This is a genomic window from Streptomyces sp. NPDC041796, from assembly GCF_055590785.1.
Genome location: NZ_JBVJAH010000006.1, coordinates 449,999 through 501,779, shown reverse-complemented (window position 1 = coordinate 501,779; position 51,781 = coordinate 449,999). Strand labels below are relative to the sequence as shown.

At 70.9% G+C, this 51,781-nt stretch carries 56 protein-coding genes, 1 tRNA gene and 2 pseudogenes; 18 read left to right on the top strand and 41 right to left on the bottom strand.

Translation table 11 applies throughout. The features are described 5' to 3' along the window. Positions 1–221: 221 nt before the first annotated feature. The gene (locus tag ACZ6C1_RS15490; protein ID WP_469241197.1) at positions 222–1,115 is read left to right on the top strand and encodes a Yip1 family protein; all 894 of its coding nucleotides are present in this window, start codon (positions 222–224) and stop codon (positions 1,113–1,115) included. Positions 1,116–1,170: 55 nt separating this feature from the next. Here ACZ6C1_RS15490 and ACZ6C1_RS15485 read toward each other — a convergent pair whose 3' ends face one another. The 3 genes from ACZ6C1_RS15485 to ACZ6C1_RS15475 all read right to left on the bottom strand — a co-directional run bounded on the left by ACZ6C1_RS15485 (position 1,171) and on the right by ACZ6C1_RS15475 (position 2,498). Continuing rightward, on the bottom strand, positions 1,171–1,665 hold the full coding sequence (locus ACZ6C1_RS15485; protein WP_469241195.1) for a phosphoribosyltransferase: 495 nt from the start codon (positions 1,663–1,665) through the stop codon (positions 1,171–1,173). 2 nt (positions 1,666–1,667) lie between these two features. Further along, positions 1,668–2,243, bottom strand: coding sequence for a dCTP deaminase (gene dcd / locus ACZ6C1_RS15480; RefSeq protein WP_336323542.1), 576 nt, complete (start codon positions 2,241–2,243; stop codon positions 1,668–1,670). A 69-nt stretch (positions 2,244–2,312) separates the two neighbouring features. Continuing rightward, positions 2,313–2,498 carry a hypothetical protein gene (locus ACZ6C1_RS15475; protein ID WP_469241193.1) on the bottom strand — a complete coding sequence of 62 codons (186 nt, stop codon included), beginning with the start codon at positions 2,496–2,498 and terminating at the stop codon, positions 2,313–2,315. A gap of 226 nt (positions 2,499–2,724) precedes the next feature. Between ACZ6C1_RS15475 and ACZ6C1_RS15470 the strand changes: the two genes are divergently transcribed. Further along, a tRNA-Gly gene (locus ACZ6C1_RS15470) sits at positions 2,725–2,798 on the top strand. Positions 2,799–2,849: 51 nt separating this feature from the next. Here ACZ6C1_RS15470 and ACZ6C1_RS15465 read toward each other — a convergent pair. The 12 genes from ACZ6C1_RS15465 to ACZ6C1_RS15410 all read right to left on the bottom strand — a co-directional run bounded on the left by ACZ6C1_RS15465 (position 2,850) and on the right by ACZ6C1_RS15410 (position 10,450). Beyond that, positions 2,850–3,986, bottom strand: a complete 1,137-nt coding sequence (locus tag ACZ6C1_RS15465; RefSeq protein WP_469241191.1) for a tyrosine-type recombinase/integrase — start codon at positions 3,984–3,986, stop codon at positions 2,850–2,852. Beyond that, entirely contained in the window at positions 3,986–4,198 is a 213-nt protein-coding gene (locus ACZ6C1_RS15460; RefSeq protein WP_469241189.1) for an excisionase family DNA-binding protein, read from the bottom strand. Before ACZ6C1_RS15460 ends, ACZ6C1_RS15465 begins: the two co-directional genes overlap by 1 nt. Beyond that, a complete protein-coding gene (gene repSA, locus ACZ6C1_RS15455) occupies positions 4,191–5,585 on the bottom strand; it encodes a replication initiator protein RepSA (protein WP_469241182.1) in 1,395 nt (464 codons plus the stop codon). Before repSA ends, ACZ6C1_RS15460 begins: the two co-directional genes overlap by 8 nt. Beyond that, the gene (locus tag ACZ6C1_RS15450; RefSeq protein WP_469241180.1) at positions 5,582–5,776 is read right to left on the bottom strand and encodes a hypothetical protein; all 195 of its coding nucleotides are present in this window, start codon (positions 5,774–5,776) and stop codon (positions 5,582–5,584) included. The genes repSA and ACZ6C1_RS15450 overlap by 4 nt, the downstream gene beginning before the upstream one ends. Before the next feature lie 107 nt (positions 5,777–5,883). Further along, positions 5,884–6,441, bottom strand: a complete 558-nt coding sequence (locus ACZ6C1_RS15445) for a GGDEF domain-containing protein (protein ID WP_469241179.1) — start codon at positions 6,439–6,441, stop codon at positions 5,884–5,886. A 90-nt stretch (positions 6,442–6,531) separates the two neighbouring features. Next, entirely contained in the window at positions 6,532–6,822 is a 291-nt protein-coding gene (locus tag ACZ6C1_RS15440; protein WP_469241177.1) for a SpdD protein, read from the bottom strand. A gap of 11 nt (positions 6,823–6,833) precedes the next feature. Continuing rightward, the gene (locus tag ACZ6C1_RS15435; RefSeq protein WP_403506654.1) at positions 6,834–6,989 is read right to left on the bottom strand and encodes a hypothetical protein; all 156 of its coding nucleotides are present in this window, start codon (positions 6,987–6,989) and stop codon (positions 6,834–6,836) included. A 19-nt stretch (positions 6,990–7,008) separates the two neighbouring features. Then, the gene (locus tag ACZ6C1_RS15430) at positions 7,009–7,197 is read right to left on the bottom strand and encodes a mobile element transfer protein (protein ID WP_469241174.1); all 189 of its coding nucleotides are present in this window, start codon (positions 7,195–7,197) and stop codon (positions 7,009–7,011) included. A 14-nt stretch (positions 7,198–7,211) separates the two neighbouring features. Further along, positions 7,212–7,844 carry a DUF2637 domain-containing protein gene (locus ACZ6C1_RS15425; RefSeq protein ID WP_469241172.1) on the bottom strand — a complete coding sequence of 211 codons (633 nt, stop codon included), beginning with the start codon at positions 7,842–7,844 and terminating at the stop codon, positions 7,212–7,214. Between the two features lie 5 nt (positions 7,845–7,849). Continuing rightward, complete coding sequence (locus tag ACZ6C1_RS15420; RefSeq protein ID WP_469241170.1) at positions 7,850–9,196, bottom strand: FtsK/SpoIIIE domain-containing protein; 1,347 nt, start codon at positions 9,194–9,196, stop codon at positions 7,850–7,852. Between the two features lie 3 nt (positions 9,197–9,199). Beyond that, positions 9,200–9,532: an SCO3933 family regulatory protein gene (locus ACZ6C1_RS15415; RefSeq protein ID WP_469241168.1), complete on the bottom strand. Its 333-nt coding sequence runs from the start codon at positions 9,530–9,532 to the stop codon at positions 9,200–9,202. 138 nt (positions 9,533–9,670) lie between these two features. Beyond that, positions 9,671–10,450, bottom strand: a complete 780-nt coding sequence (locus tag ACZ6C1_RS15410; RefSeq protein ID WP_469241165.1) for a GntR family transcriptional regulator — start codon at positions 10,448–10,450, stop codon at positions 9,671–9,673. An 18-nt stretch (positions 10,451–10,468) separates the two neighbouring features. Between ACZ6C1_RS15410 and ACZ6C1_RS15405 the strand changes: the two genes are divergently transcribed. The 3 genes and pseudogenes from ACZ6C1_RS15405 to ACZ6C1_RS15395 all read left to right on the top strand — a co-directional run. After that, a complete protein-coding gene (locus ACZ6C1_RS15405) occupies positions 10,469–10,936 on the top strand; it encodes an NUDIX hydrolase (RefSeq protein WP_469241163.1) in 468 nt (155 codons plus the stop codon). A gap of 456 nt (positions 10,937–11,392) precedes the next feature. Continuing rightward, positions 11,393–12,670, top strand: coding sequence for a hypothetical protein (locus ACZ6C1_RS15400; protein ID WP_469241161.1), 1,278 nt, complete (start codon positions 11,393–11,395; stop codon positions 12,668–12,670). 327 nt (positions 12,671–12,997) lie between these two features. Beyond that, positions 12,998–13,081 (top strand): annotated as a pseudogene (locus ACZ6C1_RS15395) (NUDIX hydrolase); the annotation flags it as partial. 162 nt (positions 13,082–13,243) lie between these two features. On the opposite strand, the gene ACZ6C1_RS15390 reads toward ACZ6C1_RS15395, so the two are convergent. Further along, positions 13,244–13,879, bottom strand: coding sequence for a TetR/AcrR family transcriptional regulator (locus ACZ6C1_RS15390; protein ID WP_469241159.1), 636 nt, complete (start codon positions 13,877–13,879; stop codon positions 13,244–13,246). A 129-nt stretch (positions 13,880–14,008) separates the two neighbouring features. Here ACZ6C1_RS15390 and ACZ6C1_RS15385 point away from each other — a divergent pair, with 129 nt between their 5' ends. Beyond that, the gene (locus ACZ6C1_RS15385) at positions 14,009–14,947 is read left to right on the top strand and encodes an alpha/beta fold hydrolase (protein WP_469241157.1); all 939 of its coding nucleotides are present in this window, start codon (positions 14,009–14,011) and stop codon (positions 14,945–14,947) included. 224 nt (positions 14,948–15,171) lie between these two features. Here ACZ6C1_RS15385 and ACZ6C1_RS15380 read toward each other — a convergent pair whose 3' ends face one another. The 4 genes from ACZ6C1_RS15380 to ACZ6C1_RS15365 form a co-directional block, all read right to left on the bottom strand. Then, positions 15,172–16,320 (bottom strand): HTTM domain-containing protein, encoded by a 1,149-nt coding sequence (locus tag ACZ6C1_RS15380; protein ID WP_469241155.1) that lies wholly within the window; start codon positions 16,318–16,320, stop codon positions 15,172–15,174. Beyond that, on the bottom strand, positions 16,307–16,891 hold the full coding sequence (locus ACZ6C1_RS15375) for a DUF5819 family protein (protein ID WP_469241152.1): 585 nt from the start codon (positions 16,889–16,891) through the stop codon (positions 16,307–16,309). Before ACZ6C1_RS15375 ends, ACZ6C1_RS15380 begins: the two co-directional genes overlap by 14 nt. A gap of 298 nt (positions 16,892–17,189) precedes the next feature. Continuing rightward, on the bottom strand, positions 17,190–18,605 hold the full coding sequence (locus ACZ6C1_RS15370; RefSeq protein ID WP_469241148.1) for an ice-binding family protein: 1,416 nt from the start codon (positions 18,603–18,605) through the stop codon (positions 17,190–17,192). 371 nt (positions 18,606–18,976) lie between these two features. Beyond that, a complete protein-coding gene (locus ACZ6C1_RS15365; protein WP_469241146.1) occupies positions 18,977–19,798 on the bottom strand; it encodes a YhjD/YihY/BrkB family envelope integrity protein in 822 nt (273 codons plus the stop codon). 375 nt (positions 19,799–20,173) lie between these two features. Between ACZ6C1_RS15365 and ACZ6C1_RS15360 the strand changes: the two genes are divergently transcribed. The 3 genes from ACZ6C1_RS15360 (at position 20,174) to ACZ6C1_RS15350 (ending at position 22,842) form a co-directional block, all read left to right on the top strand. Further along, positions 20,174–20,737 (top strand): DUF5994 family protein, encoded by a 564-nt coding sequence (locus ACZ6C1_RS15360; RefSeq protein WP_469241143.1) that lies wholly within the window; start codon positions 20,174–20,176, stop codon positions 20,735–20,737. Between the two features lie 4 nt (positions 20,738–20,741). Further along, complete coding sequence (locus ACZ6C1_RS15355) at positions 20,742–21,020, top strand: hypothetical protein (RefSeq protein ID WP_469241141.1); 279 nt, start codon at positions 20,742–20,744, stop codon at positions 21,018–21,020. 976 nt (positions 21,021–21,996) lie between these two features. Continuing rightward, a complete protein-coding gene (locus ACZ6C1_RS15350; RefSeq protein ID WP_469241140.1) occupies positions 21,997–22,842 on the top strand; it encodes a DUF2637 domain-containing protein in 846 nt (281 codons plus the stop codon). A gap of 929 nt (positions 22,843–23,771) precedes the next feature. On the opposite strand, the gene ACZ6C1_RS15345 is transcribed toward ACZ6C1_RS15350, so the two are convergent. After that, positions 23,772–24,155, bottom strand: coding sequence for a VOC family protein (locus ACZ6C1_RS15345; protein ID WP_469241138.1), 384 nt, complete (start codon positions 24,153–24,155; stop codon positions 23,772–23,774). Between the two features lie 199 nt (positions 24,156–24,354). On the opposite strand from ACZ6C1_RS15345, the gene ACZ6C1_RS15340 reads away from it, so the two are divergent. From ACZ6C1_RS15340 to ACZ6C1_RS15330, 3 genes are read left to right on the top strand one after another with little or no spacing between them, the layout of a single operon-like run. Beyond that, positions 24,355–24,633 (top strand): polyprenyl synthetase, encoded by a 279-nt coding sequence (locus ACZ6C1_RS15340; RefSeq protein ID WP_469241136.1) that lies wholly within the window; start codon positions 24,355–24,357, stop codon positions 24,631–24,633. Beyond that, the gene (locus ACZ6C1_RS15335) at positions 24,623–25,678 is read left to right on the top strand and encodes a polyprenyl synthetase family protein (protein WP_469241134.1); all 1,056 of its coding nucleotides are present in this window, start codon (positions 24,623–24,625) and stop codon (positions 25,676–25,678) included. The genes ACZ6C1_RS15340 and ACZ6C1_RS15335 overlap by 11 nt, the downstream gene beginning before the upstream one ends. Before the next feature lie 51 nt (positions 25,679–25,729). Continuing rightward, positions 25,730–26,890, top strand: coding sequence for an oxygenase MpaB family protein (locus ACZ6C1_RS15330; protein WP_469241132.1), 1,161 nt, complete (start codon positions 25,730–25,732; stop codon positions 26,888–26,890). 26 nt (positions 26,891–26,916) lie between these two features. On the opposite strand, the gene ACZ6C1_RS15325 is transcribed toward ACZ6C1_RS15330, so the two are convergent. The 4 genes from ACZ6C1_RS15325 to ACZ6C1_RS15310 all read right to left on the bottom strand — a co-directional run bounded on the left by ACZ6C1_RS15325 (position 26,917) and on the right by ACZ6C1_RS15310 (position 28,852). Then, on the bottom strand, positions 26,917–27,252 hold the full coding sequence (locus ACZ6C1_RS15325; RefSeq protein ID WP_469241130.1) for an SCO4225 family membrane protein: 336 nt from the start codon (positions 27,250–27,252) through the stop codon (positions 26,917–26,919). Between the two features lie 26 nt (positions 27,253–27,278). After that, on the bottom strand, positions 27,279–27,632 hold the full coding sequence (locus tag ACZ6C1_RS15320; RefSeq protein ID WP_469241128.1) for an SCO4225 family membrane protein: 354 nt from the start codon (positions 27,630–27,632) through the stop codon (positions 27,279–27,281). Between the two features lie 155 nt (positions 27,633–27,787). Further along, complete coding sequence (locus tag ACZ6C1_RS15315) at positions 27,788–28,615, bottom strand: type 1 periplasmic-binding domain-containing protein (RefSeq protein ID WP_469241126.1); 828 nt, start codon at positions 28,613–28,615, stop codon at positions 27,788–27,790. 18 nt (positions 28,616–28,633) lie between these two features. Then, the gene (locus ACZ6C1_RS15310) at positions 28,634–28,852 is read right to left on the bottom strand and encodes a hypothetical protein (RefSeq protein WP_469241124.1); all 219 of its coding nucleotides are present in this window, start codon (positions 28,850–28,852) and stop codon (positions 28,634–28,636) included. Between the two features lie 205 nt (positions 28,853–29,057). Here ACZ6C1_RS15310 and ACZ6C1_RS15305 point away from each other — a divergent pair, with 205 nt between their 5' ends. After that, positions 29,058–30,086, top strand: a complete 1,029-nt coding sequence (locus ACZ6C1_RS15305; protein WP_469241122.1) for a LuxR C-terminal-related transcriptional regulator — start codon at positions 29,058–29,060, stop codon at positions 30,084–30,086. A gap of 144 nt (positions 30,087–30,230) precedes the next feature. Here ACZ6C1_RS15305 and ACZ6C1_RS15300 read toward each other — a convergent pair. The 3 genes and pseudogenes from ACZ6C1_RS15300 to ACZ6C1_RS15290 form a co-directional block, all read right to left on the bottom strand. Then, positions 30,231–31,121 (bottom strand): annotated as a pseudogene (locus tag ACZ6C1_RS15300) (DMT family transporter); the annotation flags it as partial. A 55-nt stretch (positions 31,122–31,176) separates the two neighbouring features. Further along, positions 31,177–31,935 carry a 2OG-Fe dioxygenase family protein gene (locus ACZ6C1_RS15295; protein ID WP_469241120.1) on the bottom strand — a complete coding sequence of 253 codons (759 nt, stop codon included), beginning with the start codon at positions 31,933–31,935 and terminating at the stop codon, positions 31,177–31,179. Between the two features lie 87 nt (positions 31,936–32,022). Beyond that, a complete protein-coding gene (locus ACZ6C1_RS15290) occupies positions 32,023–33,231 on the bottom strand; it encodes an argininosuccinate synthase-related protein (protein WP_469241118.1) in 1,209 nt (402 codons plus the stop codon). Positions 33,232–33,486: 255 nt separating this feature from the next. Here ACZ6C1_RS15290 and ACZ6C1_RS15285 point away from each other — a divergent pair, with 255 nt between their 5' ends. Continuing rightward, entirely contained in the window at positions 33,487–34,224 is a 738-nt protein-coding gene (locus tag ACZ6C1_RS15285) for a DUF2470 domain-containing protein (protein WP_469241116.1), read from the top strand. Positions 34,225–34,303: 79 nt separating this feature from the next. Here ACZ6C1_RS15285 and ACZ6C1_RS15280 read toward each other — a convergent pair whose 3' ends face one another. The 13 genes from ACZ6C1_RS15280 to ACZ6C1_RS15220 all read right to left on the bottom strand — a co-directional run bounded on the left by ACZ6C1_RS15280 (position 34,304) and on the right by ACZ6C1_RS15220 (position 49,929). After that, a complete protein-coding gene (locus ACZ6C1_RS15280) occupies positions 34,304–35,563 on the bottom strand; it encodes a cytochrome P450 family protein (protein ID WP_469241115.1) in 1,260 nt (419 codons plus the stop codon). 35 nt (positions 35,564–35,598) lie between these two features. Continuing rightward, entirely contained in the window at positions 35,599–36,063 is a 465-nt protein-coding gene (locus ACZ6C1_RS15275; RefSeq protein ID WP_469241113.1) for a pentapeptide repeat-containing protein, read from the bottom strand. A 27-nt stretch (positions 36,064–36,090) separates the two neighbouring features. Beyond that, on the bottom strand, positions 36,091–36,459 hold the full coding sequence (locus ACZ6C1_RS15270; RefSeq protein WP_469241110.1) for a toxin-antitoxin system YwqK family antitoxin: 369 nt from the start codon (positions 36,457–36,459) through the stop codon (positions 36,091–36,093). Then, the gene (locus ACZ6C1_RS15265; RefSeq protein ID WP_469241108.1) at positions 36,459–39,305 is read right to left on the bottom strand and encodes a YwqJ-related putative deaminase; all 2,847 of its coding nucleotides are present in this window, start codon (positions 39,303–39,305) and stop codon (positions 36,459–36,461) included. Before ACZ6C1_RS15265 ends, ACZ6C1_RS15270 begins: the two co-directional genes overlap by 1 nt. Next, positions 39,302–39,727: a DUF6507 family protein gene (locus ACZ6C1_RS15260; protein WP_073756719.1), complete on the bottom strand. Its 426-nt coding sequence runs from the start codon at positions 39,725–39,727 to the stop codon at positions 39,302–39,304. Before ACZ6C1_RS15260 ends, ACZ6C1_RS15265 begins: the two co-directional genes overlap by 4 nt. Before the next feature lie 23 nt (positions 39,728–39,750). Continuing rightward, the gene (locus ACZ6C1_RS15255; protein WP_469241107.1) at positions 39,751–40,065 is read right to left on the bottom strand and encodes a pore-forming ESAT-6 family protein; all 315 of its coding nucleotides are present in this window, start codon (positions 40,063–40,065) and stop codon (positions 39,751–39,753) included. Between the two features lie 30 nt (positions 40,066–40,095). Continuing rightward, the gene (locus tag ACZ6C1_RS15250; RefSeq protein WP_073756717.1) at positions 40,096–40,428 is read right to left on the bottom strand and encodes a hypothetical protein; all 333 of its coding nucleotides are present in this window, start codon (positions 40,426–40,428) and stop codon (positions 40,096–40,098) included. A gap of 145 nt (positions 40,429–40,573) precedes the next feature. Continuing rightward, complete coding sequence (locus ACZ6C1_RS15245; protein ID WP_469241104.1) at positions 40,574–41,995, bottom strand: DUF6177 family protein; 1,422 nt, start codon at positions 41,993–41,995, stop codon at positions 40,574–40,576. 23 nt (positions 41,996–42,018) lie between these two features. After that, a complete protein-coding gene (eccCa, locus tag ACZ6C1_RS15240; RefSeq protein WP_469241101.1) occupies positions 42,019–46,002 on the bottom strand; it encodes a type VII secretion protein EccCa in 3,984 nt (1,327 codons plus the stop codon). Positions 46,003–46,016: 14 nt separating this feature from the next. Next, complete coding sequence (locus ACZ6C1_RS15235; RefSeq protein WP_469241099.1) at positions 46,017–47,561, bottom strand: MinD/ParA family ATP-binding protein; 1,545 nt, start codon at positions 47,559–47,561, stop codon at positions 46,017–46,019. Positions 47,562–47,594: 33 nt separating this feature from the next. Continuing rightward, complete coding sequence (eccD, locus tag ACZ6C1_RS15230) at positions 47,595–48,950, bottom strand: type VII secretion integral membrane protein EccD (RefSeq protein WP_469241098.1); 1,356 nt, start codon at positions 48,948–48,950, stop codon at positions 47,595–47,597. A gap of 100 nt (positions 48,951–49,050) precedes the next feature. Next, the gene (locus ACZ6C1_RS15225) at positions 49,051–49,344 is read right to left on the bottom strand and encodes a hypothetical protein (RefSeq protein ID WP_469241096.1); all 294 of its coding nucleotides are present in this window, start codon (positions 49,342–49,344) and stop codon (positions 49,051–49,053) included. 102 nt (positions 49,345–49,446) lie between these two features. After that, on the bottom strand, positions 49,447–49,929 hold the full coding sequence (locus ACZ6C1_RS15220; RefSeq protein ID WP_469241093.1) for a DUF5994 family protein: 483 nt from the start codon (positions 49,927–49,929) through the stop codon (positions 49,447–49,449). 218 nt (positions 49,930–50,147) lie between these two features. On the opposite strand from ACZ6C1_RS15220, the gene ACZ6C1_RS15215 reads away from it, so the two are divergent. The 4 genes from ACZ6C1_RS15215 (at position 50,148) to ACZ6C1_RS15200 (ending at position 51,643) form a co-directional block, all read left to right on the top strand. Next, positions 50,148–50,411, top strand: coding sequence for a hypothetical protein (locus ACZ6C1_RS15215; protein WP_469241091.1), 264 nt, complete (start codon positions 50,148–50,150; stop codon positions 50,409–50,411). Between the two features lie 104 nt (positions 50,412–50,515). Beyond that, the gene (locus ACZ6C1_RS15210) at positions 50,516–50,872 is read left to right on the top strand and encodes a PRC-barrel domain-containing protein (RefSeq protein WP_469241089.1); all 357 of its coding nucleotides are present in this window, start codon (positions 50,516–50,518) and stop codon (positions 50,870–50,872) included. Between the two features lie 33 nt (positions 50,873–50,905). Next, positions 50,906–51,079: a hypothetical protein gene (locus ACZ6C1_RS15205; RefSeq protein WP_469241087.1), complete on the top strand. Its 174-nt coding sequence runs from the start codon at positions 50,906–50,908 to the stop codon at positions 51,077–51,079. A 234-nt stretch (positions 51,080–51,313) separates the two neighbouring features. Continuing rightward, positions 51,314–51,643, top strand: coding sequence for a hypothetical protein (locus ACZ6C1_RS15200; protein WP_469241085.1), 330 nt, complete (start codon positions 51,314–51,316; stop codon positions 51,641–51,643). Positions 51,644–51,781 lie beyond the last annotated feature (138 nt).

Here is a 51,781-nt window from a genome sequence, read left to right as displayed (position 1 = left end):
TGGGCCCGACGACGATAACACACCCTCCCCCCCCCCCCCCCCCCCACACACCCCCCCCCCCCCCCCCCCCCCCCCCCGCCTCCCCCCCCCCCCCCCCCCGCTTCGTTCACCGGGCCACGCCCGTCTCCTCACCCCTAGGGGATGTCACAGCTCCGCAGCAAAGGGGCCCCTCATACCGGGCGCGTACACCGGACCCCGCCGGACCGGGTACGTTCGGTGACGTGGCTGGATTCAGGATCGGACGCGGCCGGGACAACCGCACCCCGCAACAACAACCGCAGCAGGCGCCGTACGGCGGCGCGGCGGCGCCGCCCCCATATGCGGGGCCGCAGCAGCAGTGGCCCCAGGGGCACCCGCAGGGGCACCCCCAGGGGCAACAGCCGTACGGGGAGCCGGAGTACTTCGGCGACCCCTACGCGCAGGCGCCCTCCGCCCCGCCGCACGATCCGTACGCGGCGAACCACCCGGGCCACACCCGGGCGTTCAGCATCCACGACGAGGCGTACGCCGCCGGTCCGGACGCGTACGGCGACGGCGGCACCTACCAGGCCGGCGCCGCCCCCGCCCCGGCGGGCCCGCGCCTGCACTGGAAGCAGCTGCTCAGCGGCATCGTGATGCGCCCGGGCCCGACGTTCTGGCAGATGCGCGACCACGCCGTGTGGGGCCCCGCGCTGGTGGTCACCTTCTTCTACGGCCTGCTCGCCCTCTTCGGGTTCGACCAGGCCCGTGAGGAGGCCATCAACGCCACGCTGTCGACGGCGATCCCGTACGTCCTCGTCACCGGCGTCATGTTCGTCGTCGGCGGCCTGATCATGGGCGCGGTCACCCACACCCTGGCACGCCAGCTCGGCGGTGACGGCGCCTGGCAGCCGACGGTCGGCCTGTCGATGCTGATCATGTCGATGACGGACGCACCGCGCCTGCTCTTCGCCCTGTTCCTGGGCGGCGAGAACACCCTCGTCCAGGTCGTGGGCTGGCTGTCCTGGCTGGCGGCGGGCGCCCTCTTCACGTCGATGGTGAGCAAGTCGCACGACCTGCCGTGGCCGAAGGCGCTGGGCGCGTCGGCTATCCAGCTCGTGGCGCTGCTGTCGCTGCTGAAGCTGGGCACGATCTGACGCACGTACGCGAAAGGCCCCCGCCGAGGCGGGGGCCTTTCGCCGTGTCCGGGGTTCAGGCGTCCAGCACGCCCGAGCGCTGCACCACGGGCTTCTCCACGCTCCACGGGAAGTTGATCCACTCGTCGGTGCGCTTCCACACGTACTCGCACTTCACGAGCGAGTGGGACTTCTCATAGATGACGGCGCTGCGCACCTCGGCGACCGTGCCGAGGCAGAAGTCGTGCACCAGCTTCAGGGTCTTGCCGGTGTCCGCGACATCGTCGGCGATGAGCACCTTCTTGTCGCTGAAGTCGATCGCGTTCGGCACCGGCGCGAGCATGACCGGCATCTCCAGGGTCGTCCCGACGCCGGTGTAGAACTCCACGTTGACCAGGTGGATGTTCTTGCAGTCCAGCGCGTACGCCAGTCCGCCGGCCACGAAGACGCCGCCGCGCGCGATGCTCAGCACGATGTCGGGCTCGTACCCGTCGTCGGCGATGGTCTGCGCGAGCTCGCGGATCGCGGAGCCGAACTTCTCGTAGGTCAGGTTCTCCCGTACGTCACTCATGTTCACACCTGCGTCCGATGGAAGTTCTGGAAGGACCGCGAGGCGGTCGGCCCCCGCTGCCCCTGGTACCGCGACCCGTACTTCTCAGAACCGTACGGGTACTCCGCCGGCGAGCTGAGCCGGAACATGCACAGCTGCCCGATCTTCATGCCCGGCCAGAGCTTGATCGGCAGGGTGGCGAGGTTCGACAGCTCGAGAGTCACGTGCCCCGAGAAACCGGGGTCGATGAACCCGGCGGTCGAGTGCGTCACCAGCCCGAGCCGCCCGAGCGAGCTCTTCCCCTCCAGGCGTGACGCGAGGTCGTCGGGGAGGCTGATCACCTCGTACGTCGACGCCAGCACGAACTCGCCGGGGTGCAGGATGAACGCCTCGTCCCCCTCCGGCTCGACCAGCCGCGTCAGGTCCGCCTGCTCGACGGCGGGGTCGATGTGGGGGTAGCGGTGGTTCTCGAACACCCGGAAGTAGCGGTCCAGCCGCACGTCGATGCTCGAGGGCTGCACCATGGAGTCGTCGTACGGGTCGATGCGAACCCGTCCGGCGTCGATCTCGGCCCGGATGTCCTTGTCTGAGAGAAGCACGTCCCGAGGATACGCAGAGCGCGCGGGCCCGCCCCAATCGGACAGCCCCCGCGCGCCCCCGGCCCCGCACTACCGCCGCTGAAGCTCCCCGGCCACGGCCACCGGCACGGCCTGCCGCAGCCGCGCACACCGCGGACACCGAAGCAGCCGCCCGGGCCCGATCCGGCCGGCACCGAGGTGCTGCATCGGGAACGAAGCGGTACTGAACACGTGCCCCTCGGCACAGCGGACGACGGTGCGCTCCATGGAGTCCATCAAGTCCCTTCCCCAACGATGCATGGACGAGAAAGCCACATTAGGGGATCAACAGGACACCACTCCAGGCGGCACTCCGCCTCCACACCGTACGCCCCAACTCCCGCCTGCCGCACCCCGATCCGTCCCCCACTCAGCACAAAGACCCCGCGGCGCGATACACCGGGGGCCTGCCTATGAGGTACAGTGAGCGACGGTACGACACCGGTTACCCGGTCCGTATTACGCGGGTGTAGTTTAATGGTAGAACATGAGCTTCCCAAGCTCAGAGCGCGGGTTCGATTCCCGTCACCCGCTCCACGCGAAAGCCCCAGGCCAGTGGCCCGGGGCTTTGTTGTTGTCCGGACCAGGTCACTGGCCCCGTGCCCGTTGCGTGCCCGATGCCTTGTGGCGCTCGGTCTGGACGAGCCGGTCGAGGCCCGCGGCGACCTCCCTTTGCCGCTCCTGGTCGGAGTGCTGGTAGATCAGCGCGGCCTTCTCCGTGGACTGGCCCGCGCGGACCATCGTGTCCTTCAGCGTGGCGCCGGACCGGGTCGCCAGGGTGTGCCCGGTGTGACGAAGATCGTAAAAGCGGAAGTCGTCGGGCAGGCCGACAGCGGTCCGGGCTTTGCGCCACTTCCGCCCGAAGGTGGAGCGCCGGAACGGCTTGCCCTTCTCCCCCACGAACAGCAGTCCGTTCGGCTCCTTCTCGGCGTACCAGTCCAGATGCCGGCGGAGGTCCTCTGCCATGAAGGCAGGCAGGACCATGAAGCGCCGTCCGGCCTCCGACTTGGTGTCGCCTTCGACACGGCGGCCGGTCGTCAGCTCGGGCTCAGCCCTGCGGATCCAGACGCCTGGGGTGTCCAGGTCGACGTCCGGTCGCCGCATGGCCGCCTGTTCCTCAGGGCGGGCCGGACCGTACGCCGCCAGGTAGACCATCAGCCGCCAGCGCGGTCCCAAGGCGTCGGCGAGCGCGTCGACCTGGGCGACGGTGGCGACGGGCCGTTCGGGTGCCGACTCCTTGCCCGCGCCCTTGATGCGGCAGGGGTTGCGGCGGATGGCCTCATCGTCGACGGCCGTCTGAAGGATGGCCTTCAGGAGCCGGTAGGACTTGGCGACGGTCGTCGCACCGGTTGCCTTGCGTCGCTCGGCTCGCCAGGCCCGGACGCAGGGCGGAGTGATCTCGTCGAGGTCCAGGCCGCCAAAGGTGGGCAGGATGTGGAGCCGCAGCAGGCGCCGGTACAGCTCGTCGGTTGTCGCGGCCAGGTCGCGCTCGTCGACCCACTGGGTGGCGTACTTCTCAAAGTTGATCGCGCCCGCGTCCGGGTCGGTCCAGTCCCCGCGCCGAAGGGCGGTCTGCTGCTCGGCGAGCCAGTCGTCAGCGTCCCGTGCGGTCGCGAAGGTCTGCGGGGCGGGCCGATCGATGCCGTCCGGGCCGAGGTACCGAGCTTGGTACCGGCCGGAGGGAAGCTTACGGACGCGCCCGAAGCGCCGTTTCTTGCCTGCCATCAAGCAGCCCTCCCGTACCGGCTGCTGCGGCGGCGCACCGGCTCCACGGTGTTGGCGTCGATGTACGCGTCGAGGACTCCCTCAGGAATGCGGACGTGGCGGCCGACCTTGACGAAGGCGATCCGGCGTTCCGCGATCAGCCGCCGGGGGAAGCGGTCGGTGGTGCCGAGGCGTTCGGCGGCCTGGTCGACGGTCAGCAGGCGGTCACTCACGTCGGTCTCCTTCCAGGGCTGCAAGTTCTTGGCGGGCGGTTTCGCGGTTGAGCTGGAGGTCCCGGGCGATGGAGGCCGCCAGGACGGATTCGCCGGGGCTGTGACCGTGTCCGGCGTACTGCCAGTCCGCGAGGACGAGGACGGTGGCGTCCTGGTCGTGTTCGGGGTCGGGCAGGCCGAGGGCTTCGCGCTGCTGGGCGGCGCGGTAGTCGGCGCGGATCTGGCGGAGGGCGCCGAGGGTGGTGGAGTAGCGGCGGGACTTGGTGGAGAAGTGGCCGCGGAAGCCGAGCATGTGAGCCCAGGCCCACAGGCGGCGGTCGGGGTAAATCGGGTCGAGGTGCTTGCAGGCCCGGATGAGGCGCTGGGCGTGTTCGGGGACCTGGTGGCGGTCGAGTTCGGTGAGTTCGCCGATGCGGCGGTCCAGGGTGCCGGTCGTTTCGGCGGCTTTGGTGGCGTACTTGGCGACGTAGGAGGCGACCGCCTGTTCGGTGATGTCGGTGCCGGCCTCGAAGGCGCGGATGGGCCGGATGTCGAGCTGGGTGCCCCAGCGCAGGGTGCGGGCGGGTTGGTCGGCGGCGGCCGGGACGGTGACGGTCGTGTACGGGTGGGCAACGGCGGCGCGGATGGCGTCGGTGAGCAGCTGCACGGTGGCCCAGGCGGGCGGCGGGTCTTCGGGGCCCGCCGGTCCGTCGAGGCGGATGACGGCGTGGAAGTGGACGGCGCCGCGCTTTTGGAACTCGGCCACCTTGCCGTAGGAGACGCGGGCGGCTTCCTTCAGCTCGCGTTGCGTGAGTCCGGCGCGGGCGGCGATCTCGCGGCGCAGGCGGTTGGTGAAGCGCTGCCACAGGTGTCCGGCGTAGTTGTTGAACAAGACGGCGGCGGCGTAGTCGTACGTGTCCGGGTTCAGCGGCGTGCCGAGTACGTCGTCGTCGGGTCCGTGGCGGGTGCCGCAGCGGCAGCGGCCGGTGTCGGGGCGGTTGTGGACCGGGCCGAAGCTGGGGGCGGTGAGGGTGGCGAAGACGCGGGGGTGTTCGCGGACGATGGTGGGGACGTCCTTGTCCTGGTCGCCCGCGAGTCCGGCGCGGATCAGGTGGTAGGTGTCGGCGGCGTACATCCAGGCGCAGGCCGGGCAGCGCGAGGCGCGGCGGTTGCCGCAGGCCAGGCGGAGACGACCACCCGGTTCATCCTCGGTCGAGTAGCGGTGCAGCGTCTCGCCGGTGGCCTTGTCTTTGGTGACGGTCCAGCCGGTGAGATGGATCGGGTTGGCGCAGCCCCCGGTGCGGCGGATCTGGTCCTGCCAGCGGTCGAAGCCCGGTGACCCGGCCACCCGCAGCAGATCGCTGAAGGTGACCGGGTCCAGGCCCGCGAAGGTCGCGGTGTCGGTCACACGCGCTCCTGGTGGCCGAGGGCGACCGGGGCCGGGACGGTCGTGGCGCCGGTGCCCCGGCAGCGGCGGCAGGTGACGTGGAGGGTGGCGCGGGTGCCGTCGGGGAGGCGGGTTCCGGTAGCGATGGCGACACGGGGGAAGCCGTCGCAGTCGGGGCAGACCCGCATCCGGGCAGGGCTGTGCTGGGACATGATGGAGCTTCCTTTCGATTGCGGTTGGAAGGGGCCGGACCGTCCGGGCGGCGGCGATGCTTGGCGGCTTGTGCGCCGCCCGGAGGCCGGTCGATGCGTGGTCGTGCTCAGCGCGAGAGGGTGCGCGAGCCTCTGCGGCCCGGCTTGCCCTTGATCTCGTACATGTGGGCGTCGGCGGCGGAGAGCGCGTCGGAGAGGCTGCGCACCGGCAGGTCGGCGACGCGGCAGGCGCCGATGGAGACGTACACCGGGATGCGCTTACCGGCGTGGGTCAGCGGTTCGTGCAGCAGGTCGACGAGCTGGTCGATGTCGTCGGTGTCGGCGGAGTGGGTGACGGCGACGAACTCGTCTCCGCCGAGGCGGCCCGCGATTCCGTGGCGTCCGCACCAGGCGGCGAGGCGTGCGGCGGTGGCGGTGAGTGCGGCGTCCCCGGCGGCGTGGCCGTGGGTGTCGTTCAGGGTCTTGAAGTCGTCGACGTCCAGGAGGAGGACCAGGGCGTCGGGGTGCCGGCGGATGAGGCGTTCCGCGCGAGCGGTCCACCCGGCGCGGGTGCGAAGGCCGGTGAGCGGGTCGCGGCGGGCGGTGGCCAGCCGGTGGGCGAGGTACCCGGAGTGGGCAGCCCAGCCGAGCAGGGGCAGGGATAAGGCGAGCGCTTGCGTGTCCACGGTTCTCCCTTGTTGCGGTTGGTAGGGGCGTTGTGGGCCGTCCGAGGCGGTGGCGATGCTTGGCGGCTTGTGGCACCGCCCGGAGGCCGGTCAGCGGTTGAGTTCCTGGCGGAGCAGGCGGACCAGGAGCAGGAGCACGACGCCGCTGACGGAGAGGGCGAGCGCGGTGATGGCCACGGCCAGGAGCGTGGAGACGAGCACGGCTCCGACCGCGACGACGCCGACGACGGCGGCCGTGGGATTGGTGCGGGTTTTCTCGACGATGCCCGGGCGGGTGACGGGGGCCGGTGAGGCGGGCGCCTGGACCGGGACGGGCACCGGGGCGGTGCCGGTCGGGGCCGCGGTGTAGGTGTCGGGCGTCGGGTACTTGGGCTTGAACACGGCCGTTCTCCTTACTTGGCGAGCGGGTCGATGGCCGGGGCCAGGAAGCTGTCGGCGAGGAGGTAGCCGCCCAGGAGGAGCACGGCGACGAGCCACCAGGGCGGGCGGATGAGCTTGACGCCGAGGGCGCCGACGACGATCAGGGCGAGCCAGAGCGGGACGTCCATGACGTGATCTCCTCTGTAGTCAGCGGGGGTTGCAGCGGTGGGTGCGGGCGGCGAGCTCGGCGGCGGCGCGGCTGAGGTAGTCGGCCGACCAGTCGCAGCCGGGCGCGGTGCAGGCGGCGGCGTGTGCTTCGCGGCCGTGGCGGTCGTGGTGCGTGCCGATCTGGACGGGGCCGATGCGGTCGACGTCCCAGAAGCGGTTGCGGACCATGGGGTCACCTCCTCTCAGGTGAGCTGGGCGGCGATGGCGTCGGCCATCGGGGCGGGGACGCCGAGCCGGGCGCGCAGGGTGTCGGCGTCGACGGGGCGACCGGTCGACGCCTGGTGGGCATCGGCGATCTTGCGGGCGTGGGCGATCAGGGCGGGCGGGACGTTGGGAGCGGGCGGGGCGGGCAGCAGGGCCGGGGCCGATGTCGGTTCCGGCTCGGTGGCCTCTTCGCGTACCGGCTCGGGTTCGGCGGGTTCTTCAGCCGGTGCCCGGTCAGGAGTTGGGGTGTGGACCAGGAGCGTGCCGCCGAGGAAGGCGAGGGCCGGCCACCCGGCGACGAGGATGCGCAGCCAGTCCGGTACGTCGTTCAGGTCGAGCAGTCCGGCCGTGGCGACGTTCGCTCCGAGGGAGGCGGCGAGCGCCACCGCGAACCAGGTCCAGGCCGACCGCCTCGGTGACTCGGTGCCCCGAAGTGCCCGGAGCTGACGCCAGGCGGCGACGAGCAGCAGATCCACGGAGATCGGGTAAGCCCATGCCTTCCAGCCGTCCTGCCCGGCGGCGGCCGCCAGGTCGTGAAGGTGGGAGAAGGACAGGGCACCGGCGATGACGGCTTGCACGAGTACGGCGTCGAGCCGCAGGGACGAGCGCATGGGGATCACGCTTTGTCGGCGACGAGCGCCAGCGCGGACAGCGTGGTGTCCGGGTGGAACGCGTCCAGCGACGGGAGGTACGGCGTCATGTCCGCGTGCTCGTTGCAGGCCGCCACGGTGTCATCGAGGCTCGTGAAGGGGCTGCGGATCAGCGACCAGCTACCGGAGGAGACACCGACCACGGCGGTACCGGGCTTGTCCGGGCGTATCGCGGTCGCCGCGTGCATCGCGAGCGGGCCGATGTCGCCAAGTGCCATCTTGGCCGTGGCTTCCTCGTTGACCCTGTGCGAGACCCGGCCGCTGAGCTGGGCCCGCAGCGCGGTCGCTCCCTTGCCAAGGTCCGAGCCGAAGCGCTGGCCGCAGACCTCCAGATAGATGCCGGCGGCCCGGCCGAGCTGGGCGAGGCGCACAAGCTGCGACACCATGTGATCGCGCCGCTTCTCGTCGGCGGCCGTGGCTGTCAGAAACAGCTCGGCCACCTCGTCGATGAACACCACGACCGGCACCGGCCGCATGTCCTCGTCGAGCCCCCAGATGTCGGAGGTGAACGACTCCAGCGGCGTGTCCCGTGCCAGCCGCTGAACGGAGCGGATGAGCTCGTAGCGGTTGGTCATCTCGTCGACCAGGGCGTCGAGGAGTTCCGCGGCTTCCTCCGGGGTGCAGGCGAGGGCCGACAGTCGGCGAGCGAACGGGGCTAGTTCCACACCCCACTTGCAGTCGATCCCGACCAGTGCGACGGGCTGTGGGGCGAGGCCCTTGAACAGCCCGCGCAGGTATACGGACTTGCCCGACTCGGTCGCACCGATCACCAGCTCGTGAGCGATGGTGCGGAAGTCCCGCACCTGGACGCCTCCGTCGGCGCGAAGTGCGACCGGGACCGAGAGCAGGTCGGGTACGGCCGTACGAGGCATGACGACCCGCCGCAGCACGTCGTAACCGATGATCCGGACTTCCAGCCATCCCGGCTTGAGCGCCTTGATGTGGACCCCGTGGGCCCGCCAGGAGTGCCGGAGCCGTTCCGTGGCGGTCTGGAAGTCCCGTACTTCCTGGCCTGGCCGCAGCCTGATCCGCAGCACCATGCCGTTCGCGGTGATCCGGCATCGGGTAAGGCGGGGGACCATGCGGGTCGCGGTCCGGTTCGTCGCCGCCGCGATGGCCAGCCGTATGCGGGACGGAGGCTCAGTAAGCCCGCACGCCTCCATCACCGAGCGGTAGGTGACCGCGATCCGGACCAGCTTGGCGGGGGCGGCGAAGCCGACCCAGAACCAGGCCGGACGCTGCCAGCGCAGCACGAGCAACCCGGCCACGACCAGGGTTAAGCCGATCAGCGCGGCGATCTGTCCGCCGGTCATCGATCAGCCCGCCAGCGAGGTGACGGCGGCGGCGCGGAACGAAATGCCGTGTCGCTTCTGGCCGTTGAACTCGTTCTCCCAGGGCCGGGCAACCAGGCCGGTCAGGGCCACCGGGGTGCCGGTGGTCAGCTCACCGGAGATGTCCGCCTCCGGGACGGTCACCGTGATCACCTCGGCGTTGCCGTTCGCGACGAACAGCACGTCGACGGTCATCAGGGACCCGTTCGTCTCGAGGTCGACGGCCACGACGCCGTTCTTCTTGTCGCGCATCTTGAGCTGGGGCGGCTGGGCGACCATCACGGTCGTGCCGGTCATGTCCACGGGGATCTGACGCACAGAGATCACTCCTCTAGAAGTGCTGAACTCCTCCACTCATGTACATGAGTGACATGAAGAAGAGTGCACCGCTCCTGTACATGAGTCAACCCGCCGCGAAGAAGAAATCACGGCGGGCTGAGGGGAGTTGAGCGGGCGTCAGTCGGTGGCGGGGATCCGGTACTGGAAAACGAACTGGTCAGCGGCCATGAGCGTGTCGCACACCTCGACCACCCGCCCCTCTTCAGTGACCGCGTTGCGGATCAGGTGCACCACCGGTGCCCCAGGACTCAGGGCCAGTTCCGACGCCTCAGCCTTGGCAGCCGACCGCGCCTGAAGGGTCTCGACGAACTCGGCGAAGGTGTGGCCGTGGTCCTCGAGCCGGGCGTAGATGCCACCTGGGCCGGGGTTTTCGGCGAACAGCTCGGGGATGTCCTTGACCACGTCCCACGCCAGGTACGAGGAGGCCGTCTCCACCGGGGTGCCGTTGCGGAAGTACAGGCGCCGCCGGGCGAGAACCTGGGTGCCGGCCTCGACTCCGAGTCGCTCGGCGATGTCCTCGGGTGCCTCCATGGGACCGATGTAGAGGACGCTCACCTTGGCGGTCGCCCCGGACTGCTCGGACTCGGCTAGGTACGCAGCCTTGCCACCACGACGATGCGACGCCCGGAACCGGTCCGAAGACCGCAGTCGTACGGGCGGCCGGTCCTTCACGATCGAGCCCTTACCGTGGCGGGTCTCGACGAGCCCACTGGCTCGGACCTCCACCATGGCCTTGCGAATCGTTCCGCCGGAGACGCCGTAGCGGTCCACCAGCTCGGACTCACTCGGCACCATGTCACCAGGCTTCAGGACGCCTGCCCGGATCTGCTGAACGATCTCGTCAGCGATCTGTAGGTATCGGGGTACGGCCTTGCCACCTCCTACCGAAGTTCCCATAGTCCTTCTCTTCCTCCTATGCTCCTGTACATGAGTACGGGTTCCCAGCAACACAAGTCAACGCCGCTGCACTCCGTGTCCGTGGCGGGAGCGGTGGTGCGGGAGGACGGACGGCTCCTGGCGATCCGGCGGGCGGACAACGGGACTTGGGAGCTGCCGGGCGGAGTGCTGGAACTGGCGGAGTCGCCGGAGAAAGGCGTAGCCCGCGAGGTCTGGGAAGAGACCGGCATCCGCGTCGAGGTCGACGAGCTGACCGGCGTCTACAAGAACACGGCTCGAGGCATCGTCGCCCTGGTGTTCCGCTGCAAGCCCTCCGGGGGCGCGGAACGCACGTCGGCAGAGTCTCTGGCAGTCGACTGGCTCACGCCCGCAGAGATCACTGAGCGGATGTCCGAGGTCTACGCAGTCCGGCTGCTGGATGCCCTGGACGGGGATGGCCCTCACGTCCGGAGCCACGACGGACGCCACCTGCTTCCAGCGCGGTAAGACTTTCCCTACTTCATCAAGGCACCCGCCGCGCACAGCGCGGCGCGCGCGGCCCGTCGCCCGGGCCGACGCTCCTGTCTCCGCCCCGCTCCGGCCCGGCCGTCGGCCGCACGCCTGACAGCTCGGGTTGATGGTGGGAGAAACCCGCTGTGGCTGGGGCGGTCGGCTCCACGGCTTTAGCCACCTCCCCGGTCCGGGTCCCGCGCCGAGCAAGACCAGGGGGCCACTCGTGCTCATTACGGGCAGGTCCAAAGCCTGCCCGAGTTGCCAACCAGCGTACAGCCCCCTGATCATGCTCGGCCCCAAACCGGGCAGGCCACCGGCCAAACCCGCTCCGCCGACCTCGTTCGCTCGCGTGCGTGATGATTCTGCCAAGACGGCGCCTCGAAGGCCCCACCAGCCGCATAATGCGTCTACTGCGGAGCTGGGGGAAGCGTGAGCGCTAACAGGGATTGCATGTCTGAATTCAGCGAGTCTGAGGACGAAGGTCAAATAAAGGCATTGACCGCCGAGGAACTCGCAGCGGTAGCAGTCATCGAGACCCACAACTTTCGACTGGCAACAGTCATCAACAGCGAATTGATCTTCGCAAAACCGAATAAGGATCTACGCTACACCAGCATCGATCGGCGAGAAGTCCAGGAGGTGGCCGCTTCCATTCAGAATGGCGTCAGGGAACATGATGACGCACTGGGTATCGTCGACCCAAGCAAAGGATACATCGAGCTTGCAATTCGTGACGCCCGTCGCGCAGGCTTGACCACAACAACACCCCTCTATAAATGGGTTCAGCCCGATGCCGCCTGTAAGCATGCTTTCTCGACGGACAAAAATCAGCGCTCCTTCCACCTGTCAGAAAAAGCGGCATGTCTCGAATTTTCGAAAGCGACACCCACTGCCAGTTTTCTGCTCTCCAGCTACCTCAGCACTGGGAACGCATATCGGATCGGGCGCGGCTATACACTTAAAATTTTCTTCGACGACCTACCGGACGCCGCTAGCCTCGTCAGTGAAGCCCGGGACCTCACAGAGCGCCTACTTTTCGAGCTTGATGCCACCCACGGGGTCCAGCTCGTTACCGTTCCACGCGAAAGATTCCTGGTACGGGTCCCTGTCAAGACTTCGAACGCGGCAGGCCTACGGGTCCGGTTCCCGAAGACCAAACTACCTCGCGAAGTTTCCGCCCTTTTCTCCTTCGCTGGCGAAGCGGCCGACAACCCTCCATTCATGTTTCTGTCGTATTACCAGGTCCTAGAATATTACCTTCCCCTGGCCGCACGTAAGGGCGGCTTGAAGGCCATACGGCGAGAGCTACGCTCCCTTGATTTCGACGACAAGGATGACGCATCAGTTCTGCGACTTCTAAATTGCGCCGAGCGGAGCAGGAACTCAAACGAAGAAGATCAGATGAAAACTCTGGTGACAGAGTGCGTCAGGGGAGACGTTCTCCGGGATTTTCTAGGCAACAACGATTACGGGCAGCACTTCACACGGAAGGGCCCAGTGTCCGGCGTTCCGGCTATCAACGCTGCCGCAACAAACGAGTCGCTAGAAGTGCAGGTAGCCAAGCGAGTGTACGCACTACGAAATCGCATCGTCCATGCCAAGGATGACCCCAAGTACGCCGAGATGCCGGTGTTGCTGCCACGCAGCAAAGAGGCCGGCCTTCTGGCCCCTGACATTCACCTTGCCCGACTACTGGCTATTGAGGTGGTCATCGACAGCCAGGGGTAGCGTCGGTGGTGCAGAATCGGCTGGTGCTGCCTTGGCTCAGTGTCCCGGGCTGGTCGGCGACGGGAACGCCGCACCATGCCGTGCCCGTGTCGTGCCCGTGCTCACGGTAAGTCACGGTCAACAGTGGGCGCTCTGGAGCCCTCGCGCCCTGGTCAGGGCAGGCGCTTGCGCTGCTGAGCAGCGATCCGGATTGCAGGACTCGGTGATTCCCAAGCTCAGAGCGCGGGTTCGATTCCCGTCACCCGCTCCACGCAGAAGGCCCAGGTCACAGACCCGGGCCTTTCTTGTTGTTCGGACCGGCTCAGGGGTCCTGTGTCCGAGGTCTAGGCGATCCGGCCGCAGGACGCCCTGGACGGGGATGGCCCGCACGTCCGGAGCCACGACGGACGCCACCTGCTCCCAGCGCGGTAAGACTTTCCCTGCTTCATCAAGAAACAGCCGGTCACAGCCGTCATCAGGAGCTGCTCAACCACCCTCCGGCAGGGCTGCCTTGGCCACACGAAGGATCGACCACGACATCCTGGACGCAGTTCGGCACCACACTCCGCGCCGCGTGCGAGGCTTCGCGACGCATCAGGTCGATACCGCTCCCGGCTCGGACGTCACGGCAGTGGTGAAGATCCGGTCCAGGTGGTGGCGGAGCACCACCATCGCGGACTCAGGGCTTCGCTGGCCCACGAGGATGCTGGTACCCATGGTCGCGGCCATCGCGAGCAGGCTGATCGCCTCTGTGCGCGCGTCGGCGTCCGGGTCGGCCAGGCCGGCCTCCTGCGCCTGCTGGAGGAGTTCGGTCAGGGCGTTCTCCGCGGCGTCGGGGTTGTCGATGAAGGGCTGCGCGGCCAGCGCCCCGTCGGTCACGGAAAGGATCGCGTAGGAGTTGTACAGCAGGTGGAACGTACGGCTCTCCTCGTCGGTCGGCAGCGAGGCCAAGAGGAGAGCCTCCACCGTGGTGCGGGGGCCAGGGTCCGGGCCGGCGGCGGCCAGGCGGGCACCCACCCTCGCGGCGAAGCGGTCGGTCAGGTGCTGGAGGCCGTAGAAAAGCAACTTTTCCTTGGTCGCGAAGTAGTACTGCACGAGCCGGAGCGACACGCCGGCCTCCGCGGCCACGTCGCGCATGCCGACGGCATGCAGTCCGCGCCGCCCCGCGACCTGGATGAGCGCCTCGGCGATCTGGGCGCGCCGCTCCTCGTGGTCCACACGCTTCGGCATGTTCTCGTGTCTCCGCCTGTCGACAGTGGGTTCGCCCTCCGCCACCCGACCTCTTTTCATGATACCGATGTACCACGTTGGTGATACGGTCGTATCACGAAGAACCGGATCTTCACAGGAGGTGCCGCCGTGCCCGAGAACACCGCCCGTGTACGCCGCGATGTCGGCCGCTATGTCAACGACGCCCTGCGCGACCGCTACTTCGCCGCCGAGGAGGTGCTCCACGCGATGGGGGCACCCATCCGCTCCGAGACGGACGTCGAGACGAGCTTCGGCACCACCCACGTCTACCGGTACGGGCCCGCGGACCCCGCGGCCGAATCCCGGACCCCGATCGTCCTGATCCACGGCGCGGGCTACAGCTCGGCGATGTGGTACCCCAACACCCCCGGGCTCAGCCTCGACCGCCCCGTCTACGCCCTCGACACCCCGGGCGACGCGAACCGCAGCATCCATCGCGAGCCCATGTGGCAGCCCGAGCGCGCCGCCCAGTGGATGGATGAGGCCCTCGACGCGCTCGGCCTCGACCGGGTCCACCTCATCGGCTCCTCATACGGCGGCTGGCTCGTCCTCAACCAGGCCCACCGGCGGCCCGGACGGCTCGCCTCGGTCACCGCCCTCGACCCCGGCGGCCTGGAGAGGGTCGGACTGCGCTTCTTCGCCTGGGTCTTCGTGAGCCTGTTCGCCACCTTCGCCCCGAAGGCACTGCGCCCCAGGCTCGCCAAGTGGCTGGATCAACCGGTGATCGCCGTCCCTGAGATGCGCAAGTGGATCCAGCTCGGTGCCCGCGCGTACCGGATCCGTCGCCCCGCACCCCTGCCGCTGGCCGAGGACGCGCTGCGATCCATCCGGACCCCGCTCTACGTCATCATGGGCAAACACAGCCTGCTCGTGCACCCGAAGCGGCAACTGGAACGTGTACCGCGCCTCGTGCCCGGAGCCCGCGCCGAGATCATCACCGCGACCGGGCACGGCCCGCAGATCGACCACCCCGACGTGGTCAACGCCCGGGTGCTGTCCTTCATGGAGGACGTCGACTCCCTTGGCCCTGTTGTGGTCGACGCATAGGGCCAGGACAGGGAGAAACGGCGCCGGAGGCGCCCGCTCCGTGCCACAACCCCGCAGAAACAGCCGGGACAGATCCGCTGCCGAAAACTTCCGCAGGTCAGACGGCACACGTACGCCCAAGCGCCGAGTAACTCGCAACCTCGGAGCGCGGGTTCGATTCCCGTCACCCGCTCCAAGGTAAAGCCCCAGGCCAGTGGCCCGGGGCGGCTTTTCAAGGTCCGTCTTCAGCCGGCCGGTCCTGGCTGCACCGGTACGAGTCCCGTCTCCGGCCTGGGTGAGGCCGGCCCTTCACCGGCGCCCGCCCGGGGGGCCGCACGCCGCCACAGCAGCGCCAGGGAGCGGTAGAAGCGGTCCGGCAGGAAGACCGCGTCCGCGACGATCATCGCGGCGGAGAAGAGCGGCAGGCCCAGGAGCACCGCGATGCCGACGTGCATGGTCAGCAGCATGACCAGGACGGGGTACTTGAGCCTGCCGAAGAGTACGAAGGGGAAGGCGACCTGCAGCAGGACCGTCAGGTAACAGGCGGCGGCGATCAGGACCTGATGGTCGTCGACCATCTGGGAGAGCGCGGGCCAGGGCCGGAACAGGTGGAGGTTCAGGGCGTAGTGGAGGGCGGTCCCGTTGCCCCAGGTACCGCCCTGGACCTTGTACAGGCCCGCCGATCCGTAGAGGAAGCAGACCTGGGCGGCGATGACGAGCATCCCGCAGTTGTGCAGGACGGTGACCACGCTCAGGCGGGCGTCGCGGAGGTGGCGCCGGAGCTCGCCGCCGACCGTCGGGGGACGGTGTGCGTCCAGGGCCGCGACGGAGCGGAGCCGGGCCCGGCGGGCGTCGAAGGACCAGCGTCGGCCGCAGGCGGTGAACATGAGGTAGACGGCCATGAGGAGGATGAGATTGTCCCCGCCGTCCGTCATGAAGATCGCCCTGGCGTGGAATGACGCCACCACGATGGCGAACAGCACGGACACCGCTCTGGTCCGCCATCCCAGCATGAACAACGCGGACGTGACGACGGCCGCCGCGTAGCAGAGCTCGAAATACGCGCGGCTGTCGGACAGGGTGAGAACGCTTGCCCATCCCGTCTGGTCGAACAGTTGCCTCGCCAGCACAGGGGTCCACGGCGAACCGGGTCCCCAGATCTCGTCGCGGTGCGGAAACTCGCGCAGGAGAAAGACGAGGTAGAGCAGGCCGTAGCCGATGCGCAGTACTGCCGCCGCGTACAGGGAGATCGGCCGCTCGATCAGGAGGGTGAAGAGCGCGGCGACACGGTCGAGCGTTCGCTGCGTCGCGGACCGCACACCTGCTTGCCGGGGGTCGCGATTCGACGGCGTGGGTGTCGTGACCGGGGTCGTGGTCGGCTCAGTCGGTGCCATGCGGGGCCACCTTCCACCAGGGCAGGTAACGGGTGTCTACGGGGGTGGGCGCTGCTGTGGCCTGACGGTTGCCCCCTGCCGGGCCGGGGGCGCCGACGGGCGTCGTGACGACCCGCAGTTGGATGGAGTCGAAGGAGCCGCCGCGCTCATCGGCGACGCGCTGCGCCGCGATGTTGCGGAGGTACTGCTGGATCATCACAGCCCGCTCCGTACGCGGCTGGTCGTCGCCGCCGAGCGTTTCGAGGTAGGAGCTCCAGCCCCGGCGCAGCATGTTCTGCGTCGTATGGCTCGGGAAGGGGTTGTGCTCGGTCGCGGAGTTGTCCACACCGCTCAGATCGAACCAGTTGCTCACTTGCACGGTCCCGTTCGGAGCGGTCCCCATCGTCCTCACCGAGATCTGCCGATTGACCGACTCCGGGTCCGGGGCGAAGAGCCGCCAGTTCTGCTCGAACACGGGATAGACCCACGCGTTGATCTGCTTGTTGTACTGCTGCGAGATGGCATTGGCCGGCGCCACGTGCAGAAAGACCAGCAGCACATGAATGAGCGTGACCGCCAGGCACAGGACCACGGCGGCTCCTGTGGCCGCCCGCAGCGTGCGACCCGGTTGCCCTGACCCTCCATGAGATTCAAGGGGAGTACCGCTTCGGCCGCTGTCGGCCGAACCGGCGGCGGAGTGCTCCTTTGCCTTCGCTTGCTCGACACCACTCAGCACGGCCCCACCCGGCCTTCCCATCCCGCTGTTCATTTCCCGCTTCTTCCGGTTTCGCGCGTGGCGCGCGGTGGAGTCGATCGACGGTCCACCGCGCGTCACGCGTCTCACTCACACCTGCGGGCGACTGGCTCTGCGCTCAGCCCGCCGCATGGTGTTACCGACTCATGTAGCCGCCGTGCTCATCGGACTTGCCGTGCTGTCCGTGCTCGTGGGCGTCGTGGCCGCCGGGCTTGCCGTCACCGGGCTTGCCGTCGTGGCCGTGCCCGTGGCCGGGCTTGCCGTCGTGGCTGTGGCCGGGCTTGCCGGGCTTGCCGTCGTGGCCGTGCCCGTGGCCGGGCTTGCCGTTGTGGCTGTGGCCGGGCTTGCCGGGCTTGCCGTCGTGGTTGTGGCCGGGCTTGCCGTGATCGTGGCCATGCCCGTGGCCGGGCTTACCGGGCCTGCCGGGCTTTCCGTGCCCCGGCTTGCCGGGCTTACCCGGCTTACCCGGCTTACCGGGCTTGCCCGGCGGCTTCGGGCCGCCTCCGCCCGTGGTACCGCCGTGAACGCCGCCGATCGTCGCGCCCGTGGTGCCGCCCGTGGTGCCCGCGATGATGCCACCCGTCGTGACTCCACCAAGCACTCCACCGATGACTCCGCCGTTGCCGGTGCCGCCCGTCGTCACACCGCCGAGCACACCACCGAGCACACCGCCCGTGGTGCCGCCGTTGGCGGTGCCTCCGTTCGTTCCGCCCGTGGTGCCGGCGATCACGCCGCCCGTGGCGGTCCCACCGGTGGTGCCGGCGATCACGCCGCCCGTGGCGGTCCCACCGGTGGTCCCACCCGTGGTCTCGTCGGCGCAGGCCGGTCGGGTGATCGTGTTGGTGTCCAGCGTCACCGAGCCGTTACGGGCCAGTGCCCGGCCGACGAGGTCCGCCTCCGTGGTGGCGGTGATCGACGTCATGGCCATGATGGTGCCGACGAAGTCGGAATCGGTACCGAGCGTCGCCGAGCTGCCGATCTGCCAGAAGACGTTGCACGGCGAGGCGCCGTTGATGAGGCTCACGTTGCTGGCGGAGGCCGTCGTCAGCCCCGAACCGACCTGGAACACCCAGATTCCGTCGGTGCTGCCCTGGCCGTCCAGGGTGAGCGTGCCCGTGAGTCCGAGGGTGGACGAGGCCGTGTAGACGCCCGGAACCAGGGTCAGGCCGCCCGCGTCCGGAGGAAGAGCAGCGTCCGTGGCCTGGCCGGCGGCGTTGTTGTAGGCCACGACCAGGTCGCTCTGTGCTTGGGCGGCCACCGAGTCCGCCGAGTGGAAGGTTCCGTTCACGATTCCCGGCGGGAATCCGGAAATGGCCGTCCCCGGATGCACCCCGACATCGCCGGTGATGACCGAAGGTCCGGTGTTGGTGACCGACTGACCGGCGAGAACGGCGAAACTGTCGGCGGTGCCCAGTGGTACGGGCTGCGCAATGGCATTCGCCCGCGTCGGCGTCACCGCCACGACGACGGCGGCGAGCACCATGGCGAGCAGCGCCGCCATCCAGGCCGATGTTCTGCGCCAGTGAGGCGCGGCAGAGGTTTTCAGCGTCATCGAGAAGCCAGCTCCTGAGGGATGGTGGCGCGTTCGGCGACTGCCAGATGTCCGGAATCGCCCATTTCTGTCGGCTGGCATATTACGCACGCAACTTCCCGTGATTACGATCCATCAGGGTGATTTCGGCGAAGCCCACCATATGCCTCATAGAAAATATGAATAAATACAAATAAGCCGGATGGGTCGTCCACCGCCTGTCGGATGGGGCCGCGTGAGAGGGGTACGGCGGCGCAGAGAAGGCACGGCACGCATGGGCCCGGACGTCGCTCGCACCCGCTGCCGCCTTGAGTTCCTCGTCGCCCAACCGCGGCCGGGAATGTGGGTGCGGCGGAGAATCGGCCCCGGGAAAGGCGTGCCGCGATATCGGTTCACGGGCGCCGTTTCAGAAGCATCCGTACGAATTCCTCGTGCAGCAGACGACCGGCCAGTGCGCCACCGAAGATGACCACGCCCACCCCGACCAGCCACGACTGAAGGACCAGGACGGTTCCGACGGGGCCGTAGGTGACGGTGTTCGAAGCGATCAGCGGTGAGAAGACGAGCCGGGAGAAGACCCTGAGACCCGCCAACCCGAGTACGCTCGCCAGCGCGCCGGGAAACAGGGCACGCCAGCGGACCCGCCCGCCGAGCAGCATGCGCTGCGACCACCAGAGGAACACGGTGGCGCACACCAGCGCGACGAGCGTTCCCGCCACGGAGTGGCGCCGCAATACGGTGGCAGAGGCGAAGAGATAGCCGGTGAGCGCCGCGAGCCACACCACATGCCGCCACCTGGCCCACCAGCGGGACGGGGGGAGACCCCACACCTTCTCGAAGCCCGCCTGCACAACTGCCGAGAAGCTGAGACCGAATACGGCGAGGGCGGCGATGCCGAACACGGTCGTGGTCCGCAACGCCTGGCCGGGCCGTGTGAACAGGCTCTCGACCTCCTCCCTGGACGCTGCCGACACGCCCAGTCCTTCGCTCAACCACTCCGCGAACCCCCGCCCGTGTTGCGGATCAGCCGAAGAGACAATGAGCAGCAGCGGCACCAACGTGAGGAATCCGAGCGCCGCGAACCCCAGCGAACGCTGAAACAATTCCAGATCGGCGCCCCGTCTCCATCCGCGTCCGGGCGGCGAACGGAGAATCGCGTGGCGCAGCCGCACGTACCAGGAGACATGGTCCGGGGCACCGGATGGCAAGGGCATGCCTGTCCCCTACCACGAACGACAGCGACGGCGAGCGAGGACGCGGCGTGCGGTGGCAGTGGCTTCCGCGGGCGGACCGAGGCAGCCTGTGCCTGCGCTTCTCCCGCCGCAACGGCAGGCCGCCACAGGTGTCGGCCAGGGACCTCGGGTGCCCGCCCGTACTTCGACCAGTGATACGCAAAGGCCCCGCGCCGGAATACGCAGGCGCCGCAATGCCCGGGAAATGCCTGGTCATACGCTCCCACGGGGCCGCCGACCCGGAGTAGGGTGGAGGCACCGGGAGCACTTCGCACACCAGCTCCGATTGCTGATGCCGTTCCCGGCGATCGACAACACCGGGAGCGTCGAAGACGAGCCCGGAGGCGGGTCCGCGTCATGACCGCGACCATCGAACGTACACCCATCATCGAGCGGCCCGTGTCCTCGCCACCGGTCCGTCTGTCACTGGTCCCGGCGGGGTCGGTTCCAGGTCTCCTGGACGGTGCCTGGTGGCCCCGCTCCCGCGACCTCCACCGTGAACTCCCCGCCCTTACGGACGCGTTGGACGCACCCTGGGGCCGGGTAACCCGTGTCACGGTGAACCCGTCTCACTGGCCCGTCATCCCGCGCAAGGTGCGCGTGACCGGCCACACCGTGCACGTGGGCTGGTTCGCCGACGAGCAGGACCAGAACAAACTGATCCTCCTCTCCTACACCACAGGCCGCATGGACCTCCTGGTGATCCCGCCGGAGACCGACGCGGCCACAGCCGCCCGGCTCATGTCCGCCGCTGCCTCTCCGGAGGGCCTCCTCACCGCCAGCGGGCTGATCGCCGACGAGGACTCTGCCCGCGAAGGGGCGGATGCGCGAAGCCGGGAGGAAGACTGGGAAACCGACGGCGGCGCCGACGCGGCGGGCCGGAGCCCGGTCGCGCTCGTCGGCTCCTCCCGAGGGCGGTGAGGACGTGGGAACCCTCATCACCATCGCCCTGATCATCGCCATGATCGGCGCCGGAATGATCCTCATCCACCGGCTCAACGCACAGCACGACGAAAGGGTCGCGGCCTTCCGCTACAGCGATGCCCTGCCGGGAATCGGCCGACCGCGCGCGGCAAGAAACGACGGCCGGCGGAACTCCCCGGATCGCCCGCTGCCCACGGCCGCGAGCAAAGGTGCCGGACCACATGGCCCGCCAACACCCCTGACCGCATCACCGGCCACCAAAAAGGAGGAACGTGACTGAAGCCTGCCCGAGGCCGTGCCCCTGCACGCAGGAGCCCGTGTCGGCATGAAGAATCGCCGATGCCGGAAATGCGCATGAGGCTTAGCATGAAAGTGGGTCGGCACACTCTCACGTGCGACCGACCCGGAAGGGCGACCCCGGTGTGTATACGCCGGGGTCGTTGTGGTGGCGCGTCGTGATCGTCGTGGCCGAGGTGGTACTGGTCGCCGTGTGATCCAGGCGTACAGGCCGACGCCGCGCCCTATGACACCGGTTCGTCGTCGTGGGCACCCGCTTGGTCGGCGTAGTCGCCAGGTCGCGGGTCCGCCAGAACGGACACCGGTTCATCCGTGCCCGCTCCCCGACCGTGCCCGGCCGGGACGAGCCGCACGAGCCCGGCGGCAACCGTCCTCGCCGGTGGCGCCCGAGCGGGTCGCCAGGTGTGGCCGGCAGCAGGGGCCGGGGGCCGGCTCAGCGCACATCTCGTAGATCTGTGTGCTTCGGGGGTCGCCTGGCGGCAGGGGGAACCAGGTTCGCACTCCGAACGTCATGCCTGCCGGATTTGCCGGGGGTTGTCTCGGCGAGTACGTTTCCTGGTTGCCTTTGGAGGCATTTGCAGAACCGATAAAACACAGAGAGTCCCTCGGATGGAGGCTCACGCTCACCCGGATGCCTCGCATCCGGGCGATTCGAGCCGGCGTTAGCTCGGTTATGACAGCAACGCTTCCTGACCGAGCCACATCCAGGCGCGCCGGCGTCCCTTCCTGGGCGGACGACTCCGTTGCCCTGGGTGACTTTCGATTCTTTCCGGCCTCGCCGATTTCCGGAAGCACCGACGGAAGTCTCAACAAGGCGGGCAAGGCGATCCCCCTGACGTGGTCTGCGCCGGTTCTGGAGGAGTTCGTCGCCACCATGGCTCACCTCGAGGAGGAGTTCCTCAGCTCCTGGCGGGAAGCCGATCTGCCGGCACCGGCTCCAGGACGAGCGGGACAGCGCTATGCGTGAGTGGCAGGCCGAGGAGGCGCTGGGGTCGCGGTTGGGCTTCCACCAGCAGGTCGGGGACTGGCCGTGGGCCGGTTCCGTCGAGGATCACGTCGTGCCGCAGGCGGGTTTTCACGGGCTGGACCCGTCGGACAGCCTGGGAGACCCGAGGTGGGACCCCGCCGAAGAGCTTGCCCTCCTCCTCCAGGAAGCCATGCAGGCCGACCACGTCCCCTCATCGGCCCAGCTCCCGGACAGCGAGGACTACGCACTCGGCTCCCAGCGCATGGAGAACCTCGCCGAGATCACGGCCGACCTGCCGCCCGTGCGCTCCGTCGGGCACGGTCACCGCAAGGCTCGGCACTTCACGGCGACCTGGGCGGGGGTGGTCAGTTTCCTGACCGCTTCACTCGGCACCTTCCTGGTCTGTGTGGTCAGTGTTTTCAGCGGCGTGATCGCCTACGATCCCCTGCTGCGCATCGCCGAACCCCGAGCGCCCGGCAGCATGGCCGCGTGGTGGCCACTCCTCGTCTACGGCCCCTGGATCGTGGCCTCTTTGTCCATTTTGCGTGCCGCTCTTCACCAGCGCCGCGCCGCGCACTCCTGGCTCGTCGTCCTGTTCTTCTCATTCATGGCGATGCTGCTGTGCGTGGCGCAGGCCGACCGGTCCTATACCGATGTGGCGGCGGCCACCTTGCCCGCTGCGGCGTCACTGACGTGTTTCCACCAACTGGTCCGCCTCATCACTCTCACCAGACCGCCCCGCAAGGCAAAACGGCGCCACCGCGTTTCCCCATCCCCCCGCCCCCTCCAGCAAACGATCGCCGCCCAGAGCCTCCACGCGCAGACGCCCGGCGGATAAGACGTCCCCCTGGCCGGAGAACCGACACATGTCGGCCGCCGTCAGGAGGGCGCCTCCCCGACTCACACCGGCAGTCTCCCAATTTCAAGATCCACCACGCAAGATTCGTCACCCCGTCGGATGACACCCACCGGAAAGTCGTTTTATCCGCCAAGGTCATCCCCCGCCCGCCCGCCGATCGGAGCCTTACGCGATGACCACCACTTTGTGGCTTCTCCTGGCATGCGCCTCAGCATGCTCGCTGGCCAACACGTTCACCTCGTCCACCCGGACACAGGGGTCACGACCGCACGCCTTCCCGTATGACGGGCCTGGTTCAGGCACCCGGCGAAGCCGGCTGAGCGACTCAGCCGCCAGACCGATCAAGGGTGGTGTCTCCTCCTGAGGAATCCGGCCGCCGGCCGAGCTGGGAAGGATTCACCCGACACATTGCTTTCCCTTTGTTTCACAAACCGGCCGAGTCACCACAGGTAGCGTTTTTCCTATTTCCCCATGAATGGTAAGCAGTAACGTTTTACAATCCGCCAGGGCACGCCACCCTTCCTCGGCACAAGGCAAGCAGGCAGGGTCTGTCCCCGAGCGACTTCGGAGGCACTGATGCACCGGACCACCGGGAGCCCTGCTTCGGCGTGGCTTGCCGCCCTCCGCCGTATCCGGCGCAAGGCGAACGCGGGCTTGAGCACCCTCACCGAGGCAACCCGGCGCCTCGACGAAGCCATCGTCCGCTGGGCGCTCCCCACAGGCACCCTCATGGGCCCGGACGCTGTCCGGGTACGGGACGAATACCGCACTGGCCGCCAACCGGCCGCCACGCACGTGTCCCTCGATCCCTGGAGCGAATGCCCCACATGCCGGGCTCTCGGCGGTGACGGCTGTTGACCCACCCCAACGCGTGGGCGTGGCACACGGCCCGCCGGGGACGCTCCTGGTCAGAGGGGCTGGAGCCGGGTGTGCAGGAGGCAGAACTCGTTGCCTTCGGGGTCGGCCAGGACGTGCCAGTTCTCGGTGCCGGTCCGGCCGACGTCAACGGGCTCGGCGCCGAGGGCCAGTAGGCGCTTCAGCTCGGCGTCCTGGTCACGGTCGGTGGGGCTCACGTCGATGTGCAGGCGGAGCTTCCCGGTCCGCGGGGCGCCGCTGGGGCTGAGGACGAGGACGGGCTGCGGGCCGCCGAAGCCGGCGTCGGGCGGGCCGATCTCGATGCTTCCGTCGTCCTCCCGGCCGAGTTCGACGTAACCGAGGACCTCGCTCCAGAACGCGGCGAGCCGTTCGGGGTCGGCGCAGTCGATGACCAGCTCACTGATGCGGCATGCCATGGCCGTCAGTGTAGGTGGGCGACCCGAATGGATCATCGATTTCCGGAAGCCCCCGGCCGGCCCGGCCCGCCCTCGTACGGTCGAGCGAGGTGATCGCCCGATCGTGAGTTCCTCCCTTCTCTCCCGCCGTGTGACGCGAAGCTCCGGAGGACGGCGTTTGACCGGCGCCGCCCGTACGGCAGTCGGTGGGGGAGATGGCGTGACGCAGGACAAGCGACGGCGTGGAGGCCTGGACAGCCGGGCGGTGCTGCTCGTGGCGGGGCTGGCCGATCTGGCGGTGAGCACCCTCGGTTCGGCCGTGGGGACCGTGCGGGAGCTGGTGCGCCGCTCGGACGGCGTCGAGCTGGCGGCGGAGGCCGAGAACGAGCTGGTGGCACGCGGGCGCCTGGTGCTGGACCGGTACGCCGCCGGACCCCCGGCCCACCTGGAGATCCTGGCCCGGCACGCTCTGGCTCGGAAGAGTGCCGGTGGCGTCTGACCGGTGGGAGCCGGCCGCGTTCAAGGCCCGCGTCGACGAGGTGCTGCGCCGGTTCGTCGCCCAGGAGGCGGACGCGTTCACGGCGGTCGATCCTCTCCTGGGCCCGGTGGCCGAGCAGTTGGAGACGGCGGTGGCCGACGGCAAGCGGCTGAGGGCAGCGTTCTGCTACTGGGGCTGGCGCGCGGTGGGGCAGCCGGACAGCGACGCGCTGGTGCGGGCCGCGGCCTCCATGGAGCTGGTGCACGCGGCCGCGGTCGTGCACGACGACCTCATCGACGACAGCCCGTTGCGGCACGGGCGCCCCACCGCGCACGTCGCCCTGCGCGGTGCCATACGGCACCGGCCGCACGCCGACACGGCCGCGAGGTCGCTGGCGATGCTCGTGGGTGACCTGCTGATGGCGCTGGCGGGGCAGCTGTTCACCGTCAGCGGGCTCCCCGCCGCATACCTCTCACGGGCCCGCCCCCTGTGGGCGGTGATGGCCCGCGAACTGATCGCGGGTGAATGCCTGGAGATCCTCCGTACGGGAGACAGCCCGGACACGGAGGCCTCGTTGAAGGTCGTCCGCTACAAGACCGCCAAGTACACCGTCGAGCAGCCCCTGCTGATCGGCGGCGCCCTGGCCGGGGCCGGCGCGCGGACGCGTGAGGGGTACAGCGCGTACGGGCTGCCGCTGGGCGAGGCGTTCCAGTTGCGGGACGACCTGCTCGGCCTGTTCGGCGACCCCGGACGCACCGGCAAGGCCAACGCCGACGACGTACGCGGCCATCGGCCCACGGCCCTGCTGGCGGAGACGTGGCGCCTCGCCGACGAGGACGAGCGGGCGCTGCTGAGCGGCCTGCTGGGCCGCGGTGAGCTGGACGGGCAGGGGCTGGACGCGGTCCGCGAGGTGATGCGCCGCCTCAAGGCGCCCGACCGCGTCGAGAACATGATCGGCGCGCGGGTCGAGGAGGCCCTCGACGCCCTCCACGAGCTGGACGTACCGGCGCACTCCGCCGCGGCCCTGACGGCGCTCGCGCACACGGCGGCGGTCCGGCTGTCCTGACCCTTCCCCCTCCCCTCCCCACGATTCCGGGGAAGACAAGGAACCCCTGCCATGATTCACACCGAGGCATCGATGGACGCTCTGCGGCAGGCCGGTGACGAACTCGCCGACGCCACCGTCGCCACCCTCTTCGAACGCGGGGAGGTGGGCACGTTCAACACCCTGATGCGCTATGTCTCCACCGCCGGTGCGCCCCTGCCGGACGGGTTGCCCGATGTCGCCCGTGACTATTTGGAGGCGACCAGTGCCCCGCCGGCCTGGGTGGACTGGTCGGAGATGGAGAAGGCCCGGCTGTTCTTCATCGACAACAACGTGCACATTTCCACCGCGCTGTCGTTCGCGTCCATGCCCGCCTGCTACGTCGTCCCGCACGTGGCGAAGCTGCTGTCGGCGACCCACGGGCTGAAGTACCCGTCCAAACGCATGGCGGAGACCGGTCAGTTCACCGTCTACCTGATGCAGCCCGACGCCTTCGAGGCCGGCAGCCGGTTCATCCCGGCCGCCCAGAAGGTCCGCCTCCTGCACGCCTCGATCCGCCACCACCTCACACGCGAGAACCGCTGGGACGCCGCCACCCTGGGGACGCCGATCTGTCAGGAGGACATGATCGGCGGGCAGATGTTCTTCTCCCTGCTGGTGCTGGACAGCCTGCACCGCCTCGGCATCCACATGTCGACGGAAGGCGCGGAAGCGTACTACTACGCCTGGCGCGTCGTCGGCGCCATGCTCGGCGTCGACCAGAACGCCGTGCCCAGGACGCTGGACGACGCCCGCCGGTTCCTCGACCTGTACATGGTCCGGCACATGGGCCCCTCCGAGGAGGGCTCGCACTTGACCCGGCAACTGATCGACCTCTACGAGGAGGTGGTCCCCGGCACCTTCTTCGACCCGATCGTCTCCGCCCTCATCCGCCATCTGGTCGGTGACACCTGCGCCGACTGGCTCGACGTGCCCCGCACTCACTGGGACACCGTCGTCAAGGCGGTACCCCACCTCCTCGGTGTCCTGGAGACCATCGAGGACCGTTCCCCCCTCGGTGCCTGGGCCCTGGACCGCATCGGCCACCTCACCACCGTCCTGGAGCTGTCCTCACTCACGCGGGGGCGCGTGATGCACTACGCCATTCCGGACACGCTCAAGAAGGACTACGGCATCTCCAGCACGGTGCCCCCCACCCGGCGGTGGTCTCCGCCGGAACCGACCGTGGGCTGACGTCCCCGCACGCACACGGCGGTACGTCAGGTGGTCGGGCGCGGCCGGTCCGGACCCAGGTTGCGGGCGAGCAGACCGAGCAGGGTGGCGTTGACCAGTCCGGCCACGGCCGTGCCGGCGGTGAAGAGCAGCGGGCTGAGCCAGGCGAGCGAGGAGTTCCACTCGAGGGCCGGCGCCAGGAGGGCGACGATGCTGAGCGGTGCCGTGGTCATGAGCGGCCAGATCGCGGCGAATCCCGGGTCCGGTGCCAGGTAGGCGGCGTACAGGAAGAAGACCAGCGAGGCCGTGACCACGGCCAGGTAACCGCGTGCGAGCCAGTTGTCCACCGCGGGGGTCAGCAGGGTGCGGACGGAGCGCGTCATGGTCGTGCCTTTCCGTTCGGAGGGGTTCACGCGAGGCCGGCCGTGCGGCGGTCGCGGAGGTGGTGGGCGAGGGCGCCGAGCACGACGGCGTTGACGAGGGCGCTCAGGAGGAGCCAGGCGGCGAAGAAGGCGATGGCGAGTGCCTCGGCCGCCGCGGCGCCCTCGGTGCCGGGTCCGAAGGGAAGGCTCATGGCGACGAAGGAGAGCGGTGAGGTGAGCAGCACGTGGCCCATGGCGTACACGCTCTCCGGGAAGAGCAGCGCGACCGCGACGGAGGCGGCGAACACGGCCAGATAGCCCCGGGCGGGCCAGTTGTCCGTGGCGAGCACGAGCAGGCGGCGCAGGCGCGGCAGGCGGCGCGGGGGTGAGGCAGTCGGCATCGCGGTCCATTCGGGTCGTCGGTGCGGTGCGTGGTGGTTCCACGGTGGACCCGGTGGGCGTGCTCGGACATGAGTACGGCTACTCAGCGGTGGGAGGCAGGGCCTACTCGTCCACCCTCGAGACGAGTGGGTTCCGGACGCGGACAGTGTCCGGGTCAGCAGCGGGGCGGGACGCCCCGTAACGCGGGGCCCGCGTGACAGACCGCGGCCAGGCGCGAGACGCGCCAGCCGTCGCCGAGTACGCCGGAGCCGGTGCTCAGCAGGGAACCGGAGCGGGCCCGGACGGCGGCAGACAAGGCGGGGCCGCGGAGCGCGGGGGCGTCGCCGAGCGCTTCGGCGAGTGCCGTCACGGCGGTACGGGCGCGCCGTACCGCACACGTCTGGGGGTGGACCGCCCACACCGTGCGGTCCCGGGCCGCCGCGGCGAGGGAGGCGAAGGCGGGCACACCGCAGTCCGCCGGAGTCAGTACGGGGCCGGCGCCCCCGGCTTGCAGGAAGTGGGCGACGCGTTCCTGGACGGCGAGCACGGCCAGGGCGCCGGACGGGCCGTCCGTCAGGCCCACCGCGGCGGCCTCCTCGCCCACGCGGCGCGCCAAACCGGCCCAGGCCTCTCCCGTGTCGTGGACCACCGACAGCGCGTCGACGCCCAGGGCGAGCGCCCCCTCCGCGACCGTGCGCGCGAACGCGGCCTCGTCCGGGGCCCAGCTCAGGGAGCCGTCGCCGGCCCGGACGAACGGCAGCAGGCAGGGCATCCCGGCCGCGCGGTAGGCGGGCACGGCGGCCCGCGCCGTGTCGGCGTCACCATGGCCGACCACCGCGGCATAGCCACCGGCGGCGATGACCTCCGCCGTCGCCGGCGTCTCGTCGTGCACGTGCCACTCGGCCGCCCCCGGGCCCATGGCCCTGGCCCGTTCCACCTGGGCGAGCAGGACCGCTCCCCAGGCGGCACGCGGACCGGTCAGCGGCGCGACGACGGCGACCACGGGCTGCCCCCTCACCGCTCAGCCCCAGATGAAGGAACGGGCCGCCGACGAAGCGGTGGCGGCCGGGGAGTCGGAGGAAGGGGCGGGCGAGGATCCGGCCACGGCGACCGCCCCGAGGCCGAGCGTCGCCGCGAGCACGGCGGTCACCGTACGGGAGTGCTGCGGGCGGCGATGTGCGCGGGCGGCACAGGGCGCGGCGGACGTGTGGGACGTGGTGGAAGTGGTGGGAACGGACATGGGAACCCCCTGGCAGGCGTCGGTCGGTGTGGGAACAGCATGTTGCCGACGGATCACCTTCGGCTACGGCTCACGGAGTTCCGGGACCGGTCATGGCCGGGGGCGGACGCGTACGGGAGGCGTCCGTATGCCGGAACCACCCTGGCAGGGGGCCCGGAGCGTTCCTAAGATCCCAGTCGCGGGAGCGGCAGGGGGGCGGTTCCCAATGACGGCGGGGGACTTCTGCGTGGACGCACGGGCCAGGGCTCAGGACCTGTACCGGACAGCACTGGACGACGCGGGCTGGCGGCCGGAGGTGCTCACCCTGGACCGCGGCTGGAGCGGTACGGAGTTCGCGGACGCCCTCCACCTGCTCAGCCGGCTCGGCCTGTTCGTGCCGTCCTCGGACACCCGCAGCGGCTGGACCGCGCTCGCGCCCGACACGGCGCTGCGCAATCTGCTCCTGGAGGAGGAGCAGCACACCGGCGCCCTGCTGACCGCCGTACAGCAGACCCGGTCCGCCCTCGCGCAGGTCGTCGCCGACTTCCAGCCCGTACACGCCAGGGAACTCTCCTCCGTGCAGATGGAGGTGGTGACCGGCGGCGCCAACGTGTCGGCCGCGCTCGAGGACGCCTCGCAACGGGCCGAGGACGAGGTGCTGTCACTGCACCCGGGCCGCGCTCTGCCCGCCGAGATGGTGGAGGCGGGCCTGGAAAGGGACCGTCTCGCGCTCGGCCGCGGCGTACGCATCCGAACGGTGCACCTGGCCTCCGCGGCCGCCGTGCCCCACATGACGGCGTACCTCCGCCGGCTGAACGCGGCGGGTGCCCACGTGCGCACGGCGCACACCCTTCCACTGCGGCTGATCGTGGTGGACCACTCCCTGGCGATCGTGCCCGCGCCGCCGTCCGAAGGGGCGGGCGAGGGAGGTCTCGCCGCGGTCGTCCTGCGCAGCGAGACCCTGGTCGGGGTGCTCCGGGGCATCTTCGAGCACTGTTGGACGGGGTCGGCCGTCCTGGATCCCGGGACGGGCGCCGGTGCGCCGAGGGCGGACGACTGGCAGCCCACGGGCAGGCACCGCGAGCTGCTGCGGATGCTCGCGGGCGGACTGACGGACGAGGCGATGGCCCGCAAGCTCGGGGTGTCCGAGCGTACGGTCCGCCGCCTCGTCTCCGAACTGACCGAACGGCTAGGGGCGGCCAGCCGTTTCCAGGCCGGGGTGTGTGCCGTCCGGCTCGGCTGGCTCGACGGCTGACGGCTCGGGCGTCGCGGGGCCCGCCTTCGCGGACGGGTCCGTGGCCGGGTTGGCGGACGGGTCCGTGGACGGGCCCGTGGATGGTTCTGCGGACCGGTCGTTGGCCGGGTTGGCGGACGGGTCCGCGGACGGGTCCGTGCCCGGGTCCGCGGCCGTGCGGCCCCAGGCCGTGCCGGCCAGGATGAGCACCACGCCCAGCAGGCCCAGCCAGCCCGGCCGGTCACCGGCCAGGGCGATGCCGACCACGGCCGCCCACACCGGCTCCGTACCGAGCAGCAGGCTGACCCGGGAGGGCGAGGTACGGCGTACCGCCCACATCTGGACGAAGAAGGCGAACAGCGTGCAGAACACCGACAGGTAGAGCAGCCACGCCCAGTCGGCGAGCCCGAAGCCGGCGGCGGCGGCCCAGGGGGTGGCGCCCGTTCCGGGGGCGGCGCACAGCAGGGCGAACACCATGACCGAGCCGCCCAGTTGCACGGTCGTCATCGACATGGCGTCCGCGCCCTGCACCGACCGCATCCGCGACATCGCCAGGACGTGCACCGTACGGGCGACGGCGGCGCCCAGCATCAGCAGATCGCCCATCGACGGCTCGCTGAAGCCCGCGCCCTGCGTCAGCAGCACCACGCCGAGCACCGAGAGGCCCGCCGCCGCGACGAAGGAGCCCGACAGGCGCGTACCGCGCATCCGGCTCTCCGCGAGCGGAGTGAAGATCATGGTGAGGCTGATGATGAGTCCGGCGTTGGTCGCCGAGGTGTGGACGACCCCGTACGTCTCCAGCAGGAAGATCGCGGCGAGTATCAGACCGAGGACGCCCGCCCCGCGTATCTGCGCACCGCTGAGCGCGCGCAGCTTGCGCCACCCGGTGGCGACCAGCACGGGCAGGACGACGCCGAACCGCAGCACCAGGACGGCCAGCACGGTCTGGCTCGTGGTGACTCCCTTCGCGGCCAGATAGCTGGAGCCCCAGACCACCGCGACCAGCAGTACGGGCAAATCGGTCAGCCAGGCACGGCGGGCCGCGGTGACGGTCATGGGGACTCCTCGGACGGAAGGCGGCGCGGACGGTGTTGAGCGGGGACGCGGCGGGTCAGCGTGCCGTGTAGGCGATCACCAGGACGTCACGGTGTGCGGCGAGCGCGGGGTCCGCCGGCTGCACCGGGGTCACCGAGTGCAGGGTGCGGCGGTCGTCGCCCAGCAGCAGGTCGCCGGGCTCGGACAGCGTAGTGGTCAGCAGGTGCGCGCCCTCGTCCGTGTAGACCCCGCTCTCGCCGCCGGTGACGTTGGTACGGCCGATCATGAGCGAGGTGATGAAGGTGACGCCGTCGCGGTGCCGGCCCTCGGGGGCGGGCTGACCCTGCTGGTCGGCGGAGGCGTTGATGCGGTACGGGTGGAGCTTCACGTTCCAGGTGGTGGTCCCGTTCCGCTCGACGGCCGTGAAGATCCTGCCGAGTTCGACGAGCACGGAACGCAGCAGAGGGTCACCGGCGAAGGACTCGGTCAGCGGGTCGAAAACGCGCTCGATGCCGCCGTTGAGCGGGTTGACGTCCGACTCCTGGCGGTAGGGCGCGTGCGGCAGCAGGGTGAGGTCCCCGGTGGCCGCGTCGAGGTCGAACTGACCGTAGCGGCGGTAGCGGTAGGTGCCGCCGTCGGCCATGTACGTGTCCAGGGTGAGCTCGTCCCAGTGCGCGGCGAAGCGGGCCCAGTCGTCGGCGCCCGCACCGGCCAGGGCGGAGAGTGCGGCGGAGGGCATCAGGTGGCCGCCCGGGCCGGCGAGCGCCTCGACGGCGTCGAGGGCGACGGGGTGGGTGAGGGACTGGGTGGTGGTGGCTGCGGTGGCCGTGGTCATGGTGGGGCGCTCCGATGAAGGGGTGTGGGTGGTGGGGCGGGGCCGGGATTGGTGGGGCGGGGCCGGGATCAGGCGGCGGTGACGGGATCAGGCCGCGGTGACCAGTGGGGCGGTACGGGCGAAGGGCGCGGACTCCGCGGTGATCGCCCGCTCCTCCCACGCCTCGCGGTCACGCAGGTAGAGCGGCGAGGGGGCGCTGATGGCGCGGGTGTCGGCGCCACCCGTACGCAGACGCCAGCTCACCGATCCGGTGGTGCGGACGGCGCAGGCGTCCATGAACACCTGGAGGGCGAGCCGGAGGTCACCGAACCACCGGCCCTCCAGTGCCTCGCGCACCCAGAGCTGCTCCAGGTGCCGCTTCTCCCGGACGAGTTCGGCGTCGAGGCAGGCGCTCTCGATGTGCCGGTAGGTGTTCAGCAGCAGCCAGGCGGCCGGCATCTCCCGGATTTCCAGGACCTTCTCGCCGTGGTCGAGGTGTTCCAGGCCAGAGTAGCGGCCGAGCCCGAAGGCGCCGACGCGGTGGTTGAGCTGGTCGATCAGGGTGGTCAGGGGGAGGGGTACGCCGTCGACGGCGACGGGCAGTCCGCGTTCCACGGTGACCGTCACGGTGTCGGTGTCGCCGGGGGCGGCGGTGGGCCGGCTCCAGGCGTACATCTCCTCGGGGACCTCGTGCAGCTCGGGGTCGTCGAGCATGCCGGACTCGAACTCACGGCACCACAGGTTGGAGTCCCCGCTCACGATCCGCCCGGCGAGCAGGTCGAGTCCCGCGTCCCGCAGCTCGGCGAGCTTGTCGTCACGGCTGACCGGATCGAGGTCGTACGGGCTGCCGAAGGCGCCCTCGTAACGGAGGAGGCCCAGGGCGCCGTTGAGGCGGCGCAGCGTGTTCTGCGAGCGGTTGGCGGTGTGCAGGACGGCCTGGGCGCCCAGGGCGTGGGCGAGGGCGACCGCGCTGTGGGCGATCAGCGGCCGGCTGAGGGTGGAGCTGACCGGGTGGATGCCGAGGTAGACGGCCTGGGCGGCGATCGCGGGCGCGACGTACCGGGTGGCGAACTCCTCGCGCCGGTCGAGGATGTGGATGGTCGCGCCGAGGGCCTCGGCCACCTGGCGCTTGTATCCGCTCGACTCGTCCTCGCCGATGTCCACGCTCACGGCGTGCACCTCGCGGATGCCCATGCGGCGCAGCCGGAGCAGCAGGTACGAGCTGTCGAGGCCACCGCTGAACAAGGTGACGACGGGGCGATCCGGGTCCAGCGTTTCGAGCTGCGAGAAGGAACGGATGAGCGGGGAGGACGGCATGGACTCTCCAACGTCTGCACTGGTCACAGGGGGAGAGCCTTCCGGGCGGGCGACCGCCGGGCAATGGGATCCGGGCGTCCGCGCCCGGCCATGTCCGCACCCGGAAGCGGCCGGGGGCGGGGCGGGTGCCGGTGCCGTTCCGACGGGCGGGCCGAGGGCGCGGGCGGGTCGGTGCCGGGGGCGGTGGGGGGTGGCGGTGTGGCGTGGGCTGCCCCACTCCGCTAAGTTAGGCAAGCCTAACCTAAGGAGTGAGTGATGAGCAGTCTCACCGATGCCCGCCCTCCCGAGCCGTCCGGCGCGGAACGGGTCCGCTCCGTGCTGTCCGCCGCGCGGTCCCTGACGGTGACGACGGACGGGTACAGCTGCGACCTGGCCGGCGCGCACGCCCTCGACGAACGCGGCCGGCTGACGCTGCGCCTGCCGGCCGACTGCCACCTCGCCGCGCTCGTGGCCTGCGCCCCCCGGGGCGACCTCGCCGCCATGCTCCACTTCACCGATGTGGCCCCGACTGCCGTACGCGAGCGGGTCCGGGCCAGGGTGACGCTCTCCGGATGGCTGACCCAGGGCGGTGCGGAGACCGAGGCGGGCGGCGTCGAGCTGCGCCTGGACCCGGTGCGGGCCACCCTCGACACGGGGAACGGTGCCGTCGGCGTCGGCCTGGACGAGCTCGTCCTCGCCGAGGCCGATCCGCTGGCGGGCCACGAGGCGGGGCTGCTCATCCACCTCACGGACGACCACCCCGACGCGGTGGCCCGGCTGGCGCGCCTGGTGGAGGCGCGCCACCTGCACGGCGTCCGGCGCGTGGTGCCCGTGGGCGTCGACCGGTACGGGCTCACCCTGCGGCTCGAACACGCCCGCGCCCACGCCGACGTCCGGCTGCCGTTCGCCGTACCGCTTCGTGTGGCGGCCGAGTTCGGGGACCGGATCCAGGGGCTGCTGGCCGCCGCCCACGCCTGCCCCCGCCGACGCCGCAGCCTGCGCACCCGGCCGTGAGGCGCGAACGGGCCGACGCCGGGCCGCCCCGGGATCACGTCGCGGCGATCATCCGCGCGGCGCCGCTCGCCGCGGCCCTCTACACGCCGCCGCCTCCACCGCCGGCACCGCCCCCACCGAGGCGTGCCGGCAGTGAACGGTGCCCGTTGGAGATGAACGACTCCACCGGTACCAGCTCCTCCGGCGGCACCGCGAGCGCCAGGTCCGGGAACCGCTCGAACAGCGCCGGCAACGCGATACGGGCCTCCATGCGGCCGAGTGGGGCGCCCAGGCAGTAGTGGACGCCGTACCCGAAGGCCAGGTGCTCCTTGTCGGCACGGGTGACGTCGAAACGGTCGGCGTCCTTCCCGTACCGCTCGGGGTCCCGACCGGCGGCGGCGTACGCGGCGAGGATCGCGTCGCCCTTGCGGATGACCACGCCGTCCAGCGCGATGTCCTCGACCGCGTACCGCAGCGGCAGGCTGGCGACCGGGGCGTCCGACCGGAGCGTCTCCTCGATCACGTCGTCCCAGGAGGCGTGCCCCGACCGCACCTGCGCGAGCTGTTCGGGATGCGTGAGCAGGGCGTGAACGGCGTTGTCGATGAGGTTGACCGTGGTCTCGTGGCCGGCGCCGATCATCAGCACCAGCGTGCCGAGCAGTTCCTCCTCGCTCAGCCGGGTGCCGCCCTCGTCGTCACGCGCGGCGATGAGGCCGCTGGTCATGTCGTCACCGGGCGACTGCCGCTTCTCCGCGACGAGTTCGCCCATGACGGCGTACAGCCGGCTGTAGGTGGCTGTGACCTCGGCGGGGTCGGCGGCGGTGTGGAAGATGCTGTCGACGATGGTCCGCAACTCCTCCCGCTTGTCCTCCGGGAGGCCGAACAGCTCGCTGATCACCTGGATGGGCAGGGGGTACGCGTACATCTCCCGGAGATCGACGACCCCGCCGTGGCGACCGGCCTCGGCGATCCGGTCCAGCAGGTCCGCGGTGATCTCCTCCACGCGCGGCCGCAGCGCGGCGGTCCGGCGGGCGGTGAACGCCTTGGCGACCAGGGTGCGGAGGCGCTTGTGCTCCCCTCCGTACGCGGTGAACATGTTCTCCACCGCGACCCAGGTGAACAGTGGCCACTCGGGGGAGATCTCCCCGTTGATCCAGGCCGGCCAGTGCCGCCGCGGGTCCTTGGAGACCCGGGGATCGGTGAGCAGCCGCTTCAGCAGTGCGGGGCGGCTGACCGCCCACGCCTCGACCCCGCCGGGGAGTTCGACGCGCGCGAGGGGTCCCCGCTCACGTAAGCGGTCCGCTTCTCCGTGGATGTCCCGGCCGGTCGGGTCTATCACCAAGCGGTCCTGATCGCGCATCAGCGCCTCCTGAACTCACACTCCAGTAGGGCGCCTCACGCTACGCGCGGTACGGCTCCGGAACGAGACCGCCTCGGTTCGGTGCCGAATGCCGCGAACCGCCCAGTACAACATCGCGGTGTGCTTTCCCCGCCGGGGAATACACGTGGTCCGGGACGGCCGCGCGGTGTGACCGGCGTGAGGGCGGGCGCCGCGCCCAGACCCCGACCCAGGCGGTCTGGCCGTGCAGGCGGCGCATGATGGCCGGCAGTTCGTCGGGCGGCACGACCGAGAAGGAACGCGTCTCCTCGTCGATGTGCGTGGTCGGCGCCCTGGAGGTCGGCCCGGTACAGGTCCGCACCGGACAGGTCCGTGCCGACCAGCGTCGCCTCGGTGAACCAGGACTCGGCGAAACCGATGCCGACAAGATCCGCGCCACTGAGGTCGAGCCGTACGGCATCGAGGCCTCTCCCGTCCGCCGTCACGGCAGGCCGGCGGGGCCGGGGAACCGGCCACCGCATGGTGGCCCCAGTGCTTCCGCCCCCCCTTCAGCCGTCGCGGCGCCACGAAGTCAGCTGGGTGCCGGCCTCGTCCCACGTGTCCTCCTCACGGAGCGACGCCTTGGAGTCGTCGAAGAACTTCCGTGACTTCAGGACGCCGTTGGGATGCCACTCCTTGAACTCGCCCCGTGCCCGACCCTGCCGGACGACGCCCTCGGAACGAAGGGTCCCGTCCTGATACCACTCCCGGGACAATCCGTTCTGAATCCCGTCCGTGTACTCGTCCAGGCTGATCAAGTGCCCGTTCTGGTACTCGGCGGCTTCCCCGGTGAAGGGCTCACCGCGGTAGATCAGACGCTGGGCGTGGTCCATGTCGACGTCCGGATCGTCGATGTCGATCCTCACAGCAGAAGTCATCAGGGAATCCAGTTCTCGTCACTCGGCGGGAAGCCGGTGAACCTGCCGTGGCTGCTGGGCAGCCCTTGCAACATATGGTTGCAGTTCGCACAGAAGGGCGCCCGTCGGCCCGGATCACCGGTCTTGATGTCATTGAGGTAGGGGAACTCGACCGACGCGCGCAACTCGGCGAGGGCGTCGGGGCCGTCCGGAAGCCCCTGGCGCGTACGCATCCAGAGCAACTCGTTGGCCGCCTTGACCTCGGCATGGCCCAGGGGGTCGTCCTTGTGCGGCGGCGGGTCACCGATGGTGTCCAGCCTGTCCTTCAGGGTGGGGTGAAGGTCGTCCAGCTTGATGACGACATCCGCCTTGCCGTTGATGCCTTCGATGACCGTGCCCGTCCGGAGGTCCATCACGGACCCCACGCACGCCCCGGCCTGCTTCCTGGGGAAATCGCCGGAGTCCTTGGCCGCGCGGTACTCGGCGCCGCGCTTCTGGGCGAGTTCGTCGAGGTAGTCGGCGACCGGCCGACCGTCGACGTGTGTGATCACATCGCCCGACTTGGTCACACGCGGGCCGTCGGGGTCGATCTGCTCCATGAGCTTCTGACCGTGCCCCGGCGGCGGGACGGCTCCGTTCTCGCCCACGACGGTGTCCGGGGAGAGCGCCTCCTCGGGGCCGGCCGCGGAGCCAGGGGTGTTGTGGTCGGGCGTCCCTCCCGTACCCTCCGGGCCGTGCGGCCCGGTCGCCTCGTCCGCGCCGGCCGTCGCCTCGTCCGCGCCCGCCGCGGCGTCGTCCAGGGCGCCCGCGCCGGGAACGCCGGTGTCGGCCGCCGGACCGCCGGGGACGGCATTGTCGGCTGCCGAACCGCCGGGGGTGGCGTTGTCGGCCGTCGAGGCGCCGGGCGGGACGTCGCGGGAGCCGCCGCCCGTGGGCGGGGCGGCGTCGCCGGGGCGGGTGCCGCCCGTGCCCGGGGTGTTGTCCACGCTGTTGGTGGGCAGGTTGTCGCCCGCGCCGCCGGGGAGGTTGTCGCCCGCGCCGCCGGGGAGGTTGTTGCCGGCCTGGCCCGTGGGCAGGTTGTCCGCGAGGCCGCCCGGGGTGTTGTCGGCGAGGCCCGCCGGGGTGTCCGGGACGCGTACGGGGGCGTCGTCGCCGATGCGGCCCACGTCGCCCAGGTTGGTGTCCAGGCTGTTGCCGAGGCTGACGGCGGTGTTGTCGCCCGCGTGGACGGCCGCGCCCGCCATGGCCGGGACCTTGGCCGGGGTGTCCACCCGGGGGTTGTCCGCGCCCGTGGCCGGGGTGGCGTCGGGGTCCGTACCCCGGTCGACCACGTCCGTGGGCGCTTTCTTCACGTCGCCGACGACCTTGCCGCTCTCGTCGAGGATGTTGCCGTCGCGGTCCAGGTACTGCGGCGGTTCGCCCTCCTTGACGGGCAGCGGCGTCGCGTCCGCGGGCACCGCCGGGGTGTCCTTGGGGAGGGCGACCGTGCCTTCCTGGAGCGGCGTCGAGCCCGCCGGGGCCGGGACGTCGTCCGGGAGCTTGACCATGCCGTCGCCAAGGTCGACCGCGCCCGGCGGGACGGTGCTGCCCTCGGGGAGGCGGACCGTGTCGGAGGGGACCTCGATCGCGCCCGGGGGCAGCGGGCTGCCGTCGGGGAGGTGGATCGTGCCGTCGGGGCGCATCAGGGAGCCCTCGGGGAGGACGACGGTGCCCTCGGGGATGGGCGGCAGGTCGATGTTGCCCATGCCCTTGAGGCCGGTCATCACGTCGCCGATCTTCGTGATGCCCGCGCCCGCGCCCTTGAAGAGGTACGTCGTCGGGTCGATCGCCCGTCCGGCCTTGCCCGCGAAGGAGATGGCCCGGGCCGCTGCACCCGCCTTGCCGGCGCCGGACACCGCGCCGCCCGCACCGCCGGTGAAGACGGTGGTCAGCACGTTGAAGGTGACCGCGCCGGCCGCACGGGCGGGGTTCGAGCCCCACTGGTCCCAGGCGACCAGCGCCTTGCCGGTCTCCTTCATGGCCGTGCGGGAGTCCCTGATCCAGCCGGGCAGCTGCTTGTCGTCGGCCATCCAGTACGCCGCGCCCAGCGGGCTCGCGGTGATCACCAGACCGGTGGCGAGCAGGCCCAGGCCCTTCCAGGCCTGTCCGGCCGCGTCCCAGCCCTGGAAGCCCACCAGGGTGCCGAGGCCCTTGATGGTGCCCCAGACACCGTCGACGATGACGCCCTTGCCGAAGTCGTAGGCGTGCTCCCACACCTGCCACCACGGCGTCGACTCCTCGACCGCGTCGCCCCAGGGAAGGCTCTTGGCCTGCTTGAGGGCCTCGGCGTCGTAGCCGTACATGCCCTCGCCGTTGGAGCCGTCGTTGACCTTCAGCGCCTTGCCGCCGACCAGGGCGACGATCTTGGCGTGGGCGGCGCGCTCGGCGGCCTGGAACTGCGTCCAGACCTCGGCGATCTCGTTGCGGCGGTCGTTGTTCTCCTCGACCAGGTCGCCGTCCTCACGCCACTTGTCGTCCTCGGCGATCTTCTGCCGGAAGGTGACGGCGTCGCGGCGCAGGTCGTCCAGCTTCTGCTTCAGGGGGCGGATGTCACTGGCGTATGTCCCCAGCGCGCCGGCGATGGTGCACATGTCACCACTGATGTCGAGCGCCTTGTCCTTCACCGGCTGGGTCGTGGCGAAGAGCTGGTCGGCCTCGGGGGCCTTGTAGAAGGCGCTCAGCCCGCCGAAGGAGCTGTGGACGTCGCCGGCGGCGGTGGCGATCTTGCCGCCGGCGCCGGACAGCGCCTTGACCTTCTCGTCGAGCAGTTCGAGGTTGCCGGTGAAGACCGGCACTTCGGCCGGGTCGACCGGCTGGTTCTCGCTCACTTCTTCCCCCCGAGCTCCTTCAGCAGGTCCAGTCGCACCTGTCGCGCCGCGTCCTGGGCCTCCTTGGCCTGGGTCAGGTCGCCCTCGACGTACTCGTTGGTCGCCGTGGCCGCGCCGATGACCGCCGCCTGGATGCGCTTCGCCATGGGCTCGAAGTGCGTCTTCTGCCGGCCGGCCATGTACTCGGCCAGCGCCGCGCCCACCGGGCCGGTCGCCTTCTGCGTCAGCGGCGCGCCCGAGGCCGTCGGGCCCTGCAACGGAATGTTCGCGGCCGAACCCGGAACCGCCGTCCCCGCCGCCTGCGCGGCCTGCTGCATGTCGGTGACCAGGGCGTTCAGTGCCTTCTCCAGGTCACCGGCGTGTGTGCCGACGACCTTGAGCTGACCCTGCACCCCCTGGGGCTGGATGTCCCACGCCGTCATGAAAACGCTCCCCCGTACCCGCGTCAGCCGATGTTGTCGACCGCGGCCTTCGCGCGCTGCAGCGTCGCCTGAGCGGTCGCGTCGTTCTTCTCCAGCGTCGTCTTCAGAAGCTGGATGATGTTGCGGACCTCCTGGGAGGCGGAGTACCAGCGCAGTTCCTTGCCGTGGTACTCGTCGGCCACGCCATCGGCCGCGAAGTCCGTCATGGCGGCCTTCACCTGCGCGTCACGCGCGGAGATCACCTGCTCCAGACGCGCGATCACCGCCTGGATGTTCATCTGGGCCTCGGACGAGGCACCCGTGTCGTACGAACGACGGTCGCTACCCGCAGCAGCCATCAGCAATCAACTCCCCGTGTACGGATCGGTCTAGCGGCCCGAGAAACGCGCCGCGTCGAAGTTCGCCGACGACATCTGCGTCCGCGCGTTGTCACCCTGCTCCTGGTCACCGGTGCCGAACGCCGACTCCATGCCGGACTGGCCGCCCAGGATGGCCGCCAGCGAGCCGTTCAGCGCCGCCGTGATCTCGTCCGAGCGCGACTTGAACGAGTCGAACGCCACCTTGCCCGCGCCGTTGAACTTGCCCTCCAACGGCGCCGCCGCCTGGACCAGCTGACGGATCAGCAGGCCGAGGTCGTTGCTCGAACCCTGCGACTGGGACATCAGGGTCGACAGGACCTGCGCCCCCATATCGAACTTCATCGGGCTACCCCCGCTGCGATGGACGATCGTATGGATCGAATGTACGACTACATGCCTACCAACTCAGGCGTCGCTCCTGCAATCAGCAATTACCGACCCGGGGTCCTCTGTGACGAACACATGACATCGGAGGAGATCACTCCGGTCACTCCCCCTTCAGATGCCGTACCAGCCGCTCGAAGTCCTGCCAGCCCGACAGGTCGGACGGGTCACCGGGCAGCGGGTAGTACAGCGCCGGCCGGGTTTTCGGGCCCAGTTGGACCGGCGCCCGGTCCAGCGGGGTGTTCCGCGCACGGTCGGCGGGCATCGCGCGGACCTCCTCCGCCCCGAGCACGAAGGCCAGCGGAACACCCGGCCCCTCGAAGCGCGGCGGAACCGCCAGGTCACGTCGCGCTTTGCGGAGTTGTACGAGCATCGACCGCAGGCGGTGCCGGGTGGCGAGCACCTCGGCGGCCCTCGGCACGGCATCCACCGGGGGCTCCTCGTCCGGTCCGTATCCGAACGCCAGCGTGACCTCCTCCTCCACGCCCGCCTTCGTACGGCTGACGCGCACCGTGGCCAGACCGGGCCGCTCCGGGCCGCCCACCACGACCACCCACGTCGGCTCGGGCGCCCGTTCGTGGGCGACGTCCGTCAACCGGCGCAGCGACCACGGCAGGTTGGCGGGCTCCGCCGTACCCCACCCGGCCGGAGCCTCACCGGTCAGCTCCCGCCACACCGCCTCCAGCGCACCGCCCAGCACCAGCCGGTCGTCCGCCGGGTGGACCGTGCGGAACGTCACGGCGAGCTGCCGCTCACCGGTGTCCTCGGCCCCCTCCTGGTACGAGGCGGCCACCCGGGCACGCAGTTCCTCCTCCGTGGAGCCGGGTGCCGCGACCGGGAAGAACATCCCTTCCTGCCACGCCAGTACCGCCCCGGTCAGCCCGTCGTAGTAGCCGTCCCGCTCGTCCTGCACGACCCAGCGCGACGGCCAGCCGGACAGCGCCCCCCGTACCGCCGGGGAGAGCGTGGTGCCCGCCGGGCTGACGATCTGCAGCCCCAGCCCGCCCTCGGCCGCCGCCCGGAAGGCGTCCGCCAGCCATGCCGTCATGGCGACCACAGGGCGGTCCTGGATGACGACGGCCACCTTGTCGGTGAGCACGTCCACCGCCGGCTGCGCGGCGGCCTGCGGCGGCGCGACGCCCACCCCCTCCGACGCCACCACGGCCAGCGACCGCGCCGCCTCCGGGGGCCACGCCGAGCCGCCCGTCAACGACACCAGCCGGGCTGCGAAGGTGCCCGCCAGCCGCTCCGCCTCCCCCACCCCGGTCGTGGCGCGGGCCTCCGTCCACCAGAACGGCACCGGCGGCGGCGTCGCCCCCAGCAGCCGCTCGGCCTCGCCCGGGACCTGCACCAGCAACGGCGCCTCGACGGAGACCAGGGGCCGGCCCTCCTCGTCGCAGAGCTGTACGACGGCGTCCTCCCCGGTCGTCCGCACCAGCTTGTCGGGGCCGCCGGAGAGCAGGCCCGCGAGCACCGTCCACGGGTCGGGCATGCGCTCGGTGAGGGCTATGACGTCCTTGGTCATGGGGTCGTCCGGTCCTTACGTCATCAGGTTTCGGGTGTGTACACCGTCTGGATCAGGCGGTTCGACTGACCCCTGCGGATCAGCACGCCCCGCCCCGGCGGCTGCTGGGAGGCGTACACGCCGGGGAACAGCTGGCCCTCGCTGCGGTCGCCCGCCATGAGGATCGCCGACGCCCCCGACTCGCGCAGGCCCTGCACCAGCGGCTCGTACATGCCGCGCGAGGCGCCCGCGACACGGCGTGTCAGGACGAAGTGGAGGCCGATGTCGACGGCGGAGGGGATGTACGGCAGGAACGGCGCCAGCGGCGCCTGGCCGGCCGTCGTCAGCACGTCGTAGTCGTCGACGAGGACCACGATCCGCGGGCCGCTGCCCCAGCTGCCCGGCTCCAGGTCCTCCAGTGCGGCGCCCTCGTCGGGCAGCCGCTTCTCCAGCTCGGTGGCGATACCCGCCGCCAGCCCCCCGCACAACTTGGCGTTGTACGCGTACCCGCCGAGGAACTCCTCCGGCACGACGCCCCGCAGGCCGCGCCGCGGGTCCATGACGGCGAGGACCAGTTCGTCCTCCCCGTACCGCTCGACGAGCCCGGCGGCGACGGTCTTCAGCAGGTTCGTCTTGCCGCACTCGCTGTCGCCCATGACCAGCAGGTGCTGGTCGTGCGCGAACAGGTCCAGCAGCACGGGCGCGAGCGCCGTCTGGTCCAGGCCGATCGGCACCCGCTTGGGCTCGGCGACCGCGCCGGGCAGCACATGCGGCTCCAGGACGTGCGGCAGGACCCGCACCGGCTGGGCGACCTCGCCGCTCCAGGCGGCGCGGACCTGGCGGGCGGTGCGCTCCAGGACGGTGCCGAGGTCCGTGTTGTCGGCGAGGGAGTCCGTACGGGGCAGGGCGGCCTGCGCGAACAGCTTGCCGTCGGTGAGGACGCGGCCCGGCTCGTCGGGCGACAGGGTCTCGGCCAGCTTGCGGTCGATGCTGGTCTCGGTGGCGTCGTTGAGGCGCAGCTCCACCCGGGTGCCGAAGTACGACTGGGTCGCGATGCGGACGTCGTTCCAGCGGAGCATGCCGGCCACGACGTGGATGCCGTACCCGCCGCCCCGCTTGAGGATGTCGACGACCGCGTCGTCCAGCTCGTCGAAGTCGTCCCGCAGCGCGCCGAAGCCGTCGATGACCAGGACGATCTCGGCGGAGGAGAGCTGTGGCAGCCGGCCGGCCGCGTGCAGGGTGCGGAGCTGCTCGACGGAGTCGATGTTGTGCTCGCGGAAGAGGTCCTCACGCGCGGTCAGCATGTTCCGTACCTCTTCGACCGTGCGGGCGGCCCGCTCACGGTCGGCGCGGCTCGCGATGCCGCCGACGTGCGGGAGGCCGGAGAGGGCCTGGAGGCCGCCGCCGACGAGGTCGAGGCCGTAGACGCCGACCTCCTGCGGGGTGTGGGTCAGCGCGAGCGACAGGACGAGCGTACGGAGCAGGGTGGTCTTCCCCGACTGCGGGCCGCCGATGACGGCGGCGTGGCCGCCCGCCACCGTCAGGTCCAGGAACCACTGGCCCTGCCACTGCTTGGTCGGGTCGTCGAGCAGGCCCAGCGGCACCTGCAGCGGGCCGCGCCGCGCGGAGAGCTGCATACCGCGCGGGCCGGCCTGGAGCGGCCCGGCGACCTGGTCGAGGGCGACCGCGCCCGGCAGCGGTGGCAGCCAGATGCGGCGCACCGGGTCGGTGGGCGCGTTCTCCAACTGCTCGACCATGACGCCCAGTTCGGTCGGGCCGGTCTCGCGGCGCCGTGCCGTGCTCTCCTTGGGCCCGGTCTCCTCCGAGGCGCCGAGGGTGTTGTACGCCTCGTACTCCAGGGCCAGGGGGCCGGTGTCCTCGTCCTCCGCGCGCCGGACCGGGCCGCGGTAGGCGCCGGAGACGTAACTCGCCTTGAACCGCTCGTAATGACTGGTGTCGACCTTCAGATAGCCGAAACCGGGCAGCGGAGGCAGGTGGAACGCGTCGGTGGTGTCCAGGACCGTACGGGACTCGTCGGCGGAGAAGGTGCGCAGGCCCAGCCGGTACGACAGGTAGGTGTCCAGGCCCTTGAGCCGCCCGCCCTCGATGCGCTGGCTGGACAGCAGCAGGTGCACGCCGATGGAGCGGCCGATGCGGCCGATGGACAGGAACAGGTCGATGAAGTCGGGCTTGGCGGTGAGGAGTTCGCCGAACTCGTCGATGACGATGAACAGGTGCGGCAGCGGCTCCAGGTCGGGCCGCTTCTCGGCGCGCAGGGCCGCGTAGTCACCGATGTCGGCGACGTTGCCCGCGTCCTTGAGGACCTGCTGGCGGCGCTTGACCTCACCGGCGAGCGAGGCGTGGACACGTTCGACGAGACCGGCCTGGTTCTCCAGGTTGGTGATGACACCGGCGACGTGCGGGAGGTCGGCGAACGGGGCGAAGGTGGCGCCGCCCTTGTAGTCGACGAGGACCAGGGCGAGATCCTCCGGCGGGTGGGTGGCCACCAGGGCGAGGACGAGGGTGCGCAGCAGCTCAGACTTTCCGGAGCCGGTCGCGCCGACGCACAGGCCGTGCGGGCCCATGCCCAGCTCGGAGGACTCCTTCAGGTCCAGCAGCACCGGCTCGCGCGCGTCGCTGATGCCGATCGGTACGCGGAGGAAGGCGCGCTCCCCGCGCGGCGCCCACAGCGTCGCGAGGTCCAGCCGCGCCACGTCGTCGATGCCGAGCAGGTCGGCGAAGTCGACCGGCCCGGACAGCGGCGCGTCGGCCATCGACTCGGCCGACAGCCGCAGCGGCGCCAGCATCCGGGCGAGGCCCTCCGCGAACGGGACGGACACCTCGTCGACCGTGCCGTGGGCGCTGATCGGCTCCTCCTGGCGCAGGTCCTCGATGAGGACCTGGTCGCCGTCGACGGTGATCCGGACGCCGACGTGGCCGGGCTCCTGGATGCGCTGCTCCAGCAGGTGCAGGACGGTGACGCCCATCTCCCGCAGCCCCACCGCGTCGTCGGGGCGCGGCAGTTCGACGGCGTCCTCGCCGTGTCCGTCGGTGACCACCAGCAGCCGGGACGACATGGACAGGGCGTCCTTGCCGGACAGGCCTCGGCGCACCTCGGCCGCGTAGGAGGCGCGCCGGCGCAGCTCGGGGCCCATCTGCCGGGCGAGCTGCGACGCGGACGGCGCGATGCGGCGGGCGGCGACGGGCCCGTCGAACTGCTCGGTGTCGAGCAGGTGCGGCATCCACTTGGCCCATTCCCAGTCGGCGAGCCGCTCGCCGGGCACGGCGAGCCCGATCGCCACGTCGTCGGGGGCGTGCAGGGCCGCGGCCTGCACGAGCAGGGCGCGCGCCACCCGCAGGCAGTCCTCGCGGGGGCCGATGACGCTGATGTTGCCGACGCGGTCGAGGGGGACGGTCAGCGGGAGTTCGGTGCCGGTGCGGAAGCGGTCCATCAGCGCCGACGCCTCGTTGAGCATGAACCGGTCGGGCGGCGTGAGGACGGACGAGCCCCCCTGGTCGGCGATCTTCAGGTCCCGTACCGGCATCTCGCCCGTGCCCACACGTACGCGCAGGAAGTCCGCGTCGAGCCGGCGGCGCTCCCAGAGCCGGGCCGGGTCGCGGACGATGTCGTACAGCGCGTGCGGCGGCGGGTTGAGCACGTCGGCGCGCTCACGCCGTTGCCGCTCCTCGGCGGACAGCTCCTCGCGCAGGTCCTCCAGGTAGGCGAGGTACGCCTCGCGCTGGGTGCGGCGGGTGCGCTGCGCCTTGCCGCGCTGCGAGAAGACCAGCACGAGCGAGCCGATGACGGTGATGACGAGGATCAGCGCGCCGAGGGCGGCGAACTGGCTGTTGCGCACGACCGTCATCATCACCACGGACGACATGACACCGGCGACGGGCAGCAGCGACATCGCGACGTTGCCGCCCTTGCCCTCCGGGAGGTTGGGCGGGGCCTCTATGGTGCGCGCCTCGGGGGCGGCGGGCGGCCGGGTGGTCCTGGCGGGGCGGTGTATCAGTCGGGTACTCATCGTTCCGCTCCCCCTCAGTGGCGCTTCTGGGACAGCCGGAAGACGTCGGCGGCCAGCCGGGTGGCGGCCTGCCGGGTGGGGTGGGCGAGCAACTCGGTACGGATCGGGCCGCCGGCCGCCAGGTGCCGGTCGTAGGGCAGGACCTGGACGGTCGCCCCGGTGGAGGCGAGCTTCGCGGCGGCCCCGTCGAGGTCCAGCCCGGCGTGCGGCACCAGTTCGGTGAGGACGACGACGGTGCCGGCGATGATGTGGCGGGGCAGGCCCTGCATCCACTGGAGCACCGCGTGGGTGCTGGTGATGCCCTCCAGCGTGGCGGGCGTGGTCAGCACGCGGGCCTGGGCGGCGGACAGCGCGACCCGGGCCACCTCGGCGGGCAGGGTCTCGCAGTCGACGACGGTCACGCCGAAGTAGCGGCGCAGCGCCACCATGACCCGCTCGTACGCCCGGGTGTCCAGCATCGCGCCGATACGCCCCTGGCTGCCGGGCAGCAGCCAGGCGTTGTCGGGGAGCTGGACGAGGTAGCCGGTGACGTCGAGCAGCGACATCTGCGGCTCGACGATGCCGGCGACGTCGCCGGTGGTCCACCGCAGCGTCTCGGCGCCGAGCCGCAGCGGGAGTGATCCGAGCGCCGGGTCGGCCTCGACGAGGAGTACGGGGTCCTGCCGGTAGTGCGCGTACGTGAGTCCCAGCAGCGCGGCGACGGTCGACTTCCCGGCCCCGCCGCGGATGGACGTCACGGCGATCTGCCGCCCGGTCGTCACCGGCTGCTGCAGCGTCTCGGCGGTACGGGTCGTCTCGGCGACCTCCCGTGCGGCGGACGACGAAACGGTACGGCGTACGGCACGGAGGGCGCGGGTGGCCAACGGCTCGCCCCGGCGCGGCTTCCGCCCGGCGGCGGCGAGGTTCTTGTCGACGACGGGGCGCGAGTCGGGGGTGGCGGGGCCCTGGGGGTAGGGGGCGGGGGTGGCGTGCGGGGCGGGGGGCTGCGGCGTCTGGTGGTGCGGCGCCTGAGGCTGGGGTGCCTGCGGGGCGGGGGTGGCGTGCGGGGCGGGGGGCTGCGGCGTCTGGTGGTGCGGCGCCTGGGGCTGGGGGGCCTGGGCGTGCGGCGCCTGAGGCTGGGGGGCCTGGGCGTGCGGCGCCTGAGGCTGGGGGGCCTGGGCGTGCGGCGCCTGAGGCTGGGGGGCCTGGGCGTGCGGCGCCTGGGCGTTGGCCTGGTGCTCCTGCGCCACATGGGCCTGCCGCTCTTGCGCCTGCGGGGCGGGCTGCTGTGCCGGGACGCGCCCGGCCGCTGGGGCGGGTGCTACAGGAACCGCCTGCGCGGCACCCTGCGCCGAGGGCGCGGGCGCGGCGGGCGCGGGCTCCGGGCGGGCCGCGGCACTGTGTCCGGGCGCACCGGGGGCCTGCGCGCCGGCGCCCGACGTGGGCGCGGCGCCCTCGGGCGTACCCGGAGCGGCGGGAGCGGCAGGGGTCTGCGTGCCCTCCTGCGGCGCGGGCTGCCGGGCGGCGCCGGCGCGCAGGTCGCGCAGGACGTCGCCCTGCCAGTTGTCTCCGTTCGGCATGTCTGCCCTTCTTCTCCCGCCCTGCCGCAGATCTCAGAACTTGTTGAGCAACTGCCCGTACACGCCGAACACACCGACCGCGAGCGGGAAGAGCCCCACCATGCCGATGGATTCGACCAGATCGGCCATGCGCCCCAGCCGTACCCGCACGTGCTCCGGCGGCTGGACCGCCAGGACCACCAGCGGCAGCACCGCGGCCGCGCACAGCACGGTGAGCGGACCGGCGCCCCCGGCGTGGGCCGTCCACAGCATCACGAGGCGTACGACGAGGAGCGCCGCCGCGGTGAACAGCGCCACGACCTCCGCGACCAGCGGGAAGGCCCGGGCCCTGGACAGCAGCACCACGGCCACGACCGACGGCAGCACGACCGTCCAGACGCTCGGCCGGTCCGCCAGGGTGAGCAGCCAGCCGCCGGCGGCCGCCGACAGCGCGGTGACGATCGTCGCGAGGGCGAGGCCCCGGTGCGTGGCCGCGAGGGCGTTGCCCACCTGGTGGCGGCTGACGGAAGTGCCGCCCGAGCGCCGGTCGTCGAGCGCGGTGAGACCCGACGCCATCAGGGCGAGCCGGGGCAGCAGGCCGAGCAGCACCACGGAGAAGACGGCCATGACGGCACCGAGCCGCGCCGGGTCGTCCTGGACGGCGGCGACGGCCTCCCAGACGACGGTGAGCCCGGCGGTGGCCCCGGCGCCGACGAGCCCGCCGCGGCCGAGTGGCGAGAAGTACCCGAGCATCGCGAGCGTCACGGTGAGCGCACCGGCGACGGCGGCGAGCCGCGCGGCGCCGGACCAGTCGTGCGCGTCGGCGGCGGTCCAGGCGGCGAGGACGCCCAGCGAGCCGGAGGCGAGGAGCAGCGCGGTGGCCAGGCCCCGGTTGCCCTGCCCGATCCGGGCGACGAGCGCGCCGGCCGCGAGGAGGACGAACGTTACGGCGGCGAGGGCGCCGGCCAGGGCGTCGAGTGCGAACTCACGCCGGGCCAGCAGCGCGGCGATCACCGCGAAGACGACCGTCGCCACTCCCGCACCGGCCCTGCGGGCGGCGGGGCGCCAGCGCCACGCCTGGAGGTCGAGGTCGTCGGCCACCAGGTCGGTGACGTCGTGCACCACGGGAGCGGGCGGCGCGGAGTGCGCCCGGACGAGCCGGAGGACGGCGCCGTCGGCGATCCCGGCCGACGCCAGCGTGCTGTCGTGCGGCAGTGCCGAGCCGTCGGACGTGATCAGCTGCCGGGTCATCGGCCGGGACGCGGCACGGTCGTCCAGCAACTGGAGGATGTCCGGGAGCAGTTGACCGATCGGCGTGTCGGAGGGCAGGACGATGTCGGCCCGGCGTCGCTCGCCGACCAGGGTCACCCGGCTCAGTTGCGCCCGGGAAGTCGTTGCTGTGCTCACCACTTACGGGAACCTATCATCGCGACGTCGGGAATTTTCGGGCCATTTCGACCGGTCTCGATATCCACACCGCCGACGCTCCCCCCCATTCCCTTTACGGGTGTTACTGCGAACTCTTCCCGGAATCAGCGGACTTCTCCGGCTTCGCCGGTTGCTCGAACCGCTGCTCCTGTTTGCGCTGTTCGGCCTTCTGCTTGGCCAGGGTGTGCTGGAGGAAGGACCACCCGACGCACCCCGCGCACAGGACGGCCGCGATGGCGAGACCCGCGAACACCTTGCCGAGCCGCTCGTCCGCCGTGCGTCGTGCCCGCTGGGCACCGAACAGCAGCGCGTCCCTCATTCTGCGCCGGCGTACGGCCACCGACTCCAGGAGCTGGCTGTCGTAATCCCGTGCCATGCGTCGTCCGTCCCCCTAGCTTTGCCTCCGCAACATAAGGCATGGGCGAGCGGCCAGTACACCCCCGGGGGGAACCGCCCGGGGCCCGGGACGGCAGGGGTGTCAGGGGATGACGTGGCCCGTGCCGGTGTCGATGAGGATGCCGGAGGCACCGGTGACATTGTCGGCCCGGACCGCCCGGGCCATCGCCTCGCGGGCCGCGTCCGCGGTGGCATGGGGAGGGACGACCAGGAGGGTGAAGTAGTCGCGGTCGCCCCGGGTGATGAGGACGGTGTCGTCGCCCACGGGGAACGAGTCGATGTGCACCACACGGTCGTCGATGACCAGACGTACGGGGAGGCCCTCCCACGCGTCGGCGTCCAGACCCACGCGGGTCACGGGACCGAGGTGCTCGGTGAGGACGCCGACCAGGTTCGGCAGCTCGGCGCCGATGTCACGCGAGCGCGGCCACCAGGCGCCGTCGAGGACGCCCTCGCGCGACCCGGTGGTCTGGAGCCTCACCAGCGCGGTGCCGGGCTTCACCGCTCGGTGGATCGCGTCGGGAAGCTTCCGCGAGGACGGGGAGGGGGAGTCGGAGTGCGTCATGGTGGTGCCGCCCGTCTACGTCCGGCCGGTCGACCAGCCGGTGAATTCACCGTACTCCGTCACGCGGGGCGCGTACCGCACACGAGGAACGCATGTTCCGACGGCGGGGCGCTGACGCCCGTGACACGCGCCGTACCGCGACGACGAACGCCGCAGCACCGGACCGCCGGCCCGGCGCCCGGCTCGACGCGGCCCCCCGGATGAGGAACGATCCGACCATGAGCACCGCGGAACCCCTGCCGGCGGCCGGACACGCCGAGGTCCGGATCGTCGCCGCGTCCCCCGAGACGGCCCGCCGCGTCGCGGAGGTCCTCCGGCGCTGCTTCGACGCGTCCGAGCAGCGCAGCTACCCCGCCGGGAGTGAGGGAGGCACCCGGCTCCACCTCACCCTGGACACCACCCGCCCGGCCGAACCCGCCCGGTCCTGGCTCTCCACCAGCACCTCCACGCCCGACGGCCCCTCGCACGCCGACGAGCTCTGACCGGCCGCACACCTCCGGGCACCGGTGCGGTGGCGCCCACCCGCGTGCGGATGGAGGCTGGACAGCGAGAACGACCGTACGGACTCGCTCAGAGGGTGGAACGCATGATCCAGTCAGCAGACATCCGCGAGTGGCGCAACCACGACGTGGTGGACCCCAAGGGCCACAAGATCGGCGTGCTGGAGGCCGTCTACGTGGACACTTCCACCGACGAACCGGCCGTCGTCACCGTCCGGACCGGGCTGCCGACCCGGCAGCGGCTCGTGTTCGTCCCCCTCGACGAGGCGGTCGTGGGGCCGGACTACCTGAAGGTGTCGCACTCCAAGGGCGAGGTCCGCAAGGCCCCGTCGATCGGCACGGACGACGTGCTGCTCGCGGAGAGTGAAGTGGAGATCTTCCAGCACTACGGCATGCGGTACGAGCCCGGCGTCGGCGGCGAGCGGAAGCTCGCGCGCCGCTGACCGGCGGTCCCGTTCGAGGAGGTGTCCGTCCCCATGGCGCTGTTCCTGTTCCTGGTCATCGTCGCCATCGTCCTCGGGCTCATCGGCGTCGTCGTCGAGGGTCTGATGTACCTGTTGATCATCGGCATCGTGGTGCTCGTCCTGAGCGTGTTCCTCTTCGGGTTCCGCTGGTCCCGGCGTCGCTCCCGCAGCCGCCCGCTGCGGTAGCCGCCACTCACCCGGACGGGGTCAGCCGGACGGGGTCAGGCGGTGACGCGACCACCCTCGCCGTGCCCGTGGCGACGACGGCGAGGAACGCTTCTCGGACCCGGACCGTGCCTTTCGGCCACGTGACGGCGTTGTCGGGGTGACCGCGAGCCGATCGCAGGCCGACCGCACGCAGCCGCACCAGCCGCGTGCGGCCCGGAAGACGAACCGGAAAACCGAACCGGAAAGAAGCTGATGACCAGGACCCGCCGCGTCACCGCCCGTATCGTCGCCACCACCGCCGCCACCGCGACCCTCGCCCTCGGTGGCGCCGCCACCGCCCAGGCGGCGGCCGCCGACCCGCTCGGCGGCCTCACCGGTGGCCTCACCGGCGGTCAGCCGGCCGGCCTGCCCGGTGGCCTCACCGAAAAACTGGGCGGCGGTCTCCTCGACAGCGCGTCCGGCCCCCTCGGCAGCGTGACCGGCCCGCTCGGCGGCGCCACCCACCTCGCCTCCGCCGGTGGCCTCGCGGGCGCCACCCAGTTCGCCCAGGGCCTGCTCGGCACGCTCAGCGCGGTGCGCTAGGGCGGTGCGCCAGGCGTGAAAGCGGGGCCGCGACCGGGAGTCCTCCGGTCGCGGCCCACCTTTGTGTTTTGTCCCGGGATTCGCCGCCCCCCGGCACCATTTCCCCCACACTGGCCCAAGTGGGGGGCAAGCGGGTGC

Coding starts and splice junctions, on each gene's coding strand:
- ACZ6C1_RS15310 (WP_469241124.1), bottom strand. CDS start 28,852: ATGTCCGTTCCCACCACTTCCACCACGTCCCACACGTCCGCCGCGCCC.
- ACZ6C1_RS15270 (WP_469241110.1), bottom strand. CDS start 36,459: ATGACTTCTGCTGTGAGGATCGACATCGACGATCCGGACGTCGACATG.
- ACZ6C1_RS15465 (WP_469241191.1), bottom strand. CDS start 3,986: ATGGCAGGCAAGAAACGGCGCTTCGGGCGCGTCCGTAAGCTTCCCTCC.
- ACZ6C1_RS15205 (WP_469241087.1), top strand. CDS start 50,906: ATGGCGCTGTTCCTGTTCCTGGTCATCGTCGCCATCGTCCTCGGGCTC.
- ACZ6C1_RS15220 (WP_469241093.1), bottom strand. CDS start 49,929: ATGACGCACTCCGACTCCCCCTCCCCGTCCTCGCGGAAGCTTCCCGAC.
- ACZ6C1_RS15485 (WP_469241195.1), bottom strand. CDS start 1,665: ATGAGTGACGTACGGGAGAACCTGACCTACGAGAAGTTCGGCTCCGCG.
- ACZ6C1_RS15200 (WP_469241085.1), top strand. CDS start 51,314: ATGACCAGGACCCGCCGCGTCACCGCCCGTATCGTCGCCACCACCGCC.
- ACZ6C1_RS15450 (WP_469241180.1), bottom strand. CDS start 5,776: ATGTCCCAGCACAGCCCTGCCCGGATGCGGGTCTGCCCCGACTGCGAC.
- ACZ6C1_RS15260 (WP_073756719.1), bottom strand. CDS start 39,727: ATGACGGCGTGGGACATCCAGCCCCAGGGGGTGCAGGGTCAGCTCAAG.
- ACZ6C1_RS15225 (WP_469241096.1), bottom strand. CDS start 49,344: ATGGCACGGGATTACGACAGCCAGCTCCTGGAGTCGGTGGCCGTACGC.
- ACZ6C1_RS15250 (WP_073756717.1), bottom strand. CDS start 40,428: ATGAAGTTCGATATGGGGGCGCAGGTCCTGTCGACCCTGATGTCCCAG.
- ACZ6C1_RS15325 (WP_469241130.1), bottom strand. CDS start 27,252: ATGACGCGCTCCGTCCGCACCCTGCTGACCCCCGCGGTGGACAACTGG.
- ACZ6C1_RS15245 (WP_469241104.1), bottom strand. CDS start 41,995: ATGACCAAGGACGTCATAGCCCTCACCGAGCGCATGCCCGACCCGTGG.
- ACZ6C1_RS15295 (WP_469241120.1), bottom strand. CDS start 31,935: ATGACCACGGCCACCGCAGCCACCACCACCCAGTCCCTCACCCACCCC.
- ACZ6C1_RS15410 (WP_469241165.1), bottom strand. CDS start 10,450: ATGGGAACTTCGGTAGGAGGTGGCAAGGCCGTACCCCGATACCTACAG.
- ACZ6C1_RS15210 (WP_469241089.1), top strand. CDS start 50,516: ATGATCCAGTCAGCAGACATCCGCGAGTGGCGCAACCACGACGTGGTG.
- ACZ6C1_RS15305 (WP_469241122.1), top strand. CDS start 29,058: ATGACGGCGGGGGACTTCTGCGTGGACGCACGGGCCAGGGCTCAGGAC.
- ACZ6C1_RS15380 (WP_469241155.1), bottom strand. CDS start 16,320: ATGGCACCGACTGAGCCGACCACGACCCCGGTCACGACACCCACGCCG.
- ACZ6C1_RS15435 (WP_403506654.1), bottom strand. CDS start 6,989: ATGGACGTCCCGCTCTGGCTCGCCCTGATCGTCGTCGGCGCCCTCGGC.
- ACZ6C1_RS15215 (WP_469241091.1), top strand. CDS start 50,148: ATGAGCACCGCGGAACCCCTGCCGGCGGCCGGACACGCCGAGGTCCGG.
- ACZ6C1_RS15420 (WP_469241170.1), bottom strand. CDS start 9,196: ATGACCGGCGGACAGATCGCCGCGCTGATCGGCTTAACCCTGGTCGTG.
- ACZ6C1_RS15320 (WP_469241128.1), bottom strand. CDS start 27,632: ATGCCGACTGCCTCACCCCCGCGCCGCCTGCCGCGCCTGCGCCGCCTG.
- ACZ6C1_RS15475 (WP_469241193.1), bottom strand. CDS start 2,498: ATGGACTCCATGGAGCGCACCGTCGTCCGCTGTGCCGAGGGGCACGTG.
- ACZ6C1_RS15280 (WP_469241115.1), bottom strand. CDS start 35,563: ATGCGCGATCAGGACCGCTTGGTGATAGACCCGACCGGCCGGGACATC.
- ACZ6C1_RS15400 (WP_469241161.1), top strand. CDS start 11,393: ATGTCTGAATTCAGCGAGTCTGAGGACGAAGGTCAAATAAAGGCATTG.
- ACZ6C1_RS15350 (WP_469241140.1), top strand. CDS start 21,997: ATGCGTGAGTGGCAGGCCGAGGAGGCGCTGGGGTCGCGGTTGGGCTTC.
- ACZ6C1_RS15345 (WP_469241138.1), bottom strand. CDS start 24,155: ATGGCATGCCGCATCAGTGAGCTGGTCATCGACTGCGCCGACCCCGAA.
- ACZ6C1_RS15370 (WP_469241148.1), bottom strand. CDS start 18,605: ATGACGCTGAAAACCTCTGCCGCGCCTCACTGGCGCAGAACATCGGCC.
- ACZ6C1_RS15425 (WP_469241172.1), bottom strand. CDS start 7,844: ATGCGCTCGTCCCTGCGGCTCGACGCCGTACTCGTGCAAGCCGTCATC.
- ACZ6C1_RS15255 (WP_469241107.1), bottom strand. CDS start 40,065: ATGGCTGCTGCGGGTAGCGACCGTCGTTCGTACGACACGGGTGCCTCG.
- ACZ6C1_RS15285 (WP_469241116.1), top strand. CDS start 33,487: ATGAGCAGTCTCACCGATGCCCGCCCTCCCGAGCCGTCCGGCGCGGAA.
- ACZ6C1_RS15330 (WP_469241132.1), top strand. CDS start 25,730: ATGATTCACACCGAGGCATCGATGGACGCTCTGCGGCAGGCCGGTGAC.
- ACZ6C1_RS15390 (WP_469241159.1), bottom strand. CDS start 13,879: ATGCCGAAGCGTGTGGACCACGAGGAGCGGCGCGCCCAGATCGCCGAG.
- ACZ6C1_RS15290 (WP_469241118.1), bottom strand. CDS start 33,231: ATGCCGTCCTCCCCGCTCATCCGTTCCTTCTCGCAGCTCGAAACGCTG.
- eccCa (WP_469241101.1), bottom strand. CDS start 46,002: ATGAGTACCCGACTGATACACCGCCCCGCCAGGACCACCCGGCCGCCC.
- ACZ6C1_RS15430 (WP_469241174.1), bottom strand. CDS start 7,197: ATGGTCCGCAACCGCTTCTGGGACGTCGACCGCATCGGCCCCGTCCAG.
- ACZ6C1_RS15275 (WP_469241113.1), bottom strand. CDS start 36,063: ATGCGGTGGCCGGTTCCCCGGCCCCGCCGGCCTGCCGTGACGGCGGAC.
- ACZ6C1_RS15235 (WP_469241099.1), bottom strand. CDS start 47,561: ATGCCGAACGGAGACAACTGGCAGGGCGACGTCCTGCGCGACCTGCGC.
- ACZ6C1_RS15360 (WP_469241143.1), top strand. CDS start 20,174: ATGACCGCGACCATCGAACGTACACCCATCATCGAGCGGCCCGTGTCC.
- ACZ6C1_RS15405 (WP_469241163.1), top strand. CDS start 10,469: ATGCTCCTGTACATGAGTACGGGTTCCCAGCAACACAAGTCAACGCCG.
- ACZ6C1_RS15365 (WP_469241146.1), bottom strand. CDS start 19,798: ATGCCCTTGCCATCCGGTGCCCCGGACCATGTCTCCTGGTACGTGCGG.